The sequence below is a fragment of the Burkholderia sp. Bp9099 genome (assembly GCF_003857805.1).
GTDB lineage: Bacteria > Pseudomonadota > Gammaproteobacteria > Burkholderiales > Burkholderiaceae > Burkholderia.
In genome coordinates this window covers 113,241-163,609 of record NZ_QTPU01000019.1, presented here as the reverse complement: position 1 = coordinate 163,609, position 50,369 = coordinate 113,241, and the positions used below count along the sequence as shown (strand labels likewise).

Here is a 50,369-nt window from a genome sequence, read left to right as displayed (position 1 = left end):
ATCTCGGGTGCGATCCAGCATCTGGCCGGCATGAAGGATTCGAAGGTGATCGTCGCGATCAACAAGGATCCGGAAGCGCCGATCTTCAGCGTGGCCGACTACGGCCTCGTCGGCGATCTGTTCGCGCTCGTGCCGGAGCTCGTGAACGAGCTGGGCTGACGCTGCGTGACTTGATGCTTCGGCAGCAAGTCGTACGACAAGGGGCGCGATGAGCGCCCCTTTTTTTGTGCAATGGCAGAAGGGGCGGGGACGCATCTGTCTTCGATGCAGCGCATCGCCATCGCACCATGCCGTACGGAACAGTTTTTGTGCGAGCAGATGGGACCGAAGCATCGATCGCCGGAGCGAAGGGGTAACGCGCGTGCGCGTTGACGCAAGCCCCTTTCCGAGCAGGTATCGCATGCGCTGAAACGAAAAAGGCGCCCTGACGGGCGCCTTCTCCACTGATACCGACCGGCCTGCGTCGCCGCGGGCCGTCCCGACTTATGCGTATGCCGGGCGCGTCTGGCCGGCCACGTCCTTCAGGTAGCGATGCACCGACAGGTCGTCGGCCTGGATCGCCGGCTTCTTGCCCGAGATCAGGTCGGCGAGCAACTGGCCCGATCCGCACGACATCGTCCAGCCGAGCGTGCCGTGGCCGGTGTTCAGGAACAGGTTCGAGACCGGCGTGCGGCCGACGATCGGCGTGCCGTCCGGCGTCATCGGGCGCAGGCCCGTCCAGAAGGTTGCCTTCGACGTGTCGCCGCCGCCCGGGAACAGGTCGTTCACGCACATTTCCAGCGTGTCGCGGCGCGCTGCGCGCAGGTTCTTGTCGAAACCGACGATCTCCGCCATGCCGCCGACACGGATGCGCTGGTCGAAACGCGTGATCGCGATCTTGTAGGTTTCGTCGAGCACCGTCGACACGGGTGCGGCCGCCTCATCGACGATCGGCGCGGTGATCGAATAGCCCTTCAGCGGATAGACCGGAATCTTCATCAGGTTCGAGACGAAGCGGGTCGAGTACGAGCCGAGCGCGACGACGTACGCATCCGCGCGCACCGTCTCGCTGCCGCACTGCACGCCGGCGATCTTGCCGCCCGCGATCGCGAGCGCGTCGATCGGCGTGTTGTAGCGGAACTTCACGCCGAGCGATTCCGCGAGCGCCGCGAGGCGCGTCGTGAACAGCTGGCAGTCGCCCGTTTCGTCGCCGGGCAGGCGCAGGCCGCCGGTCAGCTTGTGCGACACGGCGGCGAGCGCCGGTTCGGCATTTTTCAGTTCGGCCGGCGACAGCAGTTCGAACGGCACGTTCGCTTCCTGCAGCACCGCGATGTCCTTCGCCGCGCCGTCGAGTTGCTGTTGCGTGCGGAACAGTTGCAGCGTGCCGCCCGTGCGCCCTTCGTACTCGATGCCCGTGTCGGCGCGCAGCGCCTGCAGGCAATCGCGGCTGTATTCGGCGAGGCGGACCATGCGGCCCTTGTTGACCGCATAGCGCTCGGCCGTGCAGTTGCGCAGCATCTGCCACATCCACTGGAGCTGGAAGCGCGTGCCGTCGAGGCGGATCGCGAGCGGCGCGTGCTTCTCGAACATCCACTTGACGGCCTTCAGCGGCACGCCGGGCGCGGCCCACGGCGCCGCATAGCCGGGCGAGATCTGACCTGCGTTTGCGAAGCTCGTCTCGAGCGCCGGGCCGGCTTCCCGGTCGATCACCGTGACTTCATGACCGGCGCGCGCGAGGTAATACGCGCTTGCCACGCCCACCACACCGCTGCCCAGAATGACGACTCGCATAGCTGCTCCAGATGGAAGGGATCAGGTCGAGGCCGGGCGCACCTGCGTCTCCGTGTAACCTCTAGCTGATCTAGTTTTTTGCGCTATGGTATTGTCGAATGTGTAGGTTTTGTTATCGTATTTTTCAGGTTTTCAGCATAAACAAATGAGAACGCAACGCCAGCCAGTACGCTCGCTCGACAAGCTCGACCGGCGCATCCTGAAACTGCTCCAGGACGACGGCCGGATGGCGATGAAGGACCTCGCGGAACAGGTCGGACTGACCGTCACGCCGTGCATCGAGCGCGTGCGGCGCATGGAGCGCGACGGCGTGATCACCGGCTACCACGCACGCGTCGATCCTCACCAGCTGGATGCCGCGCTGCTGGTGTTCGTCGAGATCACACTCGGCCACAAGGGCGGCAACATGTTCGAGCAGTTCCGCCGCGAAGTGATGAAGATCGACGAGGTGCTCGAATGTCATCTCGTGTCCGGCGACTTCGACTACCTGATCAAGGCGCGGATCGGCGAAATGGCCGACTATCGCAAGCTGCTCGGCGACATCCTGCTGCAACTTCCCGGCGCGGTGCAGTCGAAGAGCTATGTCGTGATGGAGGAAATCAAGGAGACGCTGACGATTTCGGTCGGCGAATGAGCGCGGCGGGGGCCCGCTGCCGGCTCCGCTATCTCACCCTTGGCATGCTGCACCCAATACTGTATAAATATACAGTATTGGGTGCAGGCGAATGGGTGAGCACATGGACGGTCGGTCCGACAACGAATTTCCGATAGCGCCGCCGGCGCCCCGCAAGGGGCGCGGTGCGGTCGACAATCTCCAGGGGCGGTACGAAACGGCGCTGCGCGAAGCGGTCGACGACGGCTGGACGCACGAATCGGGCGACGCCGATCTGCCTGCTCCGCTGCGCACCCAGGTGTTCGAGGAGCGCGCAAAGAGCATCCTGACGCACAACCAGTCGCCGGACATTCCGTTCAGCGTGTCGCTCAATCCGTATCGCGGCTGCGAGCATGGCTGCATCTACTGCTTCGCACGGCCGACCCATAGCTATCTCGGCCTGTCGCCGGGGCTCGATTTCGAGAGTCGCATCTACGCGAAGGTCAACGCGGCCGAACTGCTCGAGCGCGAGATTTCGCGCAAGCGCTACGTGCCGGAGCCGATCGCGCTCGGCGTCAACACCGATGCATACCAGCCCGTCGAGCGCGATCTGCGCATCACGCGTAGCGTGATCCAGGTGATGCACGATTACGGGCTGCCGTTCGCCGCGATCACGAAATCGTCGCTGATCGAGCGCGATCTGGATCTGTTGGCCCCGATGGCCGAGCGCGGGCAGGTGATGGCCGCAGTCACGATCACGACGCTCGACGCCGATCTCGCGCGCACGCTCGAGCCGCGTGCGGCGACTCCGGCGCGCCGGCTGCGTACGATCCGCGCACTGCGCGACGCGGGCGTGCCCGTGGGTGTGAGCATTGCACCGATGATCCCGTTCGTCACCGAGCCGGACATGGAGCGTGTGCTGGAAGCCTGTGCGGAAGCCGGCGCGACGCACGCGAGCTACATCATCCTGCGGCTGCCGTGGGAGGTCGCGCCACTGTTCAAGAACTGGCTCTCCGCGCATTTCCCCGATCGAGCGGAGCGCGTGATGAATCGCGTGCGCGACATGCGCGGCGGGAAGGACTACGACTCGGATTTCTCGAAACGGATGAAGGGCGAGGGGATCTGGGCCGACCTGTTGCGGCAGCGTTTCCGTCAGGCCGTGAAGCGGCTTGGGTTGAACGAGCGCAGGAACGGCGTTCTGGATCTGTCGCAGTTTCGCGGTGCGCCGGCGGCCGGGGCGGCCGCGCAGCGCGCGTTGGCGGGCGCAACTGGCGCGAACTCGCGCGACGACGTGCAGTTGAGCCTGTTCTGACCGACCCGCGTCGGCAGCTTACTGCGAGATTTGCTTCGCCGCTTCGACTTGCGACTCGAAATACGTCTGGAACGACAGCGCGAGCGCGGTCATCAGCAGGAACGCGCCAATCAGCAGCGAGAAGATCACGATGAAGATCACCGTCCAGCCTGACCGGCTGTGCTTGCCCGTGTCGGCATTGAATTGCGCGTCCCATTTCTCGTCGGGGCGCAGGCCGTAGACGAGCGCGGCGAGGAACGCGGCCAGCAGCGAGATCGCACCCGGCACGGCGAGCCACCAGCCGAGGCCGGCACTGCGCTGGGTCGCGGCGAGCAGCAGGAAACCCGGGATCCCGACGATCGTCGCGAGCAGGTGCGCCCAGCCGTACACGTCGCGCAAGCCGTACAGGTAGAAGCGGTGCGCGCCGAGCGAACCGAACAGGAACGCGAGGGCGGCGGTGAGCGTCTTGGAGCGGAAGCGGCGGGGCGATGCGGTGCTGCTGGACATGGGTGGCGGCGGATTATCGGTGGCATGGGCGGCCGGCAGGCCGGCGCAGGGCGCTCGGGCCCGGCACGCATTCTACGATGCCCGGTCGGGCCCGGTCACCCCTCGGCTGCGTCAAGGTGCCGCATAGGTGACACGGTAGATGGCGCCCGCGTAGTCGTCGCTGACGAGCAGCGAGCCGTCCGGTAGCGGCAGTACGTCGGCCGGGCGTCCCCACACGCTGCCGTCCGCGCGCAGCCAGCCCGTGATGAACGGCGTCTGGCGCGTATGACTGCCGTCGGCCGACACGACAGCGCGCATCACGCGGTAGCCGACCTTCGTGCTGCGATTCCACGAACCGTGCTCGGCAATGAAGATGTTGTTGCGATACGACGCCGGAAACATCGGCCCCGTATAGAAGCGCATGCCGAGCGCCGCGACGTGCGCGCCGAGTTTCAGCGCGGGCGGCGCGTAGCGCCGGCACACGTCGGGACTCCCGAATTCGGGGTCGGGCGTGTCGCCGCCATGGCAGTACGGGAAGCCGAAATCGAGGCCCGCGCGCGGCGCACGGTTCAGCTTGTCGTCGGGCACGTCGTCGCCCATCATGTCGCGCCCGTTGTCGGTGAACCATAGCTCGCCCGAATCGGGGTGCCACGCGAAGCCGACGGTATTGCGCACGCCGCGGGCAAATACTTCGCGGTTGCTGCCGTCGGCGTGCATGCGTGCGATGATCGCGTATCGGCTGCGATCGGCGAGGCAGACGTTGCACGGTGCGCCGACCGGCACGTAGAGCTTGCCGTCGGGGCCGAACGCGATGAATTTCCAGCCGTGATGATGATCGGTCGGCAGCGCGTCCGTCACGACCGCCGGCGCGGGCGGCCCGGCGAGCCGGTCGTCGATGTGGTCGAGGCGCAGGATGCGCGACACGGCGGAGATATAGAGTGCGCCATCGCGATACGCGACGCCGACGGGCGTGTCGAGCCCCGACGCGATCACATGGCGGGCAGTGATCCGGCCCTCTTGCATCACGAAGGCATGCACGCGGCCTTCCCGCGAGCCGACATACAGGATGCCGCGCGGCGACCACGCCATTTCGCGGGCGGTCGGCACGGCATTGGTCAGCACGTCGACATGGAAGCCGGGCGGCACGACGAGTTCGTCCACCGGTGGCGCGGCGCAAGCCGCGGCGGATGCGAAACAGGTGACGAGGCCGGTCAGCAAGCCTGCGAGGCGGTGCTGCGCGCGGCGCGTCGGGGTGACGCGAAATAGCGGCATGGCGGCGGGAAGCGTCGTGGACGCGACGATTGTATGCCCGGCGAACAGGGCGTCTGCGGAATTTTTGCGCGTAAGTGTTTGTTGTGGCTTTGGTTTCCGGCTATAATCGCACGTTTCAGTAGTTTCGAACCCGGTTTTCCCGAAGGATTTCATATGGTTATCATCCGTCTGGCTCGCGGCGGCTCGAAGAAGCGCCCGTTCTACAACATCGTTGCTACCGATTCGCGCAACCGTCGTGACGGCCGCTTCATCGAGCGCGTCGGCTTCTACAACCCGGTCGCCACGAAGGGCGAATCGCTGCGTATCGCTCAGGACCGCCTGACGTACTGGCAAGGCGTTGGCGCGCAACTGTCGCCGACCGTCCAGCGTCTCGTGAAGGAAGCGCAAAAGGCGCAACCGGCTGCCTAACATGGCGCGGTGTGCCGGTCGTGCCGGCTGCAAGGAGCATTGATGTCCGGTCACGATTCCGGTAACGCAAGGCGCGGGCGAGCGTCGTTTGGCGCATTCGTCCGCAAGCCGGTCGAGCGCGACACTGTCGCGAGCGCCGGTACGGCTGCCGAGCAGGGCAGTCTCGAAGCGGTGCAAGCCTGGCCCGACGATGCTGTCGAGGTCGGGGCAGTGGTCGACGCCTACGGCCTGAAAGGCTGGGTCAAGGTGGCGACGCATGCCGACGCCGGTCGCGGCGGCGATGCGCTGCTCACGGCGCGCCGCTGGTGGCTGGAACGGGGTGGGGAGCGGTTGTCCGCCCGCATCCTGCAGTCGAAGACGCACGGCGACACGGTCGTCGCGCATACCGCGGGTGTCAGCGACCGCGATGCCGCACTGGCTTTGCGCGGCTTTCGCGTGTTCGTGCGCCGGGAAGATTTCCCGGCATTGGCCGCGGACGAATTCTATTGGGTCGACCTGATCGGCCTCGAGGTCGTCAACGAGCAATCGGTGGCGCTCGGGACGGTGAGCGGGATGATCGACAACGGCGTGCATTCGATCATGCGCGTCGAGTATCCGGCAGTCGGCAAGGATGGTCGGCCGACCACCGACGAGCGGCTGATTCCGTTCGTCGGCGTCTACGTCAAGACGGTGGATCAGGCGGCACGTCGCATCGTCGTCGACTGGGAAGCCGATTACTAATGAACCAGGTTACGGAGAGCGCGGTGCAGTTCGACGTCGTCACGCTCTTTCCCGAAATGTTCCGCGCGCTGACCGACTGGGGAATCACCAGCCGGGCCGTGAAGCAGGAGCGCTTCGGGCTGCGCACCTGGAATCCGCGTGATTTCACGACGGACAACTACCGCACGGTCGACGATCGTCCGTACGGCGGCGGTCCGGGCATGGTGATGCTGGCCAGGCCGCTCGAGGCCGCGATCGGTGCTGCGAAAGCCGCGCAGGCGGAGCAGGGCGTCGCGAGCACGCGGGTGGTGATGATGTCGCCACAAGGTGCGCCGTTCACGCATGAACGTGCGGTGCGGATGGCGCAGGAGCCTGGTGTCATCGTGCTGTGCGGTCGCTACGAGGCGATCGATCAGCGTCTGCTCGACCGTTGTGTCGACGAGGAAATCAGCCTCGGCGATTTCGTTCTGTCCGGCGGCGAACTGCCGGCGATGGCGATGATGGATGCCGTCGTGCGCCTGTTGCCCGGCGTGCTGAACGATGCGCAGTCGGCCGTGCAGGACAGCTTCGCCGACGGGCTGCTCGATTGCCCGCATTACACGCGCCCCGAGGAATACGAGGGAATGCGCGTGCCGGACGTGCTGCTCGGCGGGCATCATGCCGAGATCGAGAAGTGGCGGCGGCAGGAAGCATTGAAGAATACGTTGCGGAAGCGGCCGGACCTGATCGTCCGGGCGCGCCGCGAGAAGTTGCTGAGTCGTGCCGACGAGGCGTGGCTTGCGAACCTCGCACGCGAAGCGAAGAACGCCTCTTGAGGCGGCGTCGCGGACGGGAAATGGCGGTGCCGTGCATGTGTGTGCGGTGCCTGATGTGAATCCATCCTCTATCGGGGCCAGGCCTGGAAACGGGCGGGTGCAAACGCCGACAAGATGGCATAAGGAGTCAGTAATGAATCTGATCGCAAAACTTGAGCAGGAAGAGATCGAGCGCGCGCTCGCCGGCAAGACGATCCCCGATTTCGCCCCGGGCGACACGGTGATCGTGAACGTGAACGTGGTTGAAGGTAACCGCAAGCGCGTTCAGGCTTACGAAGGCGTCGTGATCGCGATTCGCAACCGCGGCCTGAACTCGAACTTCATCGTCCGCAAGATCTCGTCGGGCGAAGGCGTCGAGCGTACGTTCCAGACGTACTCGCCGCTGCTGGCGAGCATCGTCGTGAAGCGTCGCGGTGATGTGCGTCGTGCGAAGCTGTACTACCTGCGCGAGCGTTCGGGCAAGTCGGCTCGTATCAAGGAAAAGCTGGTGTCGAAGGATCGCGCCGCAGCAGCTTCCCAAGAGTAAGAGCTGTAAGGAAAAAGCACCCACCCGGGTGCTTTTTTCATTCTGGCGCGACAATATGCTCGTTATGTCACGAACACGAGAGCCCCATTGAATCGCCGCCCCATCATTGATCCCGAAGTGCTGCCGGTTGAAGGCACCGGCGCGGGCCTGCCGTCCATCGAGTCCCGCCTGATGACGCCGCCCGGGCTGCGCGCGCGTTTTGCGCGCACGCTCGAATGGAGCGTCGAGCCCGGCGAGGCGCGGCTGCAGGAGGGCGTCGACCCGCGCAGCGCCGCCGTCCTCATCCCGCTCGTCGTTCGCGAGAGCGGCCTCACCGTGCTGCTGACCCAGCGCGCCGATCACCTGAACGACCATGCCGGGCAGATCAGCTTCCCCGGCGGCCGTCGCGAGCCGTTCGATCGCGATGCGACGGCAACCGCGTTGCGCGAGGCGAAGGAAGAAATCGGACTGGCCGCCGAGCCGGTGGAGATTCTCGGTGCGCTGCCCGACTACCTGACGGGGACCGGTTTCTGCGTGACGCCCGTCGTGGCGCTCGTGCATCCGCCGTTCACCGTGCAGGCCGACACGTTCGAAGTCGCCGAGATTTTCGAGGTGCCGCTCGCGTTCCTGATGAGCCCCGCGAACCACCAGGTGCGCGTGTTCCGCTGGGAAGGCGGCGAGCGTCGTTTTTTTGCGATGCCCTATCCCAGTGGCGAATCAGCCGGGCATTACTTCATCTGGGGCGCAACTGCCGGCATGTTGCGCAATCTCTACCGCTTTTTGGCAGCCGGCTGACTTCCCGCGCTGTGCGGCGCGCGCGGCCGGCCGCCGGGCGATCGCATCGTCAGCCATGCGTCGCTTACGCTGTGCTATCGTTATGCAAAAAATGACATAACTCCGAAGACGGCGCACGCATGACTTTCTTTTCGGTTCTCCTCGCTCTCATCATCGAACAGGTCCGCGCGTTGTCGCCGAGCAATCCGGTGTTCGCGCTGTTCCAGTTTCACGCGGAAACCGTCGCGCATGGCCTCGACGCCGGCAAGCAAAAGCATGGCGTGCTCGCATGGCTCGCGGTCGTGCTGCCGTGGGTGTTGATCGTCGCGCTGATCTACTTCCTGCTGTACAAGGTGAGCTTCGTGCTGGCGTTCATCTGGAACGTCGCCGTCGTGTATTTCACGCTCGGTTTTCGCCAGTTCAGCCACTACTTCACCGATATCCATCTCGCGCTCAACAACGACGACGTGCCGCGCGCGCGTGAAATCCTGCACGAGTGGACGGGCCTCGACACGGTCGACATGCCGGTCGGCGAAATCGTCCGTCATACGCTGATTCATGCGGTCGTTGCGTCGCATCGTCACGTGTTCGGCGTGTTCTTCTGGTACGTGCTGCCGATCGGTCCGGCCGGCGCCGTGCTGTACCGCATCTCCGAATATCTCGCGCGCAGCTGGTCGACGCCGGGCGACGATCGCACGGCCGCGTTCTCGACGTTCGCGCAGCGCGCGTTCTTCGTGATCGACTGGATTCCGTCGCGGCTGACCGCGCTCGGTTTCGCGATCGTCGGCAACTTCGAGGACGCGATCTACGCGTGGCGCAATCACACGCGCCAGTGGCCCGACCCGAACGACGGCGTGCTGCTCGCGGCCGGTAGCGGCGCGCTCGGCGCGCGCCTCGCGGGGCCGCTCGCGGAACCATCGAGCCTCGACGCGCTGGCGGTTGGCGACAGCGGTCCGTTGACGGTCGGTGACGATTGCACGCCGCGCACGCTGCAGTCCGCAGTCGGCCTGGTGTGGCGCGCCGTGATCCTGTGGATGATCCTGCTGTTGATGCTGACGCTGGCCGTCTGGGTATCGTGACGCGGCAGCGCAGTGCGCGACGAAACGAAAAGGCCGGCTTCATGCCGGCCTTTTTGCTGTGTGTGACCCATTCGCTCAGTCGTCGAGCGGATCGCGTATGGCGCCACATTGCCAGCAGGCGGTGAACTGGGCCTCGAGCGCCTCGCCGCACTGACGGCAGCGCCACGGCGCGGCGCCGGCCGACGGGCCGTGCGACGCGGCATCGAGAAGCCGCCGCGCGAGCGCATCGTCGCGCTCGTCGTCGAGCCACAGCTCGGGCGTGCACGCGTCGGCGGGCAGGCCGCCGAGCGCACCGGTCGCGTAGCAGTTGTGCAACTCGCAGCCGATGCCGGCCACCTGCAGCACGTTCGCCCAATGCTGCGCGGTGGCGAGATCGGGGGCCTTGAAACGCATCGCGGCTCCTGTCGGTGAAGGCCGGGCGGGGCACCGGCCGTCTTCTGCCCGCCGCGGTCAGCGGACGATCTGGCTTGCCTCGTGCACGAGCTGTGCGTAAAGCGCATGCCGCGACGGTGCAATTCGGCCGTCGGCGACGGCCTCGAGAATCGCGCAGCCCGGCTCGTGCAGATGATGGCAATTATAGAAACGGCAGTCCGCGAGCAGCGGGCGGAATTCCGGGAACGCGCGCTCGAGGCGGCCTTCCGTCAGGTGGTAGAGGCCGAATTCCTGGAAACCCGGCGAATCGATCAGCGCGCCGCCGCCGTCGAGCGGGTAGAGGCGCGTGAACGTCGTCGTGTGGCGGCCGCTGTTGAGCGCGGCCGAGATTTCGCGGGTCGCGGCCTCGGCATCGGGCACGAGCAGGTTCACGAGCGTCGACTTGCCCATTCCGGACTGGCCGAGCAGGATGGTCGAATGGCCGGCCAGATGCGGCATCAGCTGCGCACGCGCATCGTCGGGCGCGCCCTTCACCGACAGCTCGAGCACGTCGTAGCCGAGCGCGCGGTAGGGCGCGAGGCGCTCGCGGGCGACCGGCAGCGCGGCCTCGACGTCGATCTTGTTCAGCACGACGAGCGGCTTCAGTTCGTTCGCTTCGGCTGCGATCAGTGCGCGACCGAGCAGGTCCTCGCTGAAATAGGGCTCGGTCGCGAGCACGATCAGCAGCTGGTCGAGGTTGGCCGCGAACAGCTTCGACTTGAACTGGTCGGAGCGGTACAGCAGGTTGCGCCGCTCGCCGATCTCGACGATCACGCCCTGGTCGGCCGACGCCTGCTCGTATACGACGCGGTCGCCGACCGCGATCTCGCTTTTCTTGCCGCGCGGGAAGCACTGCAGCATCGGGCCGCCGTCGTCGGGCGCGACGATGTAGTGGCGGCCGTGCGCCGCGATCACGCGGCCTTCGACACGCGGCGCGCCCGACGCGCGCGGGGCCGGCTTGCGGGAGGTCGGCCGGCTCATGCGTGCTGCATCAGGCGGTCGATCCGCTGCGACGCGGGCGGATGCGAGTAGTAGAAGGCCGTGTAGACGGGGTCCGGCGTGAGCGTCGACGCGTTGTCCTCATAAAGCTTCACGAGCGCGCTGACGAGATCGTGCGCGTCGGTCTGGCTGGCCGCGAACGCGTCGGCCTCGAATTCGTGCTTGCGCGACGTCAGGCTGCTGAACGGAGTTGCAAAGAACAGGAACACGGGGATCGCGAGGAAGAACAGCACGAGCGCGGCGCCCGCGTTGCTCGTGTCGAGCGACGGCGTGACGCCGAGCCCCGTATAGAACCAGGTGCGCTGCGCGAGCCAGCCGAGCAGCGCGAGCAGCACGAGGCTCAGCACGAACGACACGAGCATCCGCTTCATCACGTGGCGGCGCTTGAAGTGGCCGAGCTCGTGCGCGAGCACGGCCTCGATTTCCTGGCCCGTCAGCCGCGCGAGCAGCGTGTCGAAGAACACGATCCGCTTCGATGCGCCGAAGCCCGTGAAGTACGCGTTGCCGTGCGCGGAACGGCGGCTGCCGTCCATCACGAACAGGCCCTTCGCCGCGAAGCCGCACCGTTTCATCAGCAACTCGATGCGCGTGCGCAGCGCTTCGTCCTTCAGCGGTTCGAACTTGTTGAAGATCGGCGCGATGAAGGTCGGATAGATCAGCAGCACGAGCATCTGGAACGCGACCCAGACGATCCAGGTCCACAGCCACCACAGGCTGCCGGCCTGGTTCATCAGCCACAGCACGACGAACAGCAGCGGCAGGCCGAGCACGGCGCCGAGCAGCGTGTTCTTCAGCATGTCGGTGAAGAACAGGCGCTTGGTCATCCGGTTGAAGCCGAACCGCTGCTCGATCCCGAACTGGCGGTAATACTCGAACGGCACGTCGATCACGCTCGTGATCGCGAGCACGGCGGCGACGAGCGCGACCTGCTGCCCGTAGCCGCGGCCGAACCAGCCCGTCAGCAGCGTGTCGAGGGCGCCGACGCCACCCAGCAGCGTGAGGCCGACCAGCACGGCCGCGCTGACGACGATCTCGAACATCGCCAGCCGGGTGCGCTCGACCGTGTAGTCGGCCGCACGCTGATGGGCAGTCAATGGAATGGTGGCGCTGAACTGCGCGGGCACGCTGTTGCGATGTGCGGCGACGAAGCGGATCTGCCGCGACGCGAGCCACAGCTTGGTGACGACCATCGCGAGCACGGCGATCGCGAACAGCAGGGTGAACGAAAAGGGTGACATCGAAGGCGCCAAAGGGTTCTATGCGAGAATTATATGTTCTTGCGGACCGGGCCCGCTCACGCGATGCCGGCCGCCCGGGCGGCGCCATGCGCCGTCCGCCATTTTCCAGGATGACTCATGACCGATACCGCCGCTTCCGCCAGCCAGTCCGCGCTCGTGCGCAACGAGTTGAACCTCGTCTGGCTCGACATGGAGATGACCGGCCTCGACCCGGATAACGACCGCATCATCGAAATCGCGGTCGTCGTGACCAACTCGACGCTCGACATCGCGGTGGAAGGCCCCGTGTTCGCGATCCACCAGAGCGACGAAACGCTCGCGAAGATGGACGACTGGAACAAGTCGACGCACGGCCGTTCGGGGCTGATCGACCGCGTGCGCGCGTCGACCGTGACCGAGGCGGACGCCGCCGCGCAGTTGCAGGCGTTCCTCTCGCAGTACGTGTCGCCCGGCAAGTCGCCGATGTGCGGCAACTCGATCTGCCAGGATCGCCGCTTCATGGCGCGCTGGATGCCGGAATTCGAACGATTCTTCCACTACCGCAACCTGGACGTCAGCACGCTCAAGGAGCTGTGCCGCCGCTGGCAGCCGGCGATCTACAAGGGCTTCCAGAAGCGTGCGATGCACACGGCGCTCGCGGACATCCACGAGTCGATCGACGAACTGAAGTACTACCGCGAGCATTTCCTGATTCCGGCCGCGTCGGCGCCGGCAGGCGAGTCCGCGCCGGCCGCCTGAGCGGGCCGGCACGCGCTCAGCGTGGCGCGCGCTGCGCGCTCTTCGGCCGGAACGCCGCGACCACCGCGGCGTCGGTCTCGATGTACGGGCCGCCGATCAGGTCGATGCAGTAGGGCACCGCCGCGAAGATGCCGGGCACGGTCGACTTGCCGTCGGCGTCGCGCAGCCCTTCGAGCGTTTCCCGGATCGACTTCGGCTGGCCGGGCAGGTTGATGATCAGCGCCGCGTGGTCGGCCGTCTCGCGAATCACCGCGACCTGCCGCGACAGGATCGCGGTCGGCACGAAATTCAGGCTGATCTGCCGCATCTGTTCGCCGAATCCAGGCATTTCCTTCGTCGCCACGGCCAGCGTGGCTTCCGGCGTCACGTCGCGCCGCGCCGGGCCGGTGCCGCCCGTCGTCAGCACCAGATCGCAGCCGGCGACGTCGACGAGTTCGGCCAGCGTGGCGGAGATCGTCGGCGCGTCGTCCTGGATCAGCCGGGTTTCGGCGCGCCATGGCGAGCGCAGCGCGCCGGCGAGCCATTCCTGGAGTGCCGGGATGCCCTTGTCCTCGTAGATGCCCGTGCTGGCGCGGTCGCTGATTGACACGAGGCCGACCACGAGTTCGTCCGGGTGGTTACGCTTCGTCGTCATGGTCGTCTCCGGCGTCGTCCGGCGCTTCGTCTGCCTCCGCCTCGTCGGTGCCGCTCGCGGTCTTGATCCACTGGAACAGCTCGCGGAAATAGCGCGGCGGCTTGCCTTGCTGCGCTTCCTTGCGCGCGTTGCGGATCAGCGTGCGGCCTTCCTGGATGTCGGCTTCGGGGTGCTGGCGGAGGAACTCGGTCAGCGCGTCGTCGTTCGCGAGCAGCTGTTCGCGCGTGCGCTCGATCCAGTGCAGGCGGGCGGTCGCGGCCTTGTTCACGCCTCGCTGGGCGTCGAGCGCGGTGCGCAGCGCAGCCGTTTCGTCGTCGGTCAGCGAGCGCATCACGCGGCCGACGTACTGGAGCTGGCGGCGCTTGCCTTCGTGGTCGGTGATCCGGCGTGCCTCGCGCACGGCGTCCGCGAGGTCCTCGGGCATCGGCATGCGCTTGAGCGCGTCCTTCGGCAGGTCGACCAGGGCCTGGCCGAGCTCCTGCAGCGCGTGCATCTCGCGTTTCAACTGGGATTTGCTGGGGCGATCGTAGCCATTGCCGGCGTCGTCGTCGGCGTGCTCGATCGGCTGGATTCGGGTTTTGCGTGTCATGGGCGGCATTGTATCGCGGCGCGGACGCCCCAAGCTTGTCGGTATATGGCCCCGGACCTTGCTATGATCGCGGGATACGCAACATTTTGACCATGCGGGCGGATCGCCCGCCACCGGATATCACGACGATGGCAGCCAATCTCGACGTACAAGCGCGCTATTTCCCGCACACGCAGGACCAGCTCAAAGAAATTGCCTCGGACATCCTTCGCCATGCGAAGGCGCTCGGCGCGACGGACGCCGCGACCGAAATCTCCGAAGGCGACGGCCTGTCGGTGTCGGTACGCCGCGGCGAGGTCGAGACGATCGAACACAACCGCGACAAGATGGTCGGCGTGACGGTGTTCATCGGCAAGAAGCGCGGCAACGCGAGCACGTCGGATTTCTCGCCGGCCGCGATCAAGGATACCGTCGCCGCCGCGTACAACATCGCGCGCTTCACGGCCGAGGACGACGCGGCCGGCCTCGCCGAGGCCGAACTGCTCGAAACCGACCCGCGCGACCTCGACCTCTATCACCCGTGGGCGCTGACGGCCGACGAGGCCGTCGAGCTCGCCCGCCGCGCGGAGGACGCCGCGTTCGCGGTCAGCCCGCAGATCCGCAACTCGGAAGGCGCGAGCGTGTCGGCGCAGCATTCGCAGTTCGTGCTCGCGACGTCGCGCGGTTTCCTCGCCGGCTACCCGTACTCGCGCCACTACATCGCGTGCGCGCCGATCGCGGGCACCGGCCGCCACATGCAGCGCGACGACTGGTATTCGTCGAAGCGCAGCGCGGTCGATCTCGCGGCGCCGGAAGCCGTCGGGCGCTATGCAGCCGAGCGTGCGCTGGCGCGGATGGGCGCGCGCCGTCTCGACACCCGCAAGGTGCCCGTGCTGTTCGAGGCACCGCTCGCGGCCGGCCTGCTCGGCGCATTCGTGCAGGCCGTCAGCGGCGGCGCGCTGTACCGCAAGACGTCGTTCCTCGTCGACAGCCTCGGCAAGCCGGTGTTCGCACCGCACGTGCAGGTCGTCGAGGATCCGCACGTGCCGCGCGCGATGGGCAGCGCGCCGTTCGACGAGGAAGGCGTGCGCACGCGTGCGCGCAGCGTCGTCAACGACGGTGTCGTCGAAGGTTACTTCCTGTCGACCTATTCGGCGCGCAAGCTCGGCACGCAGACCACCGGCAACGCGGGCGGCTCGCACAACCTCGCGCTGCGCAGCTCGAACACGCAGCCGGGCGACGATTTCGACGCGATGCTGAAGAAGCTCGGCACGGGCCTGCTGCTGACCGAGCTGATGGGACAGGGCGTGAACTACGTGACCGGCGACTATTCACGCGGCGCGGCCGGCTTCTGGGTCGAGAACGGCGTGATCCAGTATCCGGTCGAGGAAATCACCGTCGCGAGCACGCTGCAGGAGATGTTCCGGCATATCGTCGCGATCGGCGCGGATTCGATCGTGCGCGGTACGAAGGAAACGGGCTCGGTGCTGATCGAGCAGATGACGATCGCCGGGCAGTAAGCGGCGCGGCATCGGCCGCCAGGAAACGAAAAGCCCGACCGGCGTTCATGAGCCGGTCGGGCTTTTTTGTCGCGTGCCGCGTGCCGAGTGTCAGCCGCGCTTGCGCTCGTACACGACGAACGCATAGCCGAACGTATTGGGCGTGGCGGCCTGGTGCGGGTCGCGCGAGACTTCGCGCCAGTGCGCGGGATCGGGCGCCGGGAACGACGCATCGCCGTCGAAGTCGGCATCGATCTCGGTGACGACCAGCTTGTCGGCGAGCGCGAGGCCTTCCGCATAGAGTTGTGCGCCGCCGATCAGGAATGCTTCGGGCGCGCCGTCGCGCGCGGCGAGCGCGAGCGCGTCGGCGAGCGACGTGACCGTGTCGCAGCCGTCGAAGCGGCGCGCTGCGTCGCGCGTGACGACGATATTGCGGCGGCCCGGCAACGGCCGGCCGATCGACTCGTGGGTCTTGCGGCCCATCACGATCGGCGCGCCCATCGTCGTGCGCTTGAAGAACGCGAGGTCCTCGGGAAGTTTCCAGGGCAACTGGTTGTCGCGGCCGATGATGCCGTTGCGGGCGCGCGCGACGATCAGGGTCAACGTCGTCATGAAGATCGGGGGAAGAGGAGAACCGGAATGGCGCCGATTCTACCGGAATGGCGGCGCGAGACCGCGCCGGGGCGGATGCGCGGGCGTAGGTGCGGCGTTTGCTCCGTGATGTCCTGAATAAAAAGAGTGCCCGCCGGGGGACGGACACAAAAAACGGTTCGCGTCGCGAAGTCGACGCTGCAGGAAACGACCTGCGCCGTTCATTTTATTCTGCAATCCTCATCGATTAGGCAGCATGATGGAGTCATGTGCGGATTATTGATGCATGCGGTTCCCTGCGGTTCCTTCCATCGCATGCTGCGCGTTGCCGGGGAGCGCCACAGGAATCGGTATCGGCAGCCGGGCCGGCGGGACGAGCTCGTCCCACAGCGTCACCGACGACTTGTCTGACGAACGCGCTCGCGGCGCGGCGACGGGCATGATGCGGAAGCGGTGGTCCTGTTGCATGCGCGGCGCGTTATCGGCAAGCGGCATCGCGCGTTCGGGCCTCGTGCTTTCTTCCGAGCGTGCCGGCATGAAGTGGCAGGCGAGTGCGAATGCAATCGTCATCTGCACACAAGACTGCAAAAAAACTGTTCGCATGGCCGCCTTCTCCCGATCCGTTACGCGTTCAGCGAAATGCATGCCATCGGGCGAAGCGCATTGCCGCGTCTGCGATTTGCGGGGAAGCGTCGTGACTTGCGATCGAAAACGCCGGGAAATGTTTCAGGCGTGAAACGAGGGGGCTCGGGAATACTGCGGATTCAATCGATACGCGTCAAGGATGAAAATTTGCGCGTGTGTCGATGCAGGTACGCGTCGCTGCGCGTTTCTATGTGCAGACGATTGATCAACGTCGACCACTGAGCGATTCGACCGTTCGCTCATCCGCGCTGCAATCGGTTTGTCGTATTCGGCGCCTATAACTAAGCTGTCTTGATCAAAAAAATAACTGGACGCGAGATGAGCGCCATCATGCGAGGCCTGTCGTCGCCGCGCATCGGCATGGCGAATCGAGCCGCTTCGGCTGACCCGGTTCGATCCTTTTGCACGCGACTTGGCGTGTACGGCAATCGTTAGACGGTTGATGAACGGGGTGAGCATATGGGAGCCGAGCAGCGGCATGTGATCTACTTCTCGCGCGAGCCGAACGACGCGTTGCGCGGGCATTTCGACGAATGCGGGTGGCGCGTCGATCTTGCGGAAAGCGCACGCGACGTGCGGCGTGTCGTGCAGCACGGCGTGGCAACGGCCGGCCTGCTCGATTTCTCGCCGGGTTTTCGGCCCGCGGATTTGCGCGAACTCGAAGCGTGTCTGAGCATCCAGCACATCGGCTGGATCGCGGCGACCCGGCGCGGCCAATTGCAGGACGCGACGCTGCGGCATCTCATTCGTGACTATTGCTTCGACTACGTCACGATGCCGTACGAGGCGGCGCGCATCGTCGAGACCATCGGCCACGCGCACGGCATGATCGCGCTGACCGAGCCGGTAGCCGCACCCGTCGGTGCCGGACGCGCCGAAGGCGAGATGGTCGGCACCTGCGACGCGATACTCGGGCTGTTCAGGACGATCCGGCGCGTGGCGACGACCGATGCGCCGGTGTTCATCTCCGGCGAATCGGGTACCGGCAAGGAACTGACGGCCGTGGCGATCCACGAGCGCTCGGCGCGCGCGCAAGCGCCGTTCGTCGCGATCAATTGCGGTGCGATTCCGTCGACGCTGCTCCAGGCCGAACTGTTCGGCTATGAGCGCGGCGCGTTTACGGGCGCGAACCAGCGCAAGATCGGCAGGGTCGAGGCCGCGAACGGCGGCACGCTGTTTCTCGACGAGATCGGCGACCTGCCGCTCGAGAGCCAGGCGAGCCTGCTGCGGTTCCTGCAGGAAGGCAAGATCGAACGGCTCGGCGCGCATGTATCGGTGCCGGTCGACGTGCGCGTGATCTGTGCGACGCACGTGGACATGGAAGCGGCGCTGCGCGAAGGGCGGTTCCGCGAGGACCTGTTTCATCGGCTGTGCGTGTTGAAGATCGAGGAGCCGCCGCTGCGCGCACGCGGCAAGGATATCGAACTGCTGGCGCGCCACATGCTCGAGCGTTTCAAGGGGGATGCGCATCGCCGCCTGCGCGGCTTCTCGCCGGACGCGATCGCCGCGCTGTACGGCTATTCGTGGCCGGGCAACGTGCGCGAGCTGATCAATCGCGTGCGCCGCGCGATCGTGATGTCGGAGGGCCGGATGATTACCGCGGCCGATCTCGAACTCAACGAATTCGCGGTACTGGCGCCCGTCTCGCTCACCGAGGCGCGCGAAGCGGCCGAACGGCAGGTGATCGAGCAGGCGCTGCTGCGTCACCGCGGCCGGTTTGCCGACGCGGCGCGCGAACTGGGCGTGTCGCGCGTCACGCTGTACCGGCTGATGTGCGCGCATGGCATGCGCGATCGCGGCGACCCGCTGGGCGGGTTTTCGGCACCGTTGCCGGAGGTTCAGCATCACGCTTGCTAGAATTGGCGGGTAACGGTCGCCCTCGCGGCCGAAGGAACCCGCATGAAACAGTACCTCGACCTCGTTCGCACCATCCTCGACACCGGCACCTGGCAGGAGAACCGCACGGGCATCCGCACCATCAGCATGCCCGGTGCGATGCTGCGGTTCGACCTGCAGCAAGGTTTCCCGGCGGTCACGACCAAGAAGCTCGCGTTCAAGTCCGCGATCGGCGAACTGGTCGGTTTCCTGCGCGCATCGCGCAGCGCGGCCGATTTCCGCGCGCTCGGCTGCAAGGTGTGGGACGCGAACGCGAACGACAACGCACAGTGGCTCGCGAACCCGTACCGCCAGGGCGTCGACGATCTGGGTGACGTGTACGGCGTGCAATGGCGCCAGTGGCCCGGCTACAAGGTGCTCGACGCGGGCGCCGAGGCGCAGATCGCCGACGCGACGCGCCGCGGTTTCCGGATCGTCACGCGCTTCGACGAGGACGGGGTGCCGAAGGTGCTGCTGTACAAGGCAATCGACCAGCTGCGCCAGTGTCTCGACACGATCATGGAGAACCCGGCCGACCGCCGCATCCTGTTTCACGCATGGAATCCGGCCGTACTCGACCAGATCGCGCTGCCCGCATGCCATCTGCTGTACCAGTTCCTGCCGAACGTCACGAAGCGCGAGATTTCGCTGTGCCTGTACATCCGCAGCAACGATGTCGGGCTCGGCACGCCGTTCAACCTGACGGAAGGGGCCGCGCTGCTGTCGCTCGTCGGCCGGCTGACGGGCTACACGCCGCGCTGGTTCACGTACTTCATCGGTGACGCGCACATCTACGAGAACCAGCTCGACATGCTGCAGCAGCAGCTCACGCGCGAGCCGTACGACAGCCCGCGGCTCGAAATTGCCGAGCGCGTGCCGGACTATGCGAAGACCGGTGTTTATGCGCCCGAATGGCTCGAGCAGATCGAGCCGTCGGATTTCTCGCTTGTCGGCTACCGTCACCATGAGCCGCTGACCGCGCCGATGGCGGTCTGAGCCCGGCCTGCGACGGCGGCGGGTGAGGCGACCCGCGCCAGGCAGCATGAAGAAGGCCCGACCGGCACTCGCCGGGTCGGGCCTTGCCGTTTCAGCGGTCGGGTTACTGGTGGCGCCGCTCGTCGTGGCCGCCGGGCGGCGGATTGCCCGGGTGCGGCGCCTCGACGTGCGGCGCCGGTTGCGGCCGCGGTTCCATGCGCGGCGCGGGCATGGACGGCCGCGGTTCCATGTGCGGCGCGGGCATCGACGGCCGCGGCTCCATGCGCGGGGCCTGCGGCTGCGGTCGCGGCATGTCATGCACGGCGGGCGCGGGCGGACGGTACTCGTTCACGTGCGCCGGCGCGACTTCGCGGCGCGGTGCCGGTTGCGCGAATTCGGGGCGCGGTTGCGGTGCCGGAGCGGTCCGCTCGGGCCGCGGCTGCGCATGCTGGGCCGGTGCCGCGAAATCGGGGCGCGGACTCTGCTGCGGAATCTGCGCGGTCATGTCGAGTCGCGGTTGCGGCAACGCGCGCGGCGTTTCCTGCCGACGGCCGGGCTGCGTACCGGGCGTGGCTTCCGGATGCGGGACCGGCGCCGCGCTGCGCACGGGCGGCAGCGCGTTCTGTCCGGCTGCGTGGAGTGCCGTCGGCGGCGTCGGGCGCTGACGCTCCATCGGCGTGTGCGGCTGCATCCACGCGGGCGCGGGCGCCGCGGCCGCATGCGTGTTGTCGCGCCCGGCCGGCTCGTTGGCGGCCGCCGGCGGATGCGGGACGCCATTTCCGGGACTCAACGCCTGATGCGGAGCCGGATGGCCCGGCGCCTGCGGCATCGCACCGTTGGCGAAGCGCGGCGCATTGGGGGCTTCGCCGTTCATCGGTCGTGCGCCGTTCGCCACGACCGGCATCGGCGCACCAGGCCGCGCGACCTGGGCCGGTGCCGGCTGGCCGTCGCGTGGTGCGTGCGCCGGTTGCACGACGGGACCGTGCGGATTCACGAGCTGCACGTTGCGCATCGCCCACGCACCGGCTTTCGGGTTGCCCGGAACGCGGACGGGGCGCGCCTGGTAGTCGGCCGGCACGCTCGTCCTCGCGACCGGTGCGCCTGCACCCGGCACGTGCTGGCCCTGCCGGGCGAGATGCGCGGCCGCCTGGTCACGATAGGCGGCCGGCACGGCCGGATTGCGCGTCGCGACGAACGTGTGCTGTCCGAGCGCCGCCGGCGGACGGTAGCTGGCCGTGCGCAGTCCGCCGGTCAAGCTCTGGCGTACCGGCGCAATGCCGGGCGTGCCCGGCATCACGTGCGCGTTGCGCCACTGCTGCGGATCGACGCGTTGCGCGAAGTGCGCGACCGGCTGGCCGTGCACGAACGCGGACGCCGGCACGGCCGTGATCGCATGCGGCGCGCGGAAATTCACGTACGTCTTGTTGATGTTCGTGATGTTCGTGATGTTGGTGATGTTCGTCACGTTCACGGTCTTGTTGACCGTCACGTTGTTGACCACGATGTTCCGGTTTACGCGATCGTAGTAATGCGGGCTCCAGCCGCCCCAGCCGGGATGCCAGGGTTCGCCCGGACCGAGTGCGAACCATGCGCAGCCGGCCGCCGCGACGCCGCCGACCGTCAGCGCGACGCTCCAGTCTGGACCGCCGCCGCCGCCCACGAAGGCGACGAGCGCCGGCGCGTAGACGGGCGGCTGGCTGACGACCATCGGGCCGGGCACCCACGCCCAGCTGTCGTCGACATAGGCCCAGCGGCCGTAGTGATACGGCGCGAAGCCCCACGGCGCATCGTCGACCCAGGTCCAGCCCCACGGCGCCTGCCAGATCCAGTGACCGTCGTGATACGGCGCCCAGTCGGCGGGCGTGTCGTTCGGCACCCAGACCTCGCCGTAATTCGGGGTTTCGCGCCACGTGCCGTTCGCGTCGAGATCCTGATAGCCGGGCACGTCGCGCGATACGTAGCGGGCCGACACCGAGCGCTGCTCGGCCGCATCGCGGCCGGCGGCCCACTGGTCGAGCGCATCGAGAGCCGGCGCGGCCGATTGCTGCGCGACCTGCAGGTCGGTGCCGGTGAACACGACCTGCTGTCCGGGCGACAGCGGATACTGCCCGTTGCTGCCGTAGACGGTCGCGCTGCCGCTGCGCACGGTGACCGTCGTGCTTGCGCCATTCGGCGCGACGTCGACGCGAAAGTCGCCCGGGCCCGAGATGCCGAGCGCGAGATTGGGCGTGTCGATTTCGTACGACCCGCCGGACGGCAGATCGCGCACGTGCGTCGATACGGTGCCGAGCCCGACCTTCAGCTGCGTCGTGGTGTCGTCGAGGTTGAGCACCGACAGGCTCGTCGATTCGCCGAGTCGCACCGCGGTCGAGCCGATGTGCAGTTCCGAGCGCGCGCCGGCATCGTTCCACAACTGGTCGCCGGTCGTCAGCGGCCGGTTCACGGCGGCGTACGACCACGTATCGGTGCCGGCGGGCTCCGTCGTCACGGCACCCGACTTGTAGTTGAGCCGCGCGACGCGGCTCGGCGGATCGCCGCCCGACTGCCGGGCGGCGGCCGCATACGCGGCGGCCTCGGTCGTTTGCGCGAATGCGGTGGGCACGGTCGCCAGCGCGGCGAACGCGAGCAGCGTGCAGCGGGCGGTTCGCTTGAGCGTGAACAGGGAAGCCATGATGAGCGTCTTCGTCGTTATCGCGGCGCGTCGATTCGTGCCGTTGAATTCACGATATCCGCTCGGCCTGTTTCAGTGCTCGGTGTTTTGTAAGTCGGATGGCACGCGATGTAACAAAACCTGTCCATCGCGCGCCGTTGTCGTCCCGTCGCAATGTACGCGTCAAGCGGACGTAAGCCAGTCGTCGAAAACCTGCTGTCCGGGCACGGTGACGCGCAGCACGCGCGGCCGTGCGGTGCGCTCGATCCAGCCGTGGGCGCAGAAGCTGTCGAGCAGTGCCGCGCCGAGCGCGCCGCCGAGATGGGGGCGGCGCTCGCTCCAGTCGAGGCAGCCGCATGCGAAGCGGCGGCGGCGCATGCGCTGCTGCGCGACGTCGATGCCCCAGTGCGCGAGCGCCCGGGTGCCGAGCTCGGTGGCTTCGATCGCGTCGCCGTCCGCCTGCAGCCAGCCGCGTGCGGTGAGCCCGTCGAAGATGCGGACCGCGAGTTCGCCGGCCATGTGGTCGTAGCAGGTGCGCGCGTAGCGCAGTTCGGCCGGCACCGCGCGCGACGGCGGCGGCACCGGACGGTTCGGCGCGGCCGCGCGGGCCACGTTCGCGAGCGCCTCGAGCGACGCCGCGATGTCGGCCGACGCGAGCCGGTAGTAGTGGTGCCGGCCGCGCACGTCGAGCGCGAGCAGGCCGCCTTCGGTCAGGCGCGCGAGGTGCGCGCTCGCCGCGGACGGCGACAGCCCCGCGATCATCGTCAGTTCGCCGGCCGGCCGCGCGCTGCCGTCCATCAGCACCCACAGCATCGCGGCGCGCCCCGGATCGGCGATCAGGGCTCCGATTCGGCTCAGGCCCGGAAAGTGGTGGTCGTCTTGATCGGTCATCGTCGTGTCTCGTCAGGCGGAATGACTGCAGTGTAGGTGCTGCGCACATTCGATGTTTCGTGTTCGGGTGAAATGTCGGATGCGGCGGGGCGGTGCGCGACCCGCGGTCGCCGGCCGCGCACGCGTAGAATGGCCGGACGCGGCGGCAGTGGGCCGCCGGATGCGACACGATGCAACGATGAAGACGATTTTCTGCCTGTTGGCCGCCGCGTTCCTTTGCGCGGCCTGTGCGCAGGGCGGTGCAGGCGCCGCCGGCGAGCGGGGCGGCAGCCTCGAGATGTACGGGACGATCGATCAGGGCATCACGGTGCGCCGCTGACGGACGTCGATCGCCAGTGCCGATGCCGGTTCGGCGCACGGCCGCGGCCGGCCGTGCGGCGGGCGCTGCGACGTGTTGCCGCAGTGCAACGTATAATGCGCCGAGTGCCGTACCCCCGCCGCCTGGAGCTACCACGATGTCCCAACCATCCCCCGTACCGGCCGCCCTCGACCGCACCGAAACCGTATTCCGCTTCCTCGCCGAGCCGTCGTCCGTGAACTTCGGCGGCAAGGTGCATGGCGGCGCGCTGATGAAGTGGATCGACGAGGTCGCGTACGCGTGCGCGGCGGTCTGGTCGAGCCGCTATTGCGTGACGGTCAGCGTCGGCAATATCCGCTTCCAGCGTCCGATCCTCGTCGGCAACCTGGTCGAGCTGAAGGCGCGCGTCGTCGCGACGGGCCGCACCAGCATGCACATCCATGTGTCCGTGCACGCCGGCGATCCGAAGGGCGGCGTGCTGCGCCAGACGACCGACTGCCTCGTCGTGTTCGTCGCGGTCGACGAGAACGGCAACCCGGTGCCGGTGCCGCCGTTCGTGCCCGAGACCGACGAGCAGAAGGTGCTCGCGAAGTATGCGGCCGACGTGCGCGCCGCGCTCGACAAGATCGTCGAGATGAAGCCCGAGGAAGTGGCGAAGGGCACCGTCTGACGACAACGGGCGCGGCGTTCGCGCCGCGCCCGTCGCATCATCGCGTCGCCCCCGCGATTACCGCGATCCGATCATTTCCTCGGGGCGCACCCACGCGTCGAATTCCGCCTCGGTCAGGTAGCCGAGCGCAAGCGCGGCGGCCTTCAGCGTCGTGCCTTCCTTGTGCGCCTTCTTCGCGATCTGCGCGGCCTTGTCGTAGCCGATATGCGGGTTGAGCGCCGTCACGAGCATCAGCGATTCGTTCAGCAGCAGATCGATGCGCGCGCGGTTCGGCTCGATGCCCGCCGCGCAGTGGTCGTTGAAGCTCTGCGCGCCGTCGGCGAGCAGCCGCACCGACTGCAGCACGTTGTGCGCGATCATCGGCCGGAACACGTTCAGCTCGAAGTTGCCGCTCGCGCCGCCGACGTTTACCGCGACGTCGTTGCCGAACACCTGGCAGCACAGCATCGTCACGGCTTCCGACTGCGTCGGGTTCACCTTGCCCGGCATGATCGAGCTGCCCGGCTCGTTTTCCGGAATCGACAGTTCGCCGAGCCCGCAGCGCGGCCCGCTCGCGAGCCAGCGGACGTCGTTGGCGATCTTCATCAGGCCGGCCGCGACCGTCTTCAGCGCGCCGTGCGCGAACACCAGCGCGTCGGCGGCCGCCATCACCTCGAACTTGCTCGGCGCGGTCACGAACGGCAGCGTCGTCAGCCGGCCGATCTCGTCGGCGACGCGCACCGCGAACTCCGGATGCGCGTTCAGCCCGGTGCCGACGGCAGTGCCGCCGAGCGCGAGTTCGTACAGGTGCGGCAGCGCCGATTCGACGTGCCGAATGCCCTGGTCGAGCTGCGCGACGTAACCGGAAAATTCCTGCCCGAGCGTGAGCGGCGTCGCGTCCTGCAGGTGCGTGCGGCCGATCTTCACGATATCGGCGAAGGCCTTCGACTTCGCGTCGAGCGTCGCGCGCAGCGTGCGCAGCGCGGGCAGCAGATGGTTGACGATCGCGTACGCGGCCGCGACGTGCATCGCGGTCGGGAACACGTCGTTCGACGACTGGCCGCGGTTCACGTCGTCGTTCGGGTGGACCTTGCGTGCTTCGCCGCGCTCGCCGCCGAGCAGTTCGCTCGCCCGGTTCGCGATCACCTCGTTGAGGTTCATGTTGGTCTGCGTGCCGGAGCCCGTCTGCCACACGGCGAGCGGGAATTCGCGCGGATGCTTGCCCGCGATGATCTCGTCGGCCGCGTCGATGATCGCGCGCGCCTTGTCGTCGGCCAGCACGCCGAGCGACTGGTTCACGGCGGCCGCGGCGCGCTTGACGATCGCGAGCGCGTGGATCAGCTCGGGCGACTGCTTCTCGGTCGAGATCCGGAAATTCTGCAGCGAGCGTTCCGTCTGCGCGCCCCAGAGCCGGTTGGCCGGCACGGCGATCTCGCCGAACGTGTCGCGTTCCATCCGAACTGCTTCGTTCATGATGCACTCCTCTTGGGAAGGGGAAAGGCCGCGCGTCGCGCGGCGTCTGGCGTATCGTGAGGCAGTCGCGCCGCTGGCGCGACGCGTTGGGTCTTCAACCGACAAGCATAGCGCCGGCCGCGATTTTGCGTCGTGTCGTCGCGCTCAGCGCGTCGATGCGACGAGCGATGCGCTCTTCAAATGGAAGCGCCAGGCCATCAGCGCGGCGACGCTCGCGAGGCCGGCCGCGAGCCCCCACCACAGGCCGCGTGCGCCAAGGCCTGCATGGAACGCCAGCCAGTAACCGGTCGGGAAGCCGATGCCCCAGTAGCCGAGGGTCGCCGCGAGCATCGGGATGCGCGTATCGCGCAGTCCGCGCAGCGCGCCCGAGCCGACGGTCTGCATGCCGTCGACGATCTGGAACACCGCGGCAATGCCGAGGAGCGACGCGGCCAGCGACACGGTCGCCGCGTTGGCCGGATCGTCGAGCTGGAGGTACAGGCCGACGATCGCATGCGGCACGACGATCAGCACGAGCCCCGACAGCGACATGAACGCGACGCCGAGGCCGAGCGCGACGAAGCCCGCATGCCGCGCGGCGACCGGCTGGCCGGCGCCGACCCAGTAGCCGACCCGCACGTTGGCGGCCTGGCCGATCGCGAGCGGCACCATGAACGCCACCGACGCGACGTTCAGTGCGATCTGGTGCGCGGCAAGCGACGTCGCGCCGAGCACGCCGATGGTCAGGCCCGTGGCGAGAAACAGCGTCGATTCGACCCCGTACGTGATCGCCACCGGCCAGCCGATGCCGATCAGCTCGCCCATCATCGGCAGTTTCGGGCGGGCGGCGGTCACGAAATGGCGGAACCGCTGGCGGCCGTGCAGCAGCCAGATCAGCGCGAGCGCGGTGAGCCAGATGGTGATGGTCGTCGCGACCGCCGAGCCGAGGAAGCCGAGCCGCGGCAAGCCGAAGGCGCCGTGGATCAGCCCGTAGTTCAGCACGCCGTTCACGCCGACGCCGCCGATCGACACCCACAGCAGCCGCCGTGCGGCGCCGATCGCCGGCAGGAAGGCGCGCATCAGCCCGACGCCGATCAGGCTGCCGAGCGCCGCGAACCGCAGGATGCCGGTGTACTCGCCGACGTGACGCGCGAGCGTGGGCGGCTCGTGGAACATCAGCAGGATCGGCTCGGACAGCGACAGCGCGACGATCGCCGGAATCGCGAGCAGCACGGACAGCACGAAGCCGGTCCAGTAGATGTGCGGCACGCGGTGTTCCGCCTGCGCGCCGCGCGCATGCGCGACGCTCACGCTGACCGACGACAGCACACCCTGCAGCACGGTCACGATGACGAAGAAGAAGTTCGCGCCGAGGCCGCCCGCCGCGAGCGAATCGGGGCCGAGCGAGCCGAGCAGCACCGTGTCGGTGACGCTCATCGCCATTTGCGAGAGTTGTGCGATCGCGAGCGGTGCGGCGAGGCGCGCGGTATCGGCGGCATGACTGGACAGCGACGGCGGCGCGGCGGCCGTCCGCGTAAGACCGGAATGCGACATGGAATGGGCGCTCGCGCGGGTGCGGGCCCGCGCTGTCTGTATTTATTTTGAGAGACGGCTAGCTTACGGCTTTATTCGAACGGTGTCGAACGCGCGCGCCGATGGCCATGTCACGGTGAGGGGGAACCGCTATGCGTCGTGAACCGCGATCCGCGTATCGCCGAACAGCACGACCTGGCCCGCGCGGATCTTGCAGGTCTTGCGCAGTTCGACCACGCCGTCGACTTTCACCGCGCCGGACGCGACGAACATCTTCGCGGTGCCGCCGCTGTCGGCGAGGCCGGTGATCTTGAGAAGGTTGTGCAGCTCGACGTACTCGCCGGTCAGCGTGAAATCCAGGTTGGGCATGACGAAGGAGGCGCGCGACGCGCGGGAGGAATCGCCCCGCATCATACGGCACTGCGGGCCCGCGCGCGAGTGCGGCCGCGCGCGCATGTTTGCGCCCCGTAGCTGTTAAGGACTGTGAGCGATTCGTCAGCAAATGAAACGGTGGGTAACAGTCTGAGAGATTCGAGAACCGGCCGTGCCGCCCGCGGGTCTTTCATCGTACCTGCTGCGTGTCGCGGCAGGGGACGCGACGGAGCGTATCGATGCGCTCCGCGCCCACAACTTCTTGAGGAGGATTGTCATGTCCAAGATTCGTACGATGCTGATTGGTGCCGCGCTGACGGCGTTCGCCACTTCGGCCGCATTCGCGCAGACCGGCGTCGCGGCGCAGGGCACCGCAGGCGCCGGCGTGCAGACGCAGGCGCCGGCAGCGGGGGCAGGCGCAGACGCGGGTATGCAGGGTGGTGCCGGCGCGAATGCGTCGGGCAACGCGGTCGGCGGCGCAACCGATGCGGTTGGCGCGGCAGCCGACGGCGCGAAGGATACGGCGGCGTCGTCGGTCCACTCGACCAAGAAGCACGCGAAGCATGCGGCGAAGTCGGCCAAGCATCACGCCGGCTCGGCGAAGTCGAAGGTGGGCGACGAAGCGGTCGAAGGCAGTGCGTCGGCCGGCGTGCAGGGCGGTGCATCGGCCTCGGGCGCCGCGCAGTAAGCGGCACCCCGACGTCGCACGACGCTCGCCCCGGACGGCGCGTCGTGACGGCGATCGACCGGCGGCCCGGTTCGCTTCGCGCGAACCGGGCCGTTCTTCATGCGTGGACGCGGGCCGTCACGGCCGGCGCTGCTCCGGCCCCGGTCCGTGTGCCGGTCTTGCCGCGGACGGGGTAAATACGCTGCGCAGCCACGCGGCGAGCCGCGTGAATACGTCGTATGGCTCGTCGACGAAGATCTCGGGCTTCAGCAGCCGCAGATATTCCATGATCTGCTGCGCTTCCTGTTTCTGGAACGAGCCGTGCGCGAGCCCGAGCCGCAGCAGGCCGCGCAGTTCGCCGAGCTTGTCGCGCGCGGCGCTGCCGACGCTCATCTCGCACGCGAGCTTCGCCTCGTAGATGCGCTGGCGCAGCGATTCCGCGAGCCGCCACGCGGGCGTCTGCATCGATTCCTCGAGCGCCTGGATGTCGTGGACCGCGCTCTTGATCTGCGCCGCGAGCGGATCGACCAGCGACGCATCGCCCTGCGCTTCGGCGACGATCGCCTTGGCCCAGTCGCGGCACGCCTTCGCTAGCTCGTCGGGCGTCCATTCGGAGCGCGACGCGAAGCCGAAGCCGAATTCGCCGGCCTGCCGCATCAGGATCGCGACGACGTCCGGGAATTCCTTGTCGAGCGTGCGCTTCGCCCACGCGTACTGGCCGCCCTCGAGCATCCGCTGCACGGCGTGCTCGGTCAGCGGCACCATGTTGTCGAGCAGCTTGGCGCGCAGGAAATCCTCGAACGACGGCGTCGCGAACTGCGGGTCGAGTTTCAGCGACACGCGCACGAACGCGTCGTAGTCCTTGCGCAGGGACGCAAGCGTGTCGTCCTTGAGGGAAAGGGTGATCTGGCCCATGAATCGTCTCGATGGCGGCCCGCGCGGGCCGGCGGCCGACATCGCGCACCGGTGCGGGCGCGGCGTCGACGGACCGGTTCGCGCCGAGGCCGATGGCGGGTCTTCACTTCCTATATCGGCGCGCCGGACGGAAACTTGAGCGCGGCCGGCGAGGTCCGCTCAGGCCGGCAGCCAGTGCGGCATCACGACCCCTTGCCAGAAGAAGAACACCGCGAGCCCGACCGCGATCGTCACGAGCGGCCGGCGTGTCGTCGCCGACACGAGCACGGCGGCGAGCGCGCCGACCAGCTGCGGATTGCGCCAGGTCAGCTCGGCCGTGCCGCCGTGCGGCGAGACGGTCATCGGCACGATGATCGCAGTCAGCACGGTGACGGGCACGAAGCCGAGCGCGGTCCGCACGAGCGGCGGGAAGGTCAGCCGCTCGCCGAACAGGAACAGCGTCGTCCGGATCGCATAGGTGATCACGGCCATCCCGAGGATCAGCAGCGCGTAGCTCACGATGCGGCCTCCGTGCGTGAAGCGGTGCGCGAACGCTCGTGCAGCAGCGTGAGCGCGACGCCGACCACGACGCCGGCGGCGACCGCGCCCAGCAGCCCGAGCTTGTACGGCCAGCCCTGCCAGAAGTACGCGAGCGTGCCGGCCGTCGCGGCGGCCGCCAGATAGCGCAGCGTGCCGAGCTGCGGGACGACGATCGCGATGAAGGTGGCCGCCATCGCGAAATCGAGGCCGAGCGACTGGAGGCCCGGGAAGGCCGCGCCGAAGCCGATGCCCGCGAGCGTCCAGACCTGCCAGTTCAGGTACATCGCGAGGCCCGAGCCGAAGAAGTAGTGCGGGCCGATCGCGCCGGGCGGGAAGTGGCGGTAGTGCGCGTAGGCGACCGCGAACACCTCGTCGGTCATCAGCGCGCCGAGCGTCGCGCGCCAGCGCAGTGGCAGGTGCGCGACGTACGGCGCGAGCGTCGCGCTGTACAGCAGGTGACGCAGGTTCACGATCAGCGTCGTCGCGAGCACGACGACGAAGCTCGCGCTGCCCGCGATCAGGCCGAGCGCGATGAATTGCGCGGAGCCCGCGAACACCGCGAGCGACATCAGCGCGCCGTGCCATGCGGCGAGCGGGCCGCCGCCGACGAGCGTGCCGAAGATCACGCCGAACGGTGCCGCGCCGATCATCATCGGGATCGTGTCGCGTGCGCCGTCGAGCCACTCGTTGAGCGGGGGGCGAGGCGGGGGCGTAGGTGTGGGTGTGGGGTTCAAGGGGCGCGTCTCCATGAAATGGAGGATAGCGGGGTGATGCAGCGGCGGCTTGTATGTTCTTGCGCCCGCGCGGGTGCCGATGGCGCTGCGTGCGTGCGGGTTGCCGTCCGTCGTCGAATGCAGGGAAGGGCGTCAGCGCGCCTGCCAGCGTCCGGGCGGTACGCCGAACATTCGTTTGAAATGCCGCGTGAAGTGACTCTGGTCGACGAAGCCGCTGGCCGCGGCGACATCGGCGATCGGCACGCCCGCGCGCAACGGCGCAAGCGCGCGCTGCAGCCGCAGCTGGTTGCGCCACGCATGTGGCGGCATCCCGGTCGTGCGCGTGAACAGGCGCGCCGCGTGAAACGGCGACAGGCCGGCGGCCTGCGCGACGTCGTCGAGCGTGACCGTGCCCGTGAGATCGGCGGCGAGCCGTTCGCGCATCGCGTCGACGCGCGGTTCGTCGGCCGCGAGCGCCGCCGGTTGCAGCCGCGCGTCGGCATGGCGCGCGATCAGTGTCGACAGCGCATCGAGCATCGCCGTTTCGGCGGCGAGCGGATCGTAGACGCGCGGTGCCGCGGCGGCCGGATCATTGGCGGCCGGCTGCTCGTGGGGGTGGAACGGCGGCATGCGTTCGCTGCCGGCCTCCATCATCCGGTGGGCCAGCGCGAGCCGTGCCGCGAGATCGGTGTCGCGGATCACGTCGGACGGGAACCATGGCGCATCCTGCGGCCGCCCCGCGATCGCGCTCGCGAGTGAGCGAATGTAGTCGACCGGCACGTAGCTCACGCGATAGCACCAGCCTTCGTCGGTCGCGCGCGAGCCGGTGTGCACTTCGCCGGGATTGATCACGGGCACGGTGCCCGTTTCGGCGACATGGCCGCTGCCGCGACAGGTGTAGCGCTCCGCCCCCTCGAGGATCACGGGGATCGTGTACGCGTCGTGCCAGTGCGGCGCGAACGTGTGGTCGCGATAGGTGGCGGTGAGCAGATCCGCGTCCGGCAGCAGCGGCGTGCGCCAGTAACGTGCGGAGTCCGGAAGAAGGCGGGGGGCGGACATGGTCGGGCGCGAGGGCGGTCGAATCGACAGTGTAGCGCTCGCGCGCCCGGCCGGCGCGGGCTTACTTGACCGGAATCGTCGTGCCGGCCGGCATCGGCACGGCGGTCACGGCGTTCTTCGGGCTGCCGCTGACGATGCGGTCGCTGTAGGTCAGGTAGACGAGCGTGTTGCGCTTCTTGTCGACCACGCGCACGACGTGCAGCGTCTTGAAGATGAACGACATCCGTTCGCTGAACACGTCGGTCTGCTGCTTGAGCGGCTCCTTGAAGCTGAGCGGGCCGACTTGCCGGCACGCGATCGACGCTTCGCTCGGATCCTCGGCGACGCCGAGCGTGCCCTTGATCCCGCCGGTGCGCGCCCGCGACACGTAGCAGGTGACGCCCGTCACGAGCGGATCGTCGTACGCTTCGACGACCACGCGGTCGGAGCCCGTCACGCGGAAATGGGTGTTGACGCTGCCGACTTCCTCCGCGTGCGCGAGCGGCGCGGTGGCAAAGGCGGAGAGCAGAAGGGCGAGCGACGCGGCGGAAAGGAGGCGGTGCTTCATCGACGGAACCGGATGCGAATGCGGGACAGAAACTCTAGCATGCGCGGCGGTGACCGGCGGGCGCCGGAAAAACAAAAGGCCCGTCGAATGACGGGCCTTTCGCTGTCTGGCTCCCCGACCTGGGCTCGAACCAGGGACCTACGGATTAACAGTCCGGCGCTCTACCGACTGAGCTATCGGGGAATAAATCGGTACATCTGCTTGCGTGTTCGGTAACCAACAAAAAACCCGTCCACTTTCAACGGGCCTTTGTTTTTTGGCTCCCCGACCTGGGCTCGAACCAGGGACCTACGGATTAACAGTCCGGCGCTCTACCGACTGAGCTATCGGGGAACAAACAACAACAGCAGAGAAACGAGATTGTATGGAGTGTTCGCTAACCTGTCAACACTTTTGAGCGGCGGCGCACCAAAAAATTTTTGCAGCGCCGCTGCGCGATCAACGCTCGAGCAGGTGCAGCTTGTCCTGCACGTCCTTCCACTCGTCCGCGTCGGCCGGTGCCGGCTTGGTCTTCGTGATCGACGGCCAGTCCTTCGCCAGCTCGGCGTTCAGCGCGGTGAACTGCTGCTGGTCGCCCGGAACGTCTTCTTCGGCATAGATCGCATTGGTCGGGCACTCGGCGACGCACACGGCGCAGTCGATGCACTCGTCCGGATCGATGGCGAGAAAGTTGGGACCTTCACGGAAGCAATCCACCGGGCACACATCCACGCAATCCGTGTATTTGCACTTGATGCAGCCTTCGGTCACAACGTGAGTCATTAAAACGCTCCTGCTTGGCGGTATATATGGGGTGGCGTGTGCGCCAAAAGCGGCATTGTAACTGAAGCGCAAAACCCGCATGGCGTGGTCGGCTTTCCGGCTTATATCGTTTCGTGATTAGTTTATGGGGCTGGCGGCGGGCGCGGCGCGTGCGGCCGCGCGCCCGGCGCGTCGGGCAGGGCGGTTTCACGATGGTCGGGCCCGCATTCGGGTAACATGGCCGACAGACCGGGCGGCGCGCGGTGCGCCGGGGCCCTGTCACGATATTGGCGGTGCCGTAAACATGATCATCACTTCGCTGCTCGACACGGATCTCTACAAGTTCACGATGATGCAGGTCGTCCTGCATCACTTTCCTGCCGCAAACGTCGAGTACCGGTTCCGGTGTCGCACGCCCGGCGTCGATCTCGTGCCGTACATCGACGAGATCCGCGACGAGGTGCGCGGCCTGTGTGCGCTGCGCTTCACCGACGACGAACTCGACTACCTGCGGCGCATGCGCTTCATCAAGAGCGACTTCGTCGACTTCCTCGCGCTGTTCCACCTGAACGAGAAGTACATCTCGATCACGCCTTCGCCGAAGGGCAACGGCGAGATCGACATCGTGATCGAAGGGCCGTGGCTGCACACGATCCTGTTCGAGATCCCGGTGCTCGCGATCGTCAACGAGGTCTATTTCCGCAACACGCAGCGCGAGCCCGACTATCGCGAAGGCCGCGAGCGGCTGGGCGAGAAGATCAAGCTGCTCGGCGCGAAGCCCGAGTTCGCCGACTGCAAGATCGCCGACTACGGCACGCGCCGGCGCTTCTCGAAGGTCTGGCACGAAGAGGTCGCGCTGACGCTGCGCGACGGGCTCGGACCGCAGTTCGCGGGCACGAGCAACGTGTTCTACGCGATGAAGCACGGCCTGACGCCGCTCGGCACGATGGCGCACGAATACCTGCAGGCCTGCCAGGCGCTCGGCCCGCGGCTGCGCGATTCGCAGACCTACGGTTTCGAGATGTGGGCGAAGGAGTATCGCGGCGACCTCGGGATCGCGCTGTCGGACGTCTACGGGATGGACGCGTTCCTGAACGACTTCGACATGTACTTCTGCAAGCTGTTCGACGGCGCGCGCCACGATTCAGGCGATCCGTTCGAGTGGGGCGAGCGCATGCTGCGCCACTACGAGGCGAACCGCTGCGATCCGCGCACCAAGGTGCTCGTGTTCTCCGACGCGCTCGACATTCCGAAGGTCATGCAGCTGTACGAACGGTTCCGCGGCCGCTGCAAGCTCGCGTTCGGCGTCGGCACCAACCTCACGAACGATCTCGGTTACGTGCCGCTGCAGATCGTGATCAAGATGGTCCGCTGCAATGGGCAGCCGGTCGCGAAGCTGTCGGATACGCCGGGCAAGAGCATGTGCGACGACAAGGCGTATCTCGCGTACCTGCGCCAGGTGTTCGGCATCGCGCAGCCGGCCGACGACGCCGCATCGTAGCAAGCGTCGGCCGTCCGGCGAGGTGCGTCGCGGCGGGGGCGGCCGGTATAATCCGACGGTATCGCACGCCAACGTCACGAGGACCGTTCATGGACACTTCCGCTGCCCGTCGCCAGATCCTCGCACGCATTCGCGCGGCGCAAGGACGCGCGCCCGAACCCGATGCAGCGGAGCGCGACGGCGTCGCCGACTATCTCGCCCGCCATCCCGAGGGGCCGCGGCCGCCGATGCCGGCCGACCTCGTCGCCGCATTCGTCGATGAAGCGGCGCGCCTGTCGACGACGGTCGACGAAGTCGCGACGCTGGCCGACGCGCCCGCCGCCGCTGCCCGCTATCTTTCCGCTCACGGCTTGCCGATGCAGGCCGTCGCATGGCGCACGCTGGCCGAGCTCGACTGGGCCGGCGCCGGCCTGTCGGTCGAATGCCGCAAGCCGCGCGACGGCGATCTCGTCGGCCTCACCGGCTGCTTTTGCGCCACCGCCGAAACGGGCTCGCTGGTGCTGCTGTCCGGCCCCGACACCTATGCATCGGCCGGGCTGCTGCCGGAAACCCACATCGCGATCGTGCCGGCGTCGCGGATCGTCGCGGGCCATGAAGACGCATTCGCGCTGATTCGCGCGGAGCGCGGCGAATTGCCGCGCGCGGTCAATTTCGTATCGGGCCCGTCGCGCACCGGCGATATCGAGCAGACCATCGTGCTGGGCGCACACGGCCCGTACCGCGTTCACGCGATCGTCGTGCGCGGTGCATGACGATCGCGTCCGCTCGATCCTCACTCGACTCACTCGCACAAGGAAGTTCTGCATGAAACGACATGCCGCCTGGGCGGGCATGGCGTCGGGAGCCGCGCTTGGCGCCGTTCCCGCGCTCGCATCGGCCGCCACGCTCGACGGTGCCGCGCTGTCCGCACTCTGGGGCATCCCGTTCGCCGGGATCCTGCTGTCCATCGCGGTGTTCCCGCTCGTCGCGCCGGTGTTCTGGCATCACCACTTCGGCAAGATCGCCGCGGCATGGGCGATCGCGTTTCTGGTCCCGTTCGCGGTCGCGTTCGGCGCGGGCACGGCGTTCGGAACGCTGGTGCACGCGCTGCTCGAGGAGTACATCCCGTTCATCGTGCTGCTGACCGCACTGTATACGGTCGCCGGCGGCATTTGCGTCAACGGCAATCTGCACGGCACGCCGAAGCTGAACACCGCGATCCTCGCGCTCGGCACGCTGCTCGCGAGCGTGATGGGCACGACGGGCGCCGCGATGCTGCTGATCCGGCCGCTGCTGCGCGCGAACGACAATCGCAAGCACGTCGTGCACGTCGTGATCTTCTTCATCTTCCTCGTCGCGAACGCGGGCGGCTCGCTGTCGCCGCTCGGCGATCCGCCGCTGTTCCTCGGCTTCCTGAACGGCGTGAGCTTCTTCTGGACGACCACGCATCTCGCGCTGCCGATGCTGTTCATCTGCGCGGTGCTGCTGACGCTGTTCTTCGTGCTCGATACGTACTTCTACCGGAAGGGCGGCGAGGAGCGGCCGGTCGTGCTCGACCCGACACCTGACGATGGCGCGCTGTCGATCGACGGCAAGGTCAACTTCGTGCTGCTCGCGGCCGTGATCGGCCTCGTGCTGATGAGCGGCATCTGGAAGCCGGGCATCACGTTCGACGTGTGGGGCACGCACGTCGCGCTGCAGAATCTCGTGCGCGACGTCGCGCTGGTTGTCGTGGCACTCGCGTCGCTTGCGCTGACGCCGCGCTCCGCGCGCGAAGGCAACGCGTTCAACTGGGCGCCGATCGAGGAGGTCGCGAAGCTGTTCGCGGGAATCTTCGTGACGATCGCGCCGGTGATCGTGATCCTGCGCGCGGGGGCGGACGGTGCGTTCGCGCAGATCGTCCATCTCGTGACGGGGTCGGACGGCAAGCCGATCGATGCGATGTACTTCTGGGCCACCGGCCTGTTGTCGTCGTTCCTCGACAACGCGCCGACCTACCTCGTGTTCTTCAACCTCGCGGGCGGCGACGCGCAAGCGCTGATGACGGCGGGCGCGACGACGCTCGCCGCGATCTCCGCGGGAGCGGTGTTCATGGGCGCGAACAGCTACATCGGCAACGCGCCGAACTTCATGGTGAAGGCGATCGCGGAATCGCGCGGCGTGAAGATGCCGAGCTTCTTCGCGTATCTCGGCTGGGCGTTCGCCATACTGGTACCTGTATTCCTGCTGACGTCGTGGATCTTCTTCACGGCGTAGGCTGACGATTTTCAACCAAGCGCGGACGGTTCGGGCGGCGCGCGATGCGCCGCGTTCCGGCCGCGGCATGCGGAGATGGCGATGCAGAAGATCCTGGTCGCACGTCCGATCTTTCCGGACGTGATCGAACGGCTCGAGCAGTATTTCGAAGTCGACTGGAACAACGGCGACGCGCTCGCCCCCGATGCGCTCGCCGCGCGTCTCGCGGACAAGGACGGTGCGCTGACGGCGGGCGACCCGGTCGGGGCGGCTGCGCTCGCGGCGGCGCCGCGCCTGCGCGTCGTGTCGAACATGGCGGTCGGCTACAACAACTTCGACATGACCGCATTCAACGCGGCGAACGTGCTCGGCACCAACACGCCCGACGTGCTGAACGAGTCGACCGCGGATTTCGGCTGGGCGCTGATGATGGCCGCCGCGCGCCGGATCGCCGAATCCGAGCACTGGCTGCGCGCCGGGCACTGGCAGAAGTGGGCGTACGACGGTTTCCTCGGCGGCGACATTTACGGCTCGACGCTGGGCGTCATCGGCATGGGGCGCATCGGCCAGGCGCTCGCACGCCGCGCGCGCGGCTTCGGGATGCAGGTGATCTATCACAACCGGTCGCGGGTCGCGCCCGAGATCGAGGCCGAGCTGAACGCCGAATACGTGTCGAAGGATGCGCTGCTCACGCGCGCCGATCACGTCGTGCTGGTGCTGCCGTACACGAAGGAGAACCATCATACGATCGGCGCGGCCGAACTCGCGAAGATGAAGCCCACCGCGACGCTGACCAACATCGCGCGCGGCGGCATCGTCGATGACGCGGCGCTGGCCGCCGCGCTGCGCGACGGGACGATCGCCGCGGCCGGCCTCGACGTGTTTGAAGGCGAGCCGAGCGTGCACCCGGCGCTGCTCGAGGTGCCGAACGTCGTGCTGACGCCGCATATCGCGAGCGCGACCGAAAAGACGCGCCGCGCGATGGCGAACCTCGCGGCCGACAACCTGATCGCCGCGCTGGGCGAAGGGCCGCGCGCGGGGCAGCCGCCGAATCCGATCAACCCTGACGTGATCGGGAAGCCGCGCGCATGACGACGATGTTGTTGCTGGCGGCGGTCGTCGTGCTGGCCGTCGCGCTGGCGGTGGCGATCGTCGCGATCGTGCGCGGCGGCGGCCGCCACGACGACGCGGCCGTGCTCGGCGACCAGATCGAGGACGCCGCGCACGCGCAGGCGCTTGCGGTCGAGCGGCTCGAACGCGAGCTGCGCGGCGAGATCGTCGAGAACGCGCGTGGTTCGCGCACCGAATTGGCCGGCAGTTTCTCGCAGCTTCAGCAGACGCTCGCGACGCAGCTGACGAGCATCGCGACCGTGCAGAACAACCAGATCGACGGTTTCGCGCAACAGCTCGGCAAGCTGGTCGCGGGCAACGCGCAGCAGTTCGACGCGATGCGCGAGAGCGTGCAGCGCCAGGCGCAGCAGGCGCGCGAAGAGCAGACGGTCGCGCTGCGTCTGTTCGGCGACACGCTGAACCGGCAGCTCACACAGCTGACCGAGGCCAACGATCGCCGGATCGGCGAAGTGCGTGCGACGCTCGAACAGCGATTGAAGGAAATCGAGACGAACAACGCGGCGAAGCTCGAGGAGATGCGCCGCACCGTCGACGAGAAGCTGCATGCGACGCTGGAGCAGCGGCTCGGCGAATCGTTCAAGCTCGTTTCGGACCGGCTCGAGCAGGTGCACCGCGGGCTCGGCGAGATGCAGACGCTCGCGGCCGGCGTCGGCGACCTGAAGAAGGTGCTGACCAACGTGAAGACGCGCGGCACCTGGGGCGAGGTGCAGCTCGAGGCGTTGCTCGAGCAGATGCTCACGCCCGACCAGTATGCGAAGAACGTCGCGACGGTGCCGAAGAGCAGCGAACGCGTCGAGTTCGCGATCCGGCTGCCGGGACGCGACGCGGGCACGCGCGACGCGCCGCCGGTGTGGCTGCCGATCGACGCGAAGTTTCCGCGTGAGGACTACGAGCGCCTGATCGATGCGCAGGAGCGTGCCGATTCGGTGGCGGTCGAGGAGGCGGCCCGTGCGCTCGAGGCGCGCGTGCGGATGGAGGCGCGCACGATCGCCGAGAAGTACGTCGCGCCCCCGCATACGACCGATTTCGCGCTGCTGTTCCTGCCGACCGAGGGGCTTTATGCGGAGATCCTGCGCCGCCCGGGGCTGACCGACCTGCTGCAGCGCGACTATCGCGTGACGGTGGCCGGGCCGACCACACTGACCGCGTTGCTGAACAGCCTGCAGATGGGCTTCCGCACGCTCGCGATCGAGCAGCGCTCGAGCGAGGTATGGCAGGTGCTCGGTGCGGTGAAGACCGAATTCGGCAAGTTTGGCGACGTGCTCGCACGCACGAAGGCGCAGCTCGAGACGGTCACGCGTTCGATCGAGGCCGCCGAGCAGCGCACCCGTGTGATGAACCGCAAGCTGAAACAGGTCGAGGCGTTGCCGGGCGAGACGGCGGCCGGGCTGCTCGGCGCGGAAGCCGCCGACGGCGCCGATGCGGACGACGCATGACGCATCCCGCATGATGCACGCAGCCGAAACCGGCTGGAACGAAGACGGGCGCCGCGGCGCCCGTTTTCCTTTGACACGGCGACCGGCGTAGCCGGCGCGCGTTCAGCGTGCGGCGAGCGCGTCCAGTGCGTCGCCGGTGACGCGCACGATGCGCCACTCCGGCAGCACGGTCGCGCCCATCTTCTCGTAGAAGTCGATCGCCGGCTGGTTCCAGTCGAGCACCGACCATTCGAAGCGAGCGCAGCGGCGCTCGACGGCGAGTGCCGCGAGGTGCTGCAGCATCGCGGTGCCGAGGCCGGTGCCTCGCTGCGACGGCTGCACGTACAGATCCTCGAGATACAGCCCGCGCCGGCCGAGGAACGTCGAATAGTTGTGGAAGAACAGCGCATACGCGACGATCGCGCCGTCGCGCTCGGCCACCAGCGCTTCGGCGGCGGGGCGTTCGCCGAACAGCGCGTCGGCCAGGTCGGCGTCGCTCGCGACGAACAGGTGCGTGAGCTTTTCGAACTCGGCCAGCTCGCGCATCAGCGCGAGGATCGCGCCAACGTCGCGCGTTTCGGCCGCGCGGATCAGCGGTGTGCCGCTCACGCTTCCTCCGGCGGATCGGACAGCACGATCTCGATGCCGCCGAAGCGCGACGCGACCCAGTTGTACGCGTGGCAGGCGATCCACAGCAGCACGAAACCGAGGATCGCGTTCAGCAGCAGCGCGCTCAGGATCGTGCTCAGTTCGACCATCCCGTAACGGATGTACGCGACCAGGATGCCGAGCAGCACGATCGGCACGCTGAACGTCAGGTAGACGAGGATCAGTGCCTTCGCGGTCTGCCCCGCGGCGATCGACGAGATTTGTTTCTTCATGTGCGGATTGCCCCCGTAGAAATATACCGATTGGAATTCAGATCAGGCCGTCGAGCGGCAGGATGTCGACCGGGGCGCCCGCGTCGACTGCCGCGGAATCGTGGCCCAGGACGATGAAACAGTTGGCGGCCGCAAGGCCGCTCAGCGATGCGGAACTCTGCGAACCGGCCGGCGCGACGTGCCACTGGCCGTCGGCGGCGCGCGTCGCGATCGCACGCAGGTATTCGGTACGGCCCGGACGCTTTTTCAGCGCCTGCGTGCTGCGTGCCGTGTACATCGTCGGCGGCGGCGTGTGCGCGCCGGCCAGCGTCAGCAGTGCGGGGCGCACGATCGCGTAGAACGTCACGGCGGAGGCGACCGGATTGCCGGGCAGCCCGAAGAACAGCACGCGGCCGTCGCCCGCACGCGCGAGCGTGCCGCACGCGAGCGGCCGGCCGGGCCTCAGCGCGAGGCTCGCGAAGGTCACGTCGCCGAGCCGCGCCATCACGTCGCGCGTGAAATCGGCTTCGCCGACCGATACGCCGCCGGACGTGATCACCGCGTCGGCCTGTGCGGCGATCGCATCGTGCAATGCGCGTTCGAGCGCGGCCGGATCGTCGCGGACGATCCCGAGATCGAGTGCGTCGATGTGCAGCCTTTCGAGCATCGCGACCAGCATCCCGCGATTGCTGTCGTACAGCGTGCCGCGGCCGAGCGGCTCGCCGGGTTCGCGCAGTTCGTCGCCGGTCGAGAACACGGCGACGCGCACGCGGCGGCGCACCGTGACTTCGCGCAATCCGAACGATGCGAGCAGGCCGAGATCGGACGGGCGCAGGATGCGGCCGGCGGCAAGCGCGCAGGCGCCGCGCGCGAGATCCTCCCCGGCCCGGCGGCAGTTCGCGCCGCGCGCGACCTCGTGTGCGGCGAAGCGGATGACGTCGCCGTCGACGCGCACGCGTTCCTGCAGAATGACCGTGTCGCATCCGGCTGGCATCGCCGCGCCGGTCATGATGCGGATGCACGTGCCGGGCACCACGGCCCCATCGAACGGATGGCCGGCGAGTGCCGTGCCGGCGACCGTCAGCGCGATGTCGGCGGCCGCTGCCAGCGCGACTGCGCTGCCGTCGAATGCGTAGCCGTCCATCGCCGAGTTGTCGTATGCGGGAATGTCGAACGGCGCATTCACGTCGGCCGCGAGCACGCGGTCGAGGGCGTCATGCAGCGGTACCGTTTCGCACGCGTCGACCGGCACCGCGAACCGACACGCGAGCGCCTGCGCATCGGCGAGCGACAGCGGGGCCGCGGAATCGGGTGCGGTTCGGGAGGCGGGCGAGGATTGCGTGATCATCAGTCGGACTGCGCCGCGAGGCGTATCGGGTTCGTGGCCGGTGGCGCGCGGAGGGCGCCGAAGCGCGAAGGCGCATGCGGCGGGCGGGAAGGGATGCCGGTGCCGTCAGCGGCGGGCAAGCGCGGCAAGTTCCTGCCAGGAATTGGCATTGTAAAACGCACGCTCGTCGCGAAACTCGACTTCGACCGTCTTGTGGCGTGCGTACCACGCACGCACCTTGCGCTCGCCGGCCGCGAGCCTGGCCGCGAGATCGTCGGCGAGCGACGCGCGCAGCAGCGCGAAGGTCGGCTGCGGCGAACGCGCGTGGTGCGCGTCGACGGTCACCGCCATCGCGATGTCGGCCTGCTGCGCGTCGAGCGCCGCGTGCAGCCGCGCGACGAGGTCGGCCGGCAAATAGGGCGTATCGCACGGCGAGCACACGACGAGCGGTGCGCGCGCCGCGCGCATGCCGGCGAGCAGGCCCGCGAGCGGGCCGGGGAAATCGGGGGTTTCGTCCGGTACGATGCGCGCATCGAACGGCGCACCGAGTTCGGCGTAGCGCGCGGCGTTGCGATTCGCGCTGATCAGCGTCTCGTCGACCTGCGGCGCGAGCCGGCGCAGCACGTGCAGCGCGAGCGGCGTACCGTCGAGCAGCTGCAGGCCCTTGTCTGCGCCGTCCATGCGCGTCGCGCGCCCGCCCGCGAGCAGCAGGCCGGTGATGGAAGGCGAGGCGGAAGCGGACATCGCGGGAAAGCGGGGCGGGCGGCGCGGGTCAGCCGCCGATGTACGACATTTCGACGCGCTTGCCGGCGCCGTCGGGCGCGGCGTCGGCGGCCGCGCTGCCGCGCAGCTGCGAGTAGCGGTCGGTGCGGGCCTGCCAGATCCGGGCGATCGCGGTCGCGATCTCGGCGTCGCTCGCGCCGCCGCGCACCAGTGCGCGCAGATCATGGCCGGTCGACGCGAACAGGCACAGGTACAGCTTGCCTTCGGTCGACAGCCGCGCGCGCGTGCAGTCGCCGCAGAATGCCTGCGTGACGCTCGAGATCACGCCGATTTCGCCGCTGCCGTCCGCATAGCCCCAGCGCTGCGCGGTTTCCGCCGCCGTGTGCGGCTCGAGCGGAACGAGCGGGAACTGCTCGGCGATCCGCGCGACGACGTCCGCGGACGGCAGCACTTCGGTCATGTTCCAGCCGTTCGACGTGCCGACGTCCATGTATTCGATGAAGCGCAGGATCACGCCGGTGCCGCGGAAGCGCTCGGCCATCGGCAGGATCTCGCCGTCGTTGGTGCCGCGCTTCACGACCATGTTGACCTTGACCGGCGCGAGGCCCGCGGCCTGCGCGGCGAAGATGCCGTCGAGCACGTCGGCGCTCGCGAAGTCGGCATCGTTCATGCGCTTGAACAGCGTGTCGTCGAGCGCGTCGAGGCTGACCGTCACGCGTGTGAGGCCGGCATCCTTCAGCGTGCGCGCCTTGCGCGCGAGCAGTGAGCCGTTGGTGGTCAGCGTCAGGTCGAGCGGGCGGCCGTCGTGGGTCGTCAGGCGCGCGAGGCGCTCGATCAGGAACTCGAGGTTCTTGCGCAGCAGCGGCTCGCCGCCGGTGATCCGGATCTTTTCGACGCCGTGTGCGACGAACAGCCGTGCCACGCGCTCGATCTCTTCGTGCGTGAGCAGGGCGCTGTGCGGCAGGAACGGGTAGTCCTTGTCGAACACGTCCCGCGGCATGCAGTACACGCAACGGAAGTTGCAGCGATCCGTCACCGAGATGCGCAGGTCGCGGAGCGGCCTGGCGAACGTGTCGGCCAGGGCGCCGTCAGGGGTATGCGCGACGCCGGAGATATCCGGCATCCCGCTGACGTCGGCGAGGGGAATGATGCGTCGGGACATGTTGAAAGAAGTGCGAGCCAGTCTTCTATTTTAGCCGCAAGCGGCCGGCCGGGCCGGTGGGCGGAAACCCGCAGCGCGGACATGAAAAAGCCCGCCGGAGGCGGGCTTTTCCTGGTCGGGCGATGCGCCGCTTAATGGTGCGACGTCTCGACCTGCTGCATCGGGGTCGTATCGACCGGCGGCAGCGCCTTGCGCTCGCGCGGCACGCGGGCCGGACGCGGCAGGCGCGACGCGGCTTCCTGGGCAGCGCGGAACTTGTCGGCATCCGTGTTCACCCACACGAGGCCGGCTTGTTCCAGCACGACGTCGAGGCTCGCCGAAGCGGGCGCAGCGGCCGGTTGAACCGGCGCCGGCGCGGGCGCGGCAACGGCTTCGACCGGAGCCGGTTGGACCTGAGCCGGTTCGACGGCTGCCGGCGCGACCGGTGCTGGGGCGACCGGTGCCGGAGCGACTTCAACCGCGGCGACCGGTGCCGGTGCGGCTTGCTCGACGGGCGCGAACTGCGGCGCTTCGACGGCAGCCGGCACTTCGAACGCATCGGTCGGCGACACCGCGACCGGTGCCGGGCCGGCTTCCGGAGCAGCGGCCGGCGCGACCGGTACCGATTCGGCGACCGGTGCGACCGGGGCGGGCTCGATCGGCGCGACCGGCGTCGCTTCGACGCGAACCGGTGCCGGTTGCGGCTCGACCACGGCCGGCTCGACCGCTTCGGCACGCTGTTCGGCTGCGGCCTCGGCTGCGGCCTCGGCTACCACGGCGCCCGCTGCGGCGACCGCTGCCACGGCGACCGGTGCGGCCGTATGGGCCGGCTCGAACGCGCTCGGGGCTTCCGTCGTCACAGCTTGCACGGCTTCGCCGTCCGCGCCTTGCTCGGCGTGGTCGACGACTGCGCCTTCGTCCTCGCGCTCGCGACGACCGCCGCGGCGACCGCGGCGGCGGCGACGACGTTCCTCGCCGTCACGTGCGCCGGCTTCCGCGTCGGCTGCGACATCGGCGCCCGGCAGGGCGACGGCTGCGGCCTGGTCGGCTTCCGCTTCCGGATGGTTCTCGCCACGGGTGACGGTTTCGAGCGTAGCAGCGTGTTGCGTCGGCTTGCGGCGCTCACCGCGCTCGCGACGTTCGCCGCGTTCCTGGCGCTCGCCGCGGCCGGCTGCCTCGACGGCTTCCGGCTGCTCGGTGCGCTCGCGCGGTTCGCGGTTCTCGCGCGGTTCGCGCGGCTCACGGCTTTCACGCGGCTCGCGCGGTTCGCGGCCTTCGCGCGGGCCACGGCCCTCGCGACCTTCGCGGCCCTCACGACCTTCACGGCTTTCGCGCGGCTCGCGGCCTTCACGCGGTTCGCGACCCTCGCGCGGTTCACGCGACTCGCGCGCTTCCTTGCCTTCGCGTTCCTGGCGTTGCGACTGGCCACGGCCTGCCGCTGCCTGGTCGCGACCACCCTGAGCCTGCTGGGCGCCGCCACGACGATTGCGGTTGCGATCGCCGCCGCGCTGCTCGGTCTTCTCGGTCCGCTCGCGGGCCGGACGGGCAGCCTGTTCCTTTGCCGGTGCCGGTGCAACCGGCGCGGGCGCCGGGGCCGGCGACATGCCGAACAGACCCTTCAGCCAGCCGATGAAGCCGCCGCTCGCCGCGGCGACCGGTGCGGGTGCCGCAACCGGCTCGACCGGGCGCTGCGGTGCCGGGCTCGGCGCCGGACGCTCGGGCGTGATGCCCTTGACCGCCGCTTCCTGCTTCGGCTTCACGTCGGCCGCGCGCTTGCTGTAGCCGGTTTCCGACTCCAGTTCGCGGGCGGCTTCCTCGGCCATCTTCCAGGACGCGCGCGGATCGTCGAGGCGCGCGTCGTCATGGCGCAGGCGCTCGAGCTTGTAATGCGGCGTATCGAGGTGCTTGTTCGGGATCAGCACGATGCCGACCTTGAAGCGCGACTCGATCTTGTTGATTTCCTGACGCTTTTCGTTGAGCAGGAAGGCGGTCACCTCGACCGGCACCTGGCAATGGATCGCCGCGGTGTTTTCCTTCATCGCTTCTTCCTGAATGATCCGCAGGACCTGCAGCGCGGACGATTCGGTATCGCGGATGTGGCCCGTGCCGTTACAGCGCGGGCACGTCACGTGGCTGCCTTCCGACAGGGCCGGGCGCAGGCGCTGGCGCGACAGTTCCATCAGGCCGAAGCGGGAGATCTTGCCCATCTGCACGCGCGCACGGTCGTGCTTGAGCGCGTCCTTCAGGCGTTGCTCGACCTCGCGCTGGCTCTTCGCCGACTCCATGTCGATGAAGTCGATGACGATCAGGCCGCCGAGGTCGCGCAGGCGCAGCTGGCGGGCCACTTCGTCGGCCGCCTCGAGGTTCGTGCGGGTCGCCGTTTCCTCGATGTCCGCGCCCTTGGTCGCACGCGCCGAGTTCACGTCGATCGCGACGAGCGCCTCGGTGTGGTCGATCACGATCGCGCCGCCCGACGGCAGCGGCACCGTGCGCGAGTACGCGGTCTCGATCTGGTGCTCGATCTGGAAGCGGGAGAAGAGCGGCACGTCGTCGTGGTAGCGCTTCACCTTCGACACGTTGTCCGGCATCACGATGTCCATGAACGCACGGGCCTGATCGTAGATCTCGGTCGTGTCGATCAGGATTTCGCCGATGTCGGGCTGGAAATAGTCCCGGATCGCGCGGATCACGAGGCTCGATTCCAGATAGATCAGCATCGGCTGGCCGGCATTGCCGCTTTGCGACGCCGCTTCGATCGCGCGCCACAGCTGCAGCAGGTAGTTCAGGTCCCACTGCAGTTCCTCGGCGCTGCGGCCGATGCCCGCGGTGCGGGCGATCATGCTCATGCCGTCCGGAATCTGCAGCTGCGCCATGGTTTCGCGCAGTTCCTGACGCTCGTCGCCTTCGATCCGGCGCGACACGCCGCCGCCGCGCGGATTGTTCGGCATCAGCACGAGGTAGCGGCCGGCGAGCGAGATGAAGGTCGTGAGGGCGGCGCCCTTGTTGCCGCGCTCTTCCTTCTCGACCTGGACGATCAACTCCTGGCCTTCGCGCAGGGCATCCTGGATGCGCGCGGAGCGCATGTCGATGCCTTCCTTGAAGTACTGGCGGGCGACTTCCTTGAACGGCAGGAAGCCGTGGCGGTCTTCGCCGTAGTTGACGAAGCACGCTTCGAGCGACGGCTCGATGCGCGTGATGACACCTTTGTAGATATTGCCTTTGCGCTGTTCGCGCCCGGCTGTCTCGATGTCGATGTCGATGAGCTTTTGCCCATCGACGATGGCGACGCGCAGCTCCTCCTGCTGCGTCGCATTGAACAGCATGCGTTTCATGAACGACTCCAGGCGGCTCTGCTGCCGGCGCCTCGCGGTTGTCAGTCGCGAGGGCGGGAACGACGGCAGGCCGCACCTTGTTGTGTTGTCACAAGCACGCTGGAGCGGGAAGGATGGCGGGGAGAATTGCCTGAAGAGGCGCTTGGGCCCGAAAGACGGGGCCGGCGGCCATAGGGCACCTGCGAACACGGCTTCAAAGCACGGCGTCCACACACCGCACGCTGCGAAAGCGCGCTAAGCCTGAGACCGGGGCACTGCCACGGGGCGCGCGCAATGCGTCGCGCGCGCCGACGGGCGGCAGATGCTGCGGCTTGGGCCGCAGCGGGGAGTATCGAATCCAGCCCGACTTTCCCGCCTGGGGTGTACTTCCCTGGTTTGACGTCGCCAAGCCCCGCACGCTTCGCGGGGCCAAATCGGGCGCAACGCCGTAATTTTCGCAACCGGCAGCCTGCGGACGCACCTCGCGCCGTCGGGCTGCCGATCAAATTCTTTTCAACCAACTTTCCGTTACCGCGGCGCCTGGTCGACCGAATCCGCCTGTGGGCGCGATCCTTGCCGACGGCCGGCGCCGTGCGTGCAACTTGCTGCATCTCTTTGATTAGGGGCGAGCAGCAGACCCCCGGCGCAAGTAAAATAACGGTTTGCGCTTGCGCCTTGCCCGATTCCGTCGGGACCGGCCTGTCAGGCCACCCTCAACGTCAGGCTGGGCAAAATTATATTCAGTATGAATGAGTTAGGCAAAATATCCCAGAATTCAGTCGCAAGCGGCCAGGTATCGATGATCCAGATCGACGAAAACTCGGCCGGTCAGCGGATCGACAACTTCCTGTTGCGCGTCTGTAAAGGCGTGCCCAAAAGCCATATTTACCGGATCCTGCGCAGCGGCGAAGTCCGCGTGAACAAGGGGCGGGTCGACGCCCAGTACCGTCTCGCGTTCGGCGACCTCGTCCGCGTGCCGCCCGTGCGGGTGGCGGCGGCCGACCTCGCGCGCGCCGACACGCCGATCGTGCCGCCCGCGCAGTTCGAGGTGCTGTACGAAGACGACGCGCTGCTCGTCATCAACAAGCCGGCCGGCGTCGCCGTGCACGGCGGCAGCGGCGTCGCGTTCGGCGTGATCGAGCAGATGCGCCAGGCCCGCCCGCGCGCGAAATTCCTCGAACTCGTGCACCGGCTCGACCGCGAGACCTCCGGGATCCTGATGCTCGCGAAGAAGCGCACGGCGCTCGTCGGCCTGCACGAGCAGATCCGCGAGAACCGGATGGACAAGCGCTACTTCGCGTGCGGATACGGCGAATGGCAGCCCGACTGGGGCCACCGTCGCGTGGTGAAGGCTCCGCTGTTCAAGTATTCGACCCCGGAAGGGGAGCGGCGCGTGCGCGTACAGGACGATGGCCTGCCGTCGCACACGGTGTTCAACCTGATCGAGCGCTGGCCGGACTACGCGCTGGTCGAGGCGGAACTCAAGACGGGTCGGACCCATCAGATCCGGGTGCACCTCGCGCATCTCGGCCTGCCGATCGCCGGCGACGCCAAGTATGGCGATTTCGCACTGAACAAGGCGCTGGCGCGCGCGAACGCGCAACCGTCGCTCAAGCGGATGTTCCTGCATGCGCACCGGCTCAAGCTCGCGCATCCGCTGACCGGCGAGGCGCTGCAGTTCGATGCGCCGCTGCCGGACGAATGCCGGCGCTTCCTCGATCAACTCCGCGCTCTGCGCGATACCGCCTGACTCGCATGGCCCGACAGCAATTTGATCTGATCGTCTTCGACTGGGACGGCACGCTGATGGATTCGACTGCGCACATCGCGCACAGCATCCAGGCCGCCTGCCGCGATCTCGGCCTGCCCACGCCGTCGGACGAGGCGTCCCGCTACGTCATCGGCCTCGGCCTGCGCGATGCACTGCAGATTACTGCTCCGACCCTCGATCCGTCCGACTATCCGCGGCTGGCCGAACGCTACCGCTATCACTACCTGCTGGACGATCAGCGCATCGAGCTGTTCGCCGGCGTGCGCGAACTGCTCGCGGAATTGCGCGATACCGGCTACCTGCTCGCGGTCGCGACCGGCAAGGGCAGGGTCGGGCTGAACCGCGTGCTCGACCAATCGAAGCTCACGAGCCTGTTCGATGCGACGCGCTGCGCCGACGAAACGTTCTCGAAGCCGCATCCGGCAATGCTGCACGAATTGACCCGTGAATTGGGGCAGGATCTCGCGCGTACCGTGATGATCGGCGACACCACGCACGACCTGCAGATGGCCGCGAGTGCGGGGGCGGCCGGCATCGGCGTCGCGTACGGCGCGCACACGGCCGATGCGCTGGCCGCGCTGACACCGCGCTTCGTCGCGCCGGACGTCGGCGCGCTGGCCGCGTGGCTGCGGGAGCACGCGTGAGCGCGGCGCCGGATGCCGTGCGCGTGTGCGCATCGGACGCGCTGGCCGACGGCGGTGCCGGCGTGCGCGTCGATGCGACGCTGCGCGGCGAGCAGGCGGTCGTGTTCTTCGTGCGCTACGAAGGCCGTGCATACGGCTACCTGAACCGCTGCGCGCACGTGCCGATGGAGCTCGACTGGGCCGAAGGGCAGTTCTTCGAGTCGTCGGGCCTGTACCTGATGTGCGCGACGCACGGCGCGATCTACGCGCCGGATACCGGCAAGTGCGTCGGCGGCCCGTGCCGCGGCGGCCGCCTGCGGCCGGTCGAGGTCGACGAGCGCGACACGCCGGACGGGCGTGCGGTATTCTGGCTACCGGATGCCGACCTGGGTCCCGCCGCTTCGCCCCCTCCCGCCACGACCGACTGACGACACCACTGCATGGCCGACCAACCGAACCTTCCTGATTCCTCGTCCCGTTCCGACAGCCGCGAACCGAACTGGGAGCGCGCGGCGCTCGAGCGGATCGCGCTCGCGGCCGTCAAGGAACAGCGCGCCGCGCGGCGGTGGAAGATCTTCTTCCGTTTCGCGTTCCTCGGCGTGTTCGTGCTGCTCGCGTTCGCGCTGATCGATTTCTCGAGCGACTCGAAATTCTCGGCGAGCGGGCGCCACACGGCGCTCGTGACGATCGACGGCGAGATCGCGGCGGGCACCAACGCGAACGCCGACGACATCAACACGGCGCTGGATACTGCTTTCGACGACAGCGGCACGGCCGGCGTCGTGCTGCGGATCAACAGCCCGGGCGGCAGCCCGGTGCAGGCCGGGATGGTCTACGACGAGATCCGCCGCCTGCGCAAGAAGTATCCGGACAAGCCGTTGTACGTCGTCGTGACCGACATGTGCGCATCGGGCGGTTATTACATTGCGTCCGCCGCCGACAAGATCTTCGTCGACAAGGCGAGCATCGTCGGCTCGATCGGCGTGCTGATGGACGGGTTCGGCTTCACGGGCCTGATGGGCAAGCTCGGCGTCGATCGCCGCCTGCATACGTCGGGCGAAAACAAGGGCTTCTACGACCCGTTCTCGCCCGAGACGCCGAAGATGGATGCCCACGCGCAGGCGCTGCTCGACCAGGTCCATGCGCAGTTCATCAAGGCCGTGAAGGACGGCCGCGGCAAGCGGCTGCACGAAACGCCCGACATGTTCTCGGGGCTGTTCTGGACCGGCGAAAAGAGCGTCGAGCTCGGGCTCGCCGACGGCTACGGCACGACCGACACGGTCGCGCGCGACGTGCTGAAGGCGCCGGATCTCGTCGACTATACGGTGAAGGAAAGCCTGACGAACCGCGTCGCGCGCAAGTTCGGCGCGGCGGTCGGCGGTGCCGCGATGAAGGCGCTCACCGCGGGCGGCACGTCGTTCAGCCTGCGCTGAGCGGCGGCCGGCCGGCGCCGCGGCGAACGGGGCAGGGCGCCCCGTGTCG

General features: G+C 68.0%; 52 protein-coding genes, 2 tRNA genes and 1 pseudogene. 25 read left to right on the top strand and 30 right to left on the bottom strand.

Annotated elements, in window-relative coordinates:
* Positions 1-159: pseudogene (locus DIE17_RS22965) on the top strand (electron transfer flavoprotein subunit alpha/FixB family protein); the annotation flags it as partial.
* Positions 160-483: 324 nt separating this feature from the next.
* On the opposite strand, the gene DIE17_RS22960 reads toward DIE17_RS22965, so the two are convergent.
* Positions 484-1,770: a D-amino acid dehydrogenase gene (locus DIE17_RS22960; RefSeq protein WP_124487492.1), complete on the bottom strand. Its 1,287-nt coding sequence runs from the start codon at positions 1,768-1,770 to the stop codon at positions 484-486.
* A gap of 145 nt (positions 1,771-1,915) precedes the next feature.
* Here DIE17_RS22960 and DIE17_RS22955 point away from each other — a divergent pair, with 145 nt between their 5' ends.
* Both DIE17_RS22955 and DIE17_RS22950 read left to right on the top strand, forming a co-directional pair.
* Positions 1,916-2,404, top strand: a complete 489-nt coding sequence (locus DIE17_RS22955; RefSeq protein WP_044844820.1) for an Lrp/AsnC ligand binding domain-containing protein — start codon at positions 1,916-1,918, stop codon at positions 2,402-2,404.
* A gap of 91 nt (positions 2,405-2,495) precedes the next feature.
* Positions 2,496-3,674: a PA0069 family radical SAM protein gene (locus tag DIE17_RS22950; RefSeq protein WP_124487491.1), complete on the top strand. Its 1,179-nt coding sequence runs from the start codon at positions 2,496-2,498 to the stop codon at positions 3,672-3,674.
* An 18-nt stretch (positions 3,675-3,692) separates the two neighbouring features.
* On the opposite strand, the gene DIE17_RS22945 is transcribed toward DIE17_RS22950, so the two are convergent.
* On the bottom strand, positions 3,693-4,160 hold the full coding sequence (locus DIE17_RS22945; RefSeq protein ID WP_044844818.1) for an NINE protein: 468 nt from the start codon (positions 4,158-4,160) through the stop codon (positions 3,693-3,695).
* 111 nt (positions 4,161-4,271) lie between these two features.
* The gene (locus DIE17_RS22940) at positions 4,272-5,411 is read right to left on the bottom strand and encodes a sorbosone dehydrogenase family protein (protein ID WP_124487490.1); all 1,140 of its coding nucleotides are present in this window, start codon (positions 5,409-5,411) and stop codon (positions 4,272-4,274) included.
* A gap of 153 nt (positions 5,412-5,564) precedes the next feature.
* Here DIE17_RS22940 and rpsP point away from each other — a divergent pair, with 153 nt between their 5' ends.
* The 6 genes from rpsP to DIE17_RS22910 all read left to right on the top strand — a co-directional run bounded on the left by rpsP (position 5,565) and on the right by DIE17_RS22910 (position 9,691).
* Positions 5,565-5,819: a 30S ribosomal protein S16 gene (gene rpsP / locus DIE17_RS22935; protein WP_006476550.1), complete on the top strand. Its 255-nt coding sequence runs from the start codon at positions 5,565-5,567 to the stop codon at positions 5,817-5,819.
* Positions 5,820-5,861: 42 nt separating this feature from the next.
* On the top strand, positions 5,862-6,539 hold the full coding sequence (rimM, locus tag DIE17_RS22930) for a ribosome maturation factor RimM (protein WP_124487489.1): 678 nt from the start codon (positions 5,862-5,864) through the stop codon (positions 6,537-6,539).
* Positions 6,539-7,333, top strand: a complete 795-nt coding sequence (gene trmD, locus DIE17_RS22925) for a tRNA (guanosine(37)-N1)-methyltransferase TrmD (protein WP_124487488.1) — start codon at positions 6,539-6,541, stop codon at positions 7,331-7,333. The genes rimM and trmD overlap by 1 nt, the downstream gene beginning before the upstream one ends.
* Before the next feature lie 133 nt (positions 7,334-7,466).
* Positions 7,467-7,859 (top strand): 50S ribosomal protein L19, encoded by a 393-nt coding sequence (rplS, locus tag DIE17_RS22920; RefSeq protein ID WP_006486838.1) that lies wholly within the window; start codon positions 7,467-7,469, stop codon positions 7,857-7,859.
* 87 nt (positions 7,860-7,946) lie between these two features.
* The gene (locus DIE17_RS22915; RefSeq protein WP_124487487.1) at positions 7,947-8,633 is read left to right on the top strand and encodes a CoA pyrophosphatase; all 687 of its coding nucleotides are present in this window, start codon (positions 7,947-7,949) and stop codon (positions 8,631-8,633) included.
* Positions 8,634-8,752: 119 nt separating this feature from the next.
* Complete coding sequence (locus DIE17_RS22910; RefSeq protein WP_044844813.1) at positions 8,753-9,691, top strand: CobD/CbiB family protein; 939 nt, start codon at positions 8,753-8,755, stop codon at positions 9,689-9,691.
* A gap of 75 nt (positions 9,692-9,766) precedes the next feature.
* Here the strand turns inward: DIE17_RS22910 and DIE17_RS22905 are convergent, their stop codons facing one another.
* From DIE17_RS22905 to DIE17_RS22895, 3 genes are read right to left on the bottom strand one after another with little or no spacing between them, the layout of a single operon-like run.
* The gene (locus DIE17_RS22905) at positions 9,767-10,084 is read right to left on the bottom strand and encodes a putative signal transducing protein (protein ID WP_044844812.1); all 318 of its coding nucleotides are present in this window, start codon (positions 10,082-10,084) and stop codon (positions 9,767-9,769) included.
* Between the two features lie 57 nt (positions 10,085-10,141).
* A complete protein-coding gene (rsgA, locus tag DIE17_RS22900) occupies positions 10,142-11,083 on the bottom strand; it encodes a ribosome small subunit-dependent GTPase A (protein WP_040143718.1) in 942 nt (313 codons plus the stop codon).
* The gene (locus DIE17_RS22895; protein WP_124487485.1) at positions 11,080-12,339 is read right to left on the bottom strand and encodes a M48 family metallopeptidase; all 1,260 of its coding nucleotides are present in this window, start codon (positions 12,337-12,339) and stop codon (positions 11,080-11,082) included. Before DIE17_RS22895 ends, rsgA begins: the two co-directional genes overlap by 4 nt.
* Before the next feature lie 117 nt (positions 12,340-12,456).
* Between DIE17_RS22895 and orn the strand changes: the two genes are divergently transcribed.
* Complete coding sequence (orn, locus tag DIE17_RS22890) at positions 12,457-13,077, top strand: oligoribonuclease (protein ID WP_124487484.1); 621 nt, start codon at positions 12,457-12,459, stop codon at positions 13,075-13,077.
* 16 nt (positions 13,078-13,093) lie between these two features.
* On the opposite strand, the gene mog is transcribed toward orn, so the two are convergent.
* Together mog and yjgA are read right to left on the bottom strand one after the other, a co-directional pair.
* Complete coding sequence (gene mog, locus DIE17_RS22885; RefSeq protein ID WP_124487483.1) at positions 13,094-13,711, bottom strand: molybdopterin adenylyltransferase; 618 nt, start codon at positions 13,709-13,711, stop codon at positions 13,094-13,096.
* A complete protein-coding gene (yjgA, locus tag DIE17_RS22880) occupies positions 13,695-14,300 on the bottom strand; it encodes a ribosome biogenesis factor YjgA (RefSeq protein ID WP_311766332.1) in 606 nt (201 codons plus the stop codon). Before yjgA ends, mog begins: the two co-directional genes overlap by 17 nt.
* A 128-nt stretch (positions 14,301-14,428) precedes the next feature.
* Between yjgA and pmbA the strand changes: the two genes are divergently transcribed.
* A complete protein-coding gene (gene pmbA / locus DIE17_RS22875) occupies positions 14,429-15,799 on the top strand; it encodes a metalloprotease PmbA (protein WP_044844808.1) in 1,371 nt (456 codons plus the stop codon).
* 90 nt (positions 15,800-15,889) lie between these two features.
* Here pmbA and DIE17_RS22870 read toward each other — a convergent pair whose 3' ends face one another.
* The 3 genes from DIE17_RS22870 to DIE17_RS37520 all read right to left on the bottom strand — a co-directional run bounded on the left by DIE17_RS22870 (position 15,890) and on the right by DIE17_RS37520 (position 17,494).
* A complete protein-coding gene (locus DIE17_RS22870; RefSeq protein WP_044844807.1) occupies positions 15,890-16,390 on the bottom strand; it encodes a dihydrofolate reductase in 501 nt (166 codons plus the stop codon).
* A 255-nt stretch (positions 16,391-16,645) separates the two neighbouring features.
* Positions 16,646-16,972: a hypothetical protein gene (locus tag DIE17_RS22865; RefSeq protein ID WP_124487482.1), complete on the bottom strand. Its 327-nt coding sequence runs from the start codon at positions 16,970-16,972 to the stop codon at positions 16,646-16,648.
* Between the two features lie 123 nt (positions 16,973-17,095).
* On the bottom strand, positions 17,096-17,494 hold the full coding sequence (locus DIE17_RS37520; RefSeq protein ID WP_185500389.1) for a hypothetical protein: 399 nt from the start codon (positions 17,492-17,494) through the stop codon (positions 17,096-17,098).
* Here DIE17_RS37520 and DIE17_RS22860 point away from each other — a divergent pair.
* Positions 17,474-18,871: a sigma-54 dependent transcriptional regulator gene (locus DIE17_RS22860; RefSeq protein WP_124487481.1), complete on the top strand. Its 1,398-nt coding sequence runs from the start codon at positions 17,474-17,476 to the stop codon at positions 18,869-18,871. The genes DIE17_RS37520 and DIE17_RS22860 overlap by 21 nt on opposite strands.
* Before the next feature lie 42 nt (positions 18,872-18,913).
* Entirely contained in the window at positions 18,914-19,885 is a 972-nt protein-coding gene (locus DIE17_RS22855; RefSeq protein WP_044844804.1) for a thymidylate synthase, read from the top strand.
* A 103-nt stretch (positions 19,886-19,988) separates the two neighbouring features.
* Here DIE17_RS22855 and DIE17_RS22850 read toward each other — a convergent pair whose 3' ends face one another.
* Both DIE17_RS22850 and DIE17_RS22845 read right to left on the bottom strand, forming a co-directional pair.
* Positions 19,989-22,535: a DUF6600 domain-containing protein gene (locus tag DIE17_RS22850; RefSeq protein WP_124487480.1), complete on the bottom strand. Its 2,547-nt coding sequence runs from the start codon at positions 22,533-22,535 to the stop codon at positions 19,989-19,991.
* A 162-nt stretch (positions 22,536-22,697) separates the two neighbouring features.
* The gene (locus tag DIE17_RS22845; protein WP_124487479.1) at positions 22,698-23,405 is read right to left on the bottom strand and encodes an ArsR/SmtB family transcription factor; all 708 of its coding nucleotides are present in this window, start codon (positions 23,403-23,405) and stop codon (positions 22,698-22,700) included.
* A 178-nt stretch (positions 23,406-23,583) separates the two neighbouring features.
* On the opposite strand from DIE17_RS22845, the gene DIE17_RS37515 reads away from it, so the two are divergent.
* Entirely contained in the window at positions 23,584-23,724 is a 141-nt protein-coding gene (locus DIE17_RS37515) for a hypothetical protein (RefSeq protein WP_185500387.1), read from the top strand.
* Positions 23,725-23,860: 136 nt separating this feature from the next.
* Entirely contained in the window at positions 23,861-24,373 is a 513-nt protein-coding gene (locus tag DIE17_RS22840) for an acyl-CoA thioesterase (protein ID WP_014897688.1), read from the top strand.
* A 57-nt stretch (positions 24,374-24,430) separates the two neighbouring features.
* Here DIE17_RS22840 and fumC read toward each other — a convergent pair whose 3' ends face one another.
* The 3 genes from fumC to DIE17_RS22825 all read right to left on the bottom strand — a co-directional run bounded on the left by fumC (position 24,431) and on the right by DIE17_RS22825 (position 27,706).
* The gene (fumC, locus tag DIE17_RS22835) at positions 24,431-25,825 is read right to left on the bottom strand and encodes a class II fumarate hydratase (protein WP_044844800.1); all 1,395 of its coding nucleotides are present in this window, start codon (positions 25,823-25,825) and stop codon (positions 24,431-24,433) included.
* A 144-nt stretch (positions 25,826-25,969) separates the two neighbouring features.
* The gene (gene norM / locus DIE17_RS22830; RefSeq protein ID WP_124487478.1) at positions 25,970-27,358 is read right to left on the bottom strand and encodes a multidrug efflux MATE transporter NorM; all 1,389 of its coding nucleotides are present in this window, start codon (positions 27,356-27,358) and stop codon (positions 25,970-25,972) included.
* A gap of 129 nt (positions 27,359-27,487) precedes the next feature.
* Positions 27,488-27,706: an RNA-binding S4 domain-containing protein gene (locus DIE17_RS22825; protein ID WP_006753074.1), complete on the bottom strand. Its 219-nt coding sequence runs from the start codon at positions 27,704-27,706 to the stop codon at positions 27,488-27,490.
* Between the two features lie 280 nt (positions 27,707-27,986).
* Here DIE17_RS22825 and DIE17_RS22820 point away from each other — a divergent pair, with 280 nt between their 5' ends.
* The gene (locus DIE17_RS22820) at positions 27,987-28,397 is read left to right on the top strand and encodes a hypothetical protein (RefSeq protein WP_124487477.1); all 411 of its coding nucleotides are present in this window, start codon (positions 27,987-27,989) and stop codon (positions 28,395-28,397) included.
* Between the two features lie 117 nt (positions 28,398-28,514).
* On the opposite strand, the gene DIE17_RS22815 is transcribed toward DIE17_RS22820, so the two are convergent.
* The 8 genes from DIE17_RS22815 to fdxA form a co-directional block, all read right to left on the bottom strand.
* Positions 28,515-29,291, bottom strand: a complete 777-nt coding sequence (locus tag DIE17_RS22815; RefSeq protein WP_044844797.1) for a DUF4088 family protein — start codon at positions 29,289-29,291, stop codon at positions 28,515-28,517.
* Between the two features lie 159 nt (positions 29,292-29,450).
* Complete coding sequence (locus tag DIE17_RS22810) at positions 29,451-29,789, bottom strand: AzlD domain-containing protein (protein ID WP_044844796.1); 339 nt, start codon at positions 29,787-29,789, stop codon at positions 29,451-29,453.
* Positions 29,786-30,559, bottom strand: coding sequence for an AzlC family ABC transporter permease (locus DIE17_RS22805; protein WP_124521385.1), 774 nt, complete (start codon positions 30,557-30,559; stop codon positions 29,786-29,788). Before DIE17_RS22805 ends, DIE17_RS22810 begins: the two co-directional genes overlap by 4 nt.
* A gap of 117 nt (positions 30,560-30,676) precedes the next feature.
* Entirely contained in the window at positions 30,677-31,582 is a 906-nt protein-coding gene (locus tag DIE17_RS22800; RefSeq protein ID WP_124521383.1) for an AraC family transcriptional regulator, read from the bottom strand.
* A gap of 61 nt (positions 31,583-31,643) precedes the next feature.
* Positions 31,644-32,129 (bottom strand): CreA family protein, encoded by a 486-nt coding sequence (locus DIE17_RS22795; RefSeq protein ID WP_044844793.1) that lies wholly within the window; start codon positions 32,127-32,129, stop codon positions 31,644-31,646.
* Positions 32,130-32,236: 107 nt separating this feature from the next.
* Positions 32,237-32,312 (bottom strand) — tRNA-Asn (locus tag DIE17_RS22790).
* Positions 32,313-32,386: 74 nt separating this feature from the next.
* Positions 32,387-32,462: transfer RNA gene (locus DIE17_RS22785), tRNA-Asn, on the bottom strand.
* A gap of 105 nt (positions 32,463-32,567) precedes the next feature.
* Positions 32,568-32,891 (bottom strand): ferredoxin FdxA, encoded by a 324-nt coding sequence (gene fdxA, locus DIE17_RS22780; protein ID WP_011351384.1) that lies wholly within the window; start codon positions 32,889-32,891, stop codon positions 32,568-32,570.
* Positions 32,892-33,174: 283 nt separating this feature from the next.
* Here fdxA and pncB point away from each other — a divergent pair, with 283 nt between their 5' ends.
* From pncB to DIE17_RS22750, 5 genes are all read left to right on the top strand, one after another.
* Entirely contained in the window at positions 33,175-34,371 is a 1,197-nt protein-coding gene (pncB, locus tag DIE17_RS22770; RefSeq protein WP_124521381.1) for a nicotinate phosphoribosyltransferase, read from the top strand.
* Positions 34,372-34,460: 89 nt separating this feature from the next.
* Complete coding sequence (locus DIE17_RS22765) at positions 34,461-35,123, top strand: lactate utilization protein C (RefSeq protein WP_059523763.1); 663 nt, start codon at positions 34,461-34,463, stop codon at positions 35,121-35,123.
* Positions 35,124-35,175: 52 nt separating this feature from the next.
* Positions 35,176-36,606 (top strand): sodium:proton antiporter, encoded by a 1,431-nt coding sequence (locus DIE17_RS22760; protein ID WP_124487471.1) that lies wholly within the window; start codon positions 35,176-35,178, stop codon positions 36,604-36,606.
* Between the two features lie 81 nt (positions 36,607-36,687).
* Entirely contained in the window at positions 36,688-37,677 is a 990-nt protein-coding gene (locus tag DIE17_RS22755; protein ID WP_124487470.1) for a 2-hydroxyacid dehydrogenase, read from the top strand.
* Positions 37,674-39,152 (top strand): DNA recombination protein RmuC, encoded by a 1,479-nt coding sequence (locus DIE17_RS22750; RefSeq protein ID WP_124487469.1) that lies wholly within the window; start codon positions 37,674-37,676, stop codon positions 39,150-39,152. Before DIE17_RS22755 ends, DIE17_RS22750 begins: the two co-directional genes overlap by 4 nt.
* A 102-nt stretch (positions 39,153-39,254) precedes the next feature.
* Here the strand turns inward: DIE17_RS22750 and DIE17_RS22745 are convergent, their stop codons facing one another.
* The 6 genes from DIE17_RS22745 to DIE17_RS22720 all read right to left on the bottom strand — a co-directional run bounded on the left by DIE17_RS22745 (position 39,255) and on the right by DIE17_RS22720 (position 46,514).
* On the bottom strand, positions 39,255-39,740 hold the full coding sequence (locus DIE17_RS22745; RefSeq protein WP_124487468.1) for a GNAT family N-acetyltransferase: 486 nt from the start codon (positions 39,738-39,740) through the stop codon (positions 39,255-39,257).
* The gene (locus tag DIE17_RS22740; RefSeq protein ID WP_006476519.1) at positions 39,737-40,012 is read right to left on the bottom strand and encodes a hypothetical protein; all 276 of its coding nucleotides are present in this window, start codon (positions 40,010-40,012) and stop codon (positions 39,737-39,739) included. Before DIE17_RS22740 ends, DIE17_RS22745 begins: the two co-directional genes overlap by 4 nt.
* A 37-nt stretch (positions 40,013-40,049) precedes the next feature.
* Entirely contained in the window at positions 40,050-41,339 is a 1,290-nt protein-coding gene (gene glp, locus DIE17_RS22735) for a gephyrin-like molybdotransferase Glp (protein ID WP_124521379.1), read from the bottom strand.
* Positions 41,340-41,444: 105 nt separating this feature from the next.
* Positions 41,445-42,062 carry a molybdenum cofactor guanylyltransferase MobA gene (gene mobA / locus DIE17_RS22730; RefSeq protein WP_124487466.1) on the bottom strand — a complete coding sequence of 206 codons (618 nt, stop codon included), beginning with the start codon at positions 42,060-42,062 and terminating at the stop codon, positions 41,445-41,447.
* 28 nt (positions 42,063-42,090) lie between these two features.
* Complete coding sequence (moaA, locus tag DIE17_RS22725; RefSeq protein WP_124521377.1) at positions 42,091-43,203, bottom strand: GTP 3',8-cyclase MoaA; 1,113 nt, start codon at positions 43,201-43,203, stop codon at positions 42,091-42,093.
* Positions 43,204-43,334: 131 nt separating this feature from the next.
* Complete coding sequence (locus DIE17_RS22720) at positions 43,335-46,514, bottom strand: Rne/Rng family ribonuclease (RefSeq protein WP_124521376.1); 3,180 nt, start codon at positions 46,512-46,514, stop codon at positions 43,335-43,337.
* Positions 46,515-47,238: 724 nt separating this feature from the next.
* Here DIE17_RS22720 and DIE17_RS22710 point away from each other — a divergent pair.
* From DIE17_RS22710 to DIE17_RS22695, 4 genes are read left to right on the top strand one after another with little or no spacing between them, the layout of a single operon-like run.
* Positions 47,239-48,243, top strand: coding sequence for an RluA family pseudouridine synthase (locus DIE17_RS22710; RefSeq protein WP_124487463.1), 1,005 nt, complete (start codon positions 47,239-47,241; stop codon positions 48,241-48,243).
* A gap of 5 nt (positions 48,244-48,248) precedes the next feature.
* Positions 48,249-48,908, top strand: coding sequence for an HAD-IA family hydrolase (locus DIE17_RS22705; protein WP_044844782.1), 660 nt, complete (start codon positions 48,249-48,251; stop codon positions 48,906-48,908).
* Positions 48,905-49,315 carry a Rieske 2Fe-2S domain-containing protein gene (locus tag DIE17_RS22700; RefSeq protein ID WP_124487462.1) on the top strand — a complete coding sequence of 137 codons (411 nt, stop codon included), beginning with the start codon at positions 48,905-48,907 and terminating at the stop codon, positions 49,313-49,315. The genes DIE17_RS22705 and DIE17_RS22700 overlap by 4 nt, the downstream gene beginning before the upstream one ends.
* A gap of 12 nt (positions 49,316-49,327) precedes the next feature.
* On the top strand, positions 49,328-50,320 hold the full coding sequence (locus DIE17_RS22695; protein WP_124487461.1) for a S49 family peptidase: 993 nt from the start codon (positions 49,328-49,330) through the stop codon (positions 50,318-50,320).
* Positions 50,321-50,369: the final 49 nt, after the last annotated feature.

Coding starts and splice junctions, on each gene's coding strand:
- rplS (WP_006486838.1), top strand. CDS start 7,467: ATGAATCTGATCGCAAAACTTGAGCAGGAAGAGATCGAGCGCGCGCTC.
- DIE17_RS37515 (WP_185500387.1), top strand. CDS start 23,584: ATGAAGACGATTTTCTGCCTGTTGGCCGCCGCGTTCCTTTGCGCGGCC.
- DIE17_RS22850 (WP_124487480.1), bottom strand. CDS start 22,535: ATGGCTTCCCTGTTCACGCTCAAGCGAACCGCCCGCTGCACGCTGCTC.
- DIE17_RS22815 (WP_044844797.1), bottom strand. CDS start 29,291: ATGGGCCAGATCACCCTTTCCCTCAAGGACGACACGCTTGCGTCCCTG.
- DIE17_RS22740 (WP_006476519.1), bottom strand. CDS start 40,012: ATGAAGAAACAAATCTCGTCGATCGCCGCGGGGCAGACCGCGAAGGCA.
- mobA (WP_124487466.1), bottom strand. CDS start 42,062: ATGTCCGCTTCCGCCTCGCCTTCCATCACCGGCCTGCTGCTCGCGGGC.
- rimM (WP_124487489.1), top strand. CDS start 5,862: ATGTCCGGTCACGATTCCGGTAACGCAAGGCGCGGGCGAGCGTCGTTT.
- DIE17_RS22845 (WP_124487479.1), bottom strand. CDS start 23,405: ATGACCGATCAAGACGACCACCACTTTCCGGGCCTGAGCCGAATCGGA.
- DIE17_RS22695 (WP_124487461.1), top strand. CDS start 49,328: ATGGCCGACCAACCGAACCTTCCTGATTCCTCGTCCCGTTCCGACAGC.
- DIE17_RS22760 (WP_124487471.1), top strand. CDS start 35,176: ATGAAACGACATGCCGCCTGGGCGGGCATGGCGTCGGGAGCCGCGCTT.
- pmbA (WP_044844808.1), top strand. CDS start 14,429: ATGGCAGCCAATCTCGACGTACAAGCGCGCTATTTCCCGCACACGCAG.
- fdxA (WP_011351384.1), bottom strand. CDS start 32,891: ATGACTCACGTTGTGACCGAAGGCTGCATCAAGTGCAAATACACGGAT.
- glp (WP_124521379.1), bottom strand. CDS start 41,339: ATGATCACGCAATCCTCGCCCGCCTCCCGAACCGCACCCGATTCCGCG.
- DIE17_RS22905 (WP_044844812.1), bottom strand. CDS start 10,084: ATGCGTTTCAAGGCCCCCGATCTCGCCACCGCGCAGCATTGGGCGAAC.
- DIE17_RS22860 (WP_124487481.1), top strand. CDS start 17,474: ATGGGAGCCGAGCAGCGGCATGTGATCTACTTCTCGCGCGAGCCGAAC.
- DIE17_RS22710 (WP_124487463.1), top strand. CDS start 47,239: ATGAATGAGTTAGGCAAAATATCCCAGAATTCAGTCGCAAGCGGCCAG.
- DIE17_RS22945 (WP_044844818.1), bottom strand. CDS start 4,160: ATGTCCAGCAGCACCGCATCGCCCCGCCGCTTCCGCTCCAAGACGCTC.
- fumC (WP_044844800.1), bottom strand. CDS start 25,825: ATGAACGAAGCAGTTCGGATGGAACGCGACACGTTCGGCGAGATCGCC.
- DIE17_RS22865 (WP_124487482.1), bottom strand. CDS start 16,972: ATGCGAACAGTTTTTTTGCAGTCTTGTGTGCAGATGACGATTGCATTC.
- DIE17_RS22870 (WP_044844807.1), bottom strand. CDS start 16,390: ATGACGACGTTGACCCTGATCGTCGCGCGCGCCCGCAACGGCATCATC.
- DIE17_RS22840 (WP_014897688.1), top strand. CDS start 23,861: ATGTCCCAACCATCCCCCGTACCGGCCGCCCTCGACCGCACCGAAACC.
- DIE17_RS22960 (WP_124487492.1), bottom strand. CDS start 1,770: ATGCGAGTCGTCATTCTGGGCAGCGGTGTGGTGGGCGTGGCAAGCGCG.
- DIE17_RS22950 (WP_124487491.1), top strand. CDS start 2,496: ATGGGTGAGCACATGGACGGTCGGTCCGACAACGAATTTCCGATAGCG.
- DIE17_RS22940 (WP_124487490.1), bottom strand. CDS start 5,411: ATGCCGCTATTTCGCGTCACCCCGACGCGCCGCGCGCAGCACCGCCTC.
- mog (WP_124487483.1), bottom strand. CDS start 13,711: ATGACGACGAAGCGTAACCACCCGGACGAACTCGTGGTCGGCCTCGTG.
- DIE17_RS37520 (WP_185500389.1), bottom strand. CDS start 17,494: ATGCCGCTGCTCGGCTCCCATATGCTCACCCCGTTCATCAACCGTCTA.
- DIE17_RS22755 (WP_124487470.1), top strand. CDS start 36,688: ATGCAGAAGATCCTGGTCGCACGTCCGATCTTTCCGGACGTGATCGAA.
- DIE17_RS22765 (WP_059523763.1), top strand. CDS start 34,461: ATGGACACTTCCGCTGCCCGTCGCCAGATCCTCGCACGCATTCGCGCG.
- moaA (WP_124521377.1), bottom strand. CDS start 43,203: ATGTCCCGACGCATCATTCCCCTCGCCGACGTCAGCGGGATGCCGGAT.
- DIE17_RS22955 (WP_044844820.1), top strand. CDS start 1,916: ATGAGAACGCAACGCCAGCCAGTACGCTCGCTCGACAAGCTCGACCGG.
- pncB (WP_124521381.1), top strand. CDS start 33,175: ATGATCATCACTTCGCTGCTCGACACGGATCTCTACAAGTTCACGATG.
- DIE17_RS22820 (WP_124487477.1), top strand. CDS start 27,987: ATGTCCAAGATTCGTACGATGCTGATTGGTGCCGCGCTGACGGCGTTC.
- DIE17_RS22855 (WP_044844804.1), top strand. CDS start 18,914: ATGAAACAGTACCTCGACCTCGTTCGCACCATCCTCGACACCGGCACC.
- rpsP (WP_006476550.1), top strand. CDS start 5,565: ATGGTTATCATCCGTCTGGCTCGCGGCGGCTCGAAGAAGCGCCCGTTC.
- norM (WP_124487478.1), bottom strand. CDS start 27,358: ATGTCGCATTCCGGTCTTACGCGGACGGCCGCCGCGCCGCCGTCGCTG.
- DIE17_RS22750 (WP_124487469.1), top strand. CDS start 37,674: ATGACGACGATGTTGTTGCTGGCGGCGGTCGTCGTGCTGGCCGTCGCG.
- DIE17_RS22720 (WP_124521376.1), bottom strand. CDS start 46,514: ATGAAACGCATGCTGTTCAATGCGACGCAGCAGGAGGAGCTGCGCGTC.
- DIE17_RS22705 (WP_044844782.1), top strand. CDS start 48,249: ATGGCCCGACAGCAATTTGATCTGATCGTCTTCGACTGGGACGGCACG.
- DIE17_RS22795 (WP_044844793.1), bottom strand. CDS start 32,129: ATGAAGCACCGCCTCCTTTCCGCCGCGTCGCTCGCCCTTCTGCTCTCC.
- DIE17_RS22800 (WP_124521383.1), bottom strand. CDS start 31,582: ATGTCCGCCCCCCGCCTTCTTCCGGACTCCGCACGTTACTGGCGCACG.
- rsgA (WP_040143718.1), bottom strand. CDS start 11,083: ATGAGCCGGCCGACCTCCCGCAAGCCGGCCCCGCGCGCGTCGGGCGCG.
- orn (WP_124487484.1), top strand. CDS start 12,457: ATGACCGATACCGCCGCTTCCGCCAGCCAGTCCGCGCTCGTGCGCAAC.
- DIE17_RS22825 (WP_006753074.1), bottom strand. CDS start 27,706: ATGCCCAACCTGGATTTCACGCTGACCGGCGAGTACGTCGAGCTGCAC.
- DIE17_RS22805 (WP_124521385.1), bottom strand. CDS start 30,559: ATGGAGACGCGCCCCTTGAACCCCACACCCACACCTACGCCCCCGCCT.
- yjgA (WP_311766332.1), bottom strand. CDS start 14,300: ATGACACGCAAAACCCGAATCCAGCCGATCGAGCACGCCGACGACGAC.
- trmD (WP_124487488.1), top strand. CDS start 6,539: ATGAACCAGGTTACGGAGAGCGCGGTGCAGTTCGACGTCGTCACGCTC.
- DIE17_RS22910 (WP_044844813.1), top strand. CDS start 8,753: ATGACTTTCTTTTCGGTTCTCCTCGCTCTCATCATCGAACAGGTCCGC.
- DIE17_RS22895 (WP_124487485.1), bottom strand. CDS start 12,339: ATGTCACCCTTTTCGTTCACCCTGCTGTTCGCGATCGCCGTGCTCGCG.